The 57,671-nt window shown below is 67.3% G+C and carries 47 protein-coding genes and 1 pseudogene (1 of these 48 running past the window's edge); 32 read left to right on the top strand and 16 right to left on the bottom strand.

Translation table 11 applies throughout. The features are described from left to right. Both VFE83_RS11070 and VFE83_RS11065 read left to right on the top strand, forming a co-directional pair. Window positions 1-65: the final stretch of a hypothetical protein gene (locus VFE83_RS11070; RefSeq protein ID WP_324906051.1), read on the top strand. 199 nt of this gene lie to the left of the window's left edge; only the last 65 of its 264 coding nucleotides appear in the window; its start codon lies beyond the left edge, outside the window; it ends in the stop codon at window positions 63-65. 73 nt (window positions 66-138) lie between these two features. Continuing rightward, window positions 139-2,343, top strand: a complete 2,205-nt coding sequence (locus VFE83_RS11065; RefSeq protein WP_324906049.1) for a CHASE domain-containing protein — start codon at window positions 139-141, stop codon at window positions 2,341-2,343. A gap of 268 nt (window positions 2,344-2,611) precedes the next feature. Here the strand turns inward: VFE83_RS11065 and smpB are convergent, their stop codons facing one another. Further along, a complete protein-coding gene (smpB, locus tag VFE83_RS11060) occupies window positions 2,612-3,124 on the bottom strand; it encodes an SsrA-binding protein SmpB (RefSeq protein WP_324906047.1) in 513 nt (170 codons plus the stop codon). Between the two features lie 59 nt (window positions 3,125-3,183). Here smpB and VFE83_RS11055 point away from each other — a divergent pair, with 59 nt between their 5' ends. Further along, the gene (locus tag VFE83_RS11055) at window positions 3,184-3,618 is read left to right on the top strand and encodes a type II toxin-antitoxin system RatA family toxin (protein WP_324906045.1); all 435 of its coding nucleotides are present in this window, start codon (window positions 3,184-3,186) and stop codon (window positions 3,616-3,618) included. After that, window positions 3,615-3,911, top strand: a complete 297-nt coding sequence (locus VFE83_RS11050) for an RnfH family protein (RefSeq protein WP_324906043.1) — start codon at window positions 3,615-3,617, stop codon at window positions 3,909-3,911. The genes VFE83_RS11055 and VFE83_RS11050 overlap by 4 nt, the downstream gene beginning before the upstream one ends. A gap of 29 nt (window positions 3,912-3,940) precedes the next feature. Here VFE83_RS11050 and VFE83_RS11045 read toward each other — a convergent pair whose 3' ends face one another. Continuing rightward, complete coding sequence (locus tag VFE83_RS11045; RefSeq protein ID WP_324906412.1) at window positions 3,941-4,336, bottom strand: outer membrane protein assembly factor BamE; 396 nt, start codon at window positions 4,334-4,336, stop codon at window positions 3,941-3,943. Window positions 4,337-4,494: 158 nt separating this feature from the next. Here VFE83_RS11045 and fur point away from each other — a divergent pair, with 158 nt between their 5' ends. Then, window positions 4,495-4,896: a ferric iron uptake transcriptional regulator gene (gene fur / locus VFE83_RS11040; RefSeq protein ID WP_324906041.1), complete on the top strand. Its 402-nt coding sequence runs from the start codon at window positions 4,495-4,497 to the stop codon at window positions 4,894-4,896. A 100-nt stretch (window positions 4,897-4,996) separates the two neighbouring features. Here the strand turns inward: fur and recN are convergent, their stop codons facing one another. Continuing rightward, window positions 4,997-6,664, bottom strand: a complete 1,668-nt coding sequence (recN, locus tag VFE83_RS11035) for a DNA repair protein RecN (protein ID WP_324906039.1) — start codon at window positions 6,662-6,664, stop codon at window positions 4,997-4,999. A gap of 130 nt (window positions 6,665-6,794) precedes the next feature. Here recN and hrcA point away from each other — a divergent pair, with 130 nt between their 5' ends. The 13 genes from hrcA (at window position 6,795) to VFE83_RS10970 (ending at window position 25,456) form a co-directional block, all read left to right on the top strand. Continuing rightward, window positions 6,795-7,844 (top strand): heat-inducible transcriptional repressor HrcA, encoded by a 1,050-nt coding sequence (gene hrcA / locus VFE83_RS11030; RefSeq protein ID WP_324906037.1) that lies wholly within the window; start codon window positions 6,795-6,797, stop codon window positions 7,842-7,844. A gap of 143 nt (window positions 7,845-7,987) precedes the next feature. Further along, on the top strand, window positions 7,988-8,512 hold the full coding sequence (gene grpE / locus VFE83_RS11025; protein WP_414674729.1) for a nucleotide exchange factor GrpE: 525 nt from the start codon (window positions 7,988-7,990) through the stop codon (window positions 8,510-8,512). A gap of 120 nt (window positions 8,513-8,632) precedes the next feature. Beyond that, window positions 8,633-10,555 (top strand): molecular chaperone DnaK, encoded by a 1,923-nt coding sequence (dnaK, locus tag VFE83_RS11020; protein WP_324906033.1) that lies wholly within the window; start codon window positions 8,633-8,635, stop codon window positions 10,553-10,555. Between the two features lie 135 nt (window positions 10,556-10,690). Further along, the gene (gene dnaJ, locus VFE83_RS11015) at window positions 10,691-11,812 is read left to right on the top strand and encodes a molecular chaperone DnaJ (RefSeq protein WP_324906031.1); all 1,122 of its coding nucleotides are present in this window, start codon (window positions 10,691-10,693) and stop codon (window positions 11,810-11,812) included. Between the two features lie 116 nt (window positions 11,813-11,928). Then, window positions 11,929-13,806, top strand: coding sequence for a DUF3857 domain-containing transglutaminase family protein (locus tag VFE83_RS11010; protein ID WP_324906029.1), 1,878 nt, complete (start codon window positions 11,929-11,931; stop codon window positions 13,804-13,806). A 132-nt stretch (window positions 13,807-13,938) separates the two neighbouring features. Beyond that, window positions 13,939-14,664 carry a 4-hydroxy-tetrahydrodipicolinate reductase gene (dapB, locus tag VFE83_RS11005; protein ID WP_324906027.1) on the top strand — a complete coding sequence of 242 codons (726 nt, stop codon included), beginning with the start codon at window positions 13,939-13,941 and terminating at the stop codon, window positions 14,662-14,664. A 191-nt stretch (window positions 14,665-14,855) separates the two neighbouring features. Beyond that, the gene (gene carA, locus VFE83_RS11000) at window positions 14,856-15,980 is read left to right on the top strand and encodes a glutamine-hydrolyzing carbamoyl-phosphate synthase small subunit (protein ID WP_324906025.1); all 1,125 of its coding nucleotides are present in this window, start codon (window positions 14,856-14,858) and stop codon (window positions 15,978-15,980) included. Then, window positions 15,977-16,420 (top strand): DUF6973 domain-containing protein, encoded by a 444-nt coding sequence (locus VFE83_RS10995; RefSeq protein ID WP_414674728.1) that lies wholly within the window; start codon window positions 15,977-15,979, stop codon window positions 16,418-16,420. The genes carA and VFE83_RS10995 overlap by 4 nt, the downstream gene beginning before the upstream one ends. An 8-nt stretch (window positions 16,421-16,428) precedes the next feature. Continuing rightward, on the top strand, window positions 16,429-19,677 hold the full coding sequence (carB, locus tag VFE83_RS10990; protein WP_324906022.1) for a carbamoyl-phosphate synthase large subunit: 3,249 nt from the start codon (window positions 16,429-16,431) through the stop codon (window positions 19,675-19,677). Window positions 19,678-19,899: 222 nt separating this feature from the next. Continuing rightward, complete coding sequence (gene greA, locus VFE83_RS10985) at window positions 19,900-20,376, top strand: transcription elongation factor GreA (RefSeq protein ID WP_324906020.1); 477 nt, start codon at window positions 19,900-19,902, stop codon at window positions 20,374-20,376. 49 nt (window positions 20,377-20,425) lie between these two features. Next, the gene (locus VFE83_RS10980; RefSeq protein ID WP_324906018.1) at window positions 20,426-21,385 is read left to right on the top strand and encodes a phosphoglycerate mutase; all 960 of its coding nucleotides are present in this window, start codon (window positions 20,426-20,428) and stop codon (window positions 21,383-21,385) included. Further along, on the top strand, window positions 21,382-23,112 hold the full coding sequence (gene recJ, locus VFE83_RS10975) for a single-stranded-DNA-specific exonuclease RecJ (RefSeq protein ID WP_324906017.1): 1,731 nt from the start codon (window positions 21,382-21,384) through the stop codon (window positions 23,110-23,112). Before VFE83_RS10980 ends, recJ begins: the two co-directional genes overlap by 4 nt. A gap of 115 nt (window positions 23,113-23,227) precedes the next feature. After that, a complete protein-coding gene (locus tag VFE83_RS10970) occupies window positions 23,228-25,456 on the top strand; it encodes a hypothetical protein (protein WP_324906015.1) in 2,229 nt (742 codons plus the stop codon). A gap of 17 nt (window positions 25,457-25,473) precedes the next feature. Here the strand turns inward: VFE83_RS10970 and VFE83_RS10965 are convergent, their stop codons facing one another. Beyond that, window positions 25,474-26,655, bottom strand: coding sequence for an acyltransferase family protein (locus VFE83_RS10965; RefSeq protein WP_324906013.1), 1,182 nt, complete (start codon window positions 26,653-26,655; stop codon window positions 25,474-25,476). A 149-nt stretch (window positions 26,656-26,804) separates the two neighbouring features. Here VFE83_RS10965 and VFE83_RS10960 point away from each other — a divergent pair, with 149 nt between their 5' ends. The 6 genes and pseudogenes from VFE83_RS10960 to VFE83_RS10935 all read left to right on the top strand — a co-directional run bounded on the left by VFE83_RS10960 (window position 26,805) and on the right by VFE83_RS10935 (window position 35,711). Beyond that, the gene (locus tag VFE83_RS10960) at window positions 26,805-27,686 is read left to right on the top strand and encodes a LytTR family DNA-binding domain-containing protein (protein WP_324906011.1); all 882 of its coding nucleotides are present in this window, start codon (window positions 26,805-26,807) and stop codon (window positions 27,684-27,686) included. A gap of 77 nt (window positions 27,687-27,763) precedes the next feature. Beyond that, window positions 27,764-28,411, top strand: coding sequence for a YkvA family protein (locus tag VFE83_RS10955; protein WP_324906009.1), 648 nt, complete (start codon window positions 27,764-27,766; stop codon window positions 28,409-28,411). A gap of 113 nt (window positions 28,412-28,524) precedes the next feature. After that, a protein-coding gene (gene prfB / locus VFE83_RS10950) for a peptide chain release factor 2 (RefSeq protein ID WP_324906410.1) occupies window positions 28,525-29,653 on the top strand; the annotation gives its coding sequence in 2 pieces (ribosomal slippage) (window positions 28,525-28,599 and window positions 28,601-29,653; 1,128 coding nt in all). Window positions 29,654-29,783: 130 nt separating this feature from the next. Next, on the top strand, window positions 29,784-31,304 hold the full coding sequence (lysS, locus tag VFE83_RS10945; protein ID WP_324906007.1) for a lysine--tRNA ligase: 1,521 nt from the start codon (window positions 29,784-29,786) through the stop codon (window positions 31,302-31,304). A 1,162-nt stretch (window positions 31,305-32,466) separates the two neighbouring features. Beyond that, window positions 32,467-33,525: pseudogene (locus tag VFE83_RS10940) on the top strand (HD domain-containing phosphohydrolase); the annotation flags it as partial. Window positions 33,526-33,530: 5 nt separating this feature from the next. Continuing rightward, a complete protein-coding gene (locus tag VFE83_RS10935) occupies window positions 33,531-35,711 on the top strand; it encodes an ATP-binding protein (RefSeq protein WP_324906003.1) in 2,181 nt (726 codons plus the stop codon). A 21-nt stretch (window positions 35,712-35,732) separates the two neighbouring features. Here VFE83_RS10935 and VFE83_RS10930 read toward each other — a convergent pair whose 3' ends face one another. Together VFE83_RS10930 and VFE83_RS10925 are read right to left on the bottom strand one after the other, a co-directional pair. Next, window positions 35,733-36,608, bottom strand: coding sequence for a crotonase/enoyl-CoA hydratase family protein (locus tag VFE83_RS10930; RefSeq protein ID WP_324906001.1), 876 nt, complete (start codon window positions 36,606-36,608; stop codon window positions 35,733-35,735). 164 nt (window positions 36,609-36,772) lie between these two features. Continuing rightward, window positions 36,773-38,452 (bottom strand): long-chain fatty acid--CoA ligase, encoded by a 1,680-nt coding sequence (locus VFE83_RS10925; RefSeq protein WP_324905999.1) that lies wholly within the window; start codon window positions 38,450-38,452, stop codon window positions 36,773-36,775. 186 nt (window positions 38,453-38,638) lie between these two features. Between VFE83_RS10925 and VFE83_RS10920 the strand changes: the two genes are divergently transcribed. Then, on the top strand, window positions 38,639-39,082 hold the full coding sequence (locus tag VFE83_RS10920) for a nuclear transport factor 2 family protein (protein ID WP_324905997.1): 444 nt from the start codon (window positions 38,639-38,641) through the stop codon (window positions 39,080-39,082). Window positions 39,083-39,325: 243 nt separating this feature from the next. Here VFE83_RS10920 and acnA read toward each other — a convergent pair whose 3' ends face one another. Next, a complete protein-coding gene (gene acnA, locus VFE83_RS10915; RefSeq protein WP_324905995.1) occupies window positions 39,326-42,091 on the bottom strand; it encodes an aconitate hydratase AcnA in 2,766 nt (921 codons plus the stop codon). A 217-nt stretch (window positions 42,092-42,308) separates the two neighbouring features. On the opposite strand from acnA, the gene VFE83_RS10910 reads away from it, so the two are divergent. From VFE83_RS10910 to VFE83_RS10895, 4 genes are all read left to right on the top strand, one after another. Continuing rightward, window positions 42,309-42,554: an AbrB/MazE/SpoVT family DNA-binding domain-containing protein gene (locus VFE83_RS10910; protein ID WP_216966511.1), complete on the top strand. Its 246-nt coding sequence runs from the start codon at window positions 42,309-42,311 to the stop codon at window positions 42,552-42,554. Between the two features lie 4 nt (window positions 42,555-42,558). Further along, on the top strand, window positions 42,559-43,011 hold the full coding sequence (locus tag VFE83_RS10905) for a type II toxin-antitoxin system VapC family toxin (protein WP_324905991.1): 453 nt from the start codon (window positions 42,559-42,561) through the stop codon (window positions 43,009-43,011). Between the two features lie 56 nt (window positions 43,012-43,067). Further along, on the top strand, window positions 43,068-45,653 hold the full coding sequence (gene acnB, locus VFE83_RS10900; protein ID WP_324905989.1) for a bifunctional aconitate hydratase 2/2-methylisocitrate dehydratase: 2,586 nt from the start codon (window positions 43,068-43,070) through the stop codon (window positions 45,651-45,653). Between the two features lie 807 nt (window positions 45,654-46,460). Continuing rightward, window positions 46,461-46,589, top strand: coding sequence for a hypothetical protein (locus VFE83_RS10895; RefSeq protein ID WP_324905987.1), 129 nt, complete (start codon window positions 46,461-46,463; stop codon window positions 46,587-46,589). Between the two features lie 46 nt (window positions 46,590-46,635). Here the strand turns inward: VFE83_RS10895 and VFE83_RS10890 are convergent, their stop codons facing one another. The 4 genes from VFE83_RS10890 to VFE83_RS10875 are packed head-to-tail and all read right to left on the bottom strand — an operon-like array spanning window position 46,636 to window position 49,344. After that, on the bottom strand, window positions 46,636-47,235 hold the full coding sequence (locus VFE83_RS10890; protein ID WP_324906408.1) for a lysogenization regulator HflD: 600 nt from the start codon (window positions 47,233-47,235) through the stop codon (window positions 46,636-46,638). A gap of 14 nt (window positions 47,236-47,249) precedes the next feature. Continuing rightward, on the bottom strand, window positions 47,250-48,371 hold the full coding sequence (gene mnmA, locus VFE83_RS10885; RefSeq protein WP_324905985.1) for a tRNA 2-thiouridine(34) synthase MnmA: 1,122 nt from the start codon (window positions 48,369-48,371) through the stop codon (window positions 47,250-47,252). Then, the gene (locus tag VFE83_RS10880) at window positions 48,368-48,847 is read right to left on the bottom strand and encodes an NUDIX hydrolase (RefSeq protein WP_324905983.1); all 480 of its coding nucleotides are present in this window, start codon (window positions 48,845-48,847) and stop codon (window positions 48,368-48,370) included. Before VFE83_RS10880 ends, mnmA begins: the two co-directional genes overlap by 4 nt. After that, entirely contained in the window at window positions 48,847-49,344 is a 498-nt protein-coding gene (locus VFE83_RS10875) for a YbjN domain-containing protein (RefSeq protein ID WP_324905981.1), read from the bottom strand. The genes VFE83_RS10880 and VFE83_RS10875 overlap by 1 nt, the downstream gene beginning before the upstream one ends. A gap of 103 nt (window positions 49,345-49,447) precedes the next feature. Here VFE83_RS10875 and clpS point away from each other — a divergent pair, with 103 nt between their 5' ends. Together clpS and clpA are read left to right on the top strand one after the other, a co-directional pair. After that, a complete protein-coding gene (gene clpS, locus VFE83_RS10870; RefSeq protein WP_115841517.1) occupies window positions 49,448-49,768 on the top strand; it encodes an ATP-dependent Clp protease adapter ClpS in 321 nt (106 codons plus the stop codon). Window positions 49,769-49,905: 137 nt separating this feature from the next. Beyond that, entirely contained in the window at window positions 49,906-52,188 is a 2,283-nt protein-coding gene (gene clpA / locus VFE83_RS10865) for an ATP-dependent Clp protease ATP-binding subunit ClpA (RefSeq protein WP_324905978.1), read from the top strand. Window positions 52,189-52,346: 158 nt separating this feature from the next. On the opposite strand, the gene infA is transcribed toward clpA, so the two are convergent. The 5 genes from infA to trxB all read right to left on the bottom strand — a co-directional run bounded on the left by infA (window position 52,347) and on the right by trxB (window position 56,453). Continuing rightward, on the bottom strand, window positions 52,347-52,565 hold the full coding sequence (infA, locus tag VFE83_RS10860) for a translation initiation factor IF-1 (protein WP_031372296.1): 219 nt from the start codon (window positions 52,563-52,565) through the stop codon (window positions 52,347-52,349). 102 nt (window positions 52,566-52,667) lie between these two features. Next, window positions 52,668-53,429 (bottom strand): leucyl/phenylalanyl-tRNA--protein transferase, encoded by a 762-nt coding sequence (aat, locus tag VFE83_RS10855; RefSeq protein WP_324905971.1) that lies wholly within the window; start codon window positions 53,427-53,429, stop codon window positions 52,668-52,670. Next, window positions 53,426-54,580: a GNAT family N-acetyltransferase gene (locus VFE83_RS10850; protein WP_324905969.1), complete on the bottom strand. Its 1,155-nt coding sequence runs from the start codon at window positions 54,578-54,580 to the stop codon at window positions 53,426-53,428. Before VFE83_RS10850 ends, aat begins: the two co-directional genes overlap by 4 nt. Before the next feature lie 7 nt (window positions 54,581-54,587). Further along, on the bottom strand, window positions 54,588-55,478 hold the full coding sequence (locus tag VFE83_RS10845; RefSeq protein WP_324905967.1) for a metallophosphoesterase: 891 nt from the start codon (window positions 55,476-55,478) through the stop codon (window positions 54,588-54,590). Between the two features lie 21 nt (window positions 55,479-55,499). After that, window positions 55,500-56,453 (bottom strand): thioredoxin-disulfide reductase, encoded by a 954-nt coding sequence (trxB, locus tag VFE83_RS10840; protein WP_324905965.1) that lies wholly within the window; start codon window positions 56,451-56,453, stop codon window positions 55,500-55,502. A 304-nt stretch (window positions 56,454-56,757) separates the two neighbouring features. Here trxB and VFE83_RS10835 point away from each other — a divergent pair. Next, a partial coding sequence (locus VFE83_RS10835; protein ID WP_324905963.1) for an alanine dehydrogenase occupies window positions 56,758-57,671 on the top strand: 914 nt, incomplete at its 3' end.

Genomic DNA, 57,671 nt, shown 5'->3' with positions numbered 1-57,671 from the left:
TGCTGGCCCTGCCAATGGGGCAGGAAGCGGCTGCCGCGAAGGCGACGGCCATGATCCCGAATTGACCGTGAGCTCCGGCCGGCCCCGGCGTCAGCGCCAGCTGAATGCGACAGATTCTCGGGACGGTATGCTTGGGGCATGAGCCCCGACGACCGCGAAGTCCGCACGCCCGAGCTGGCCGAACTGTCGCCCCGACGAGGCTATCTGCTGGCGCTGATCGTGCTGGTCGGTTCGCTGGTACTGGTGTTCACCGCCTGGCGCGCAGCCCGGGAACGCGAACTGCGCGCGGCGCGGGACGAGTTTGTCAGCAGGACCGCCGAGATCACCGAGCAGCTGCGCCAGGGCATGACCCGCTATGAACTGGTGGCGCGCGGCGGCGTGTCGATGTTCGCCTCCGTGACCCGCCCGCGTCCGTCGCCGATGCAGTGGCAGGGCTATGTCGATGGCATGGACCTGCAGCGCCGTTTTCCGGGCATGGTGGGTCTGGGCTTCGCCGAGTTCGTTCCGGCCACGCGACTGGCCGATCTGCAACTGGAATGGCGCGAAGCCGGCCACGGCCTGCTCGAGATCTGGCCGCGCGGGAAGCGGGCGGACTACGGTCCGATCCTTTACCTGGAGCCGAAGACGCCCGCCAACGTCAGCGCGATCGGGTTCGACATGTTTTCCGAGGATGTGCGCCGTGCGGCCATGACCCATGCCATGGAAAGCGGCAATGCCACGCTCAGCGGTCCGGTACATCTGATCCAGGACGGCTCGCTGCGCAACACGGGGCTGCTGCTGTATCTGCCGGTGTACCGCGGCGGTGCCCGCCCGGGCACCGTCACCTCGCGGCGCGAGGAGATGCAGGGCTGGGTGTACGTGCCGCTGCGGATGGAGGGATTTGTGCGCAATGCGCTGGGCGTAACGCGCAGCGACGCGCACTTCCGCGTGTTCGATGTCTCCGACGGCGAACCGAGATTGTTGTTCGCGACCTATGCGCCGCGCGACCGTCCACCGCCCGCGTTCCGCCATCAGGCCACGCTGGAACTGTACGGACGGTGCTGGCGCGTGGACTACGAATCGGCGCCGCTCGCGGTGGCCGCACCGCGCCTGGAGGGCCTGCAGAACCTGCTGGCACTCGGATTGTTCTCGTCGTTGCTGCTGTACGCCATCGCCTGGATGCTGGCACGCACCGAAGCGCAGGCGTATCGCATCGCCGTGCGCATGACCGAGGACTACCGTCGCAGCGAGCAGCGCTTCCGCAGCGCGATGCGTTACTCGGCCATCGGCAAGGCCCTGCTGGACAGCGAGGGCCATATCGTCGAAGCCAATCCCGCCTTGTCGACCATCGTAGGCATGACGCCGGAAGCACTGGTGGGCATGCGCTTCGATGCGTTGTTCGAGAGCGACGAGCCGGAACTCATCGCCCATCCCAGCGGCAAGACGGACGCGCAGGGCGTGCATCGCGCGACCAGGCGGCTGCATCGCGAAGGCGGCGAGCCACGCCAGGCGCAGCTCACCTACGCGCCGGTGCCGGGCAACATCGGCCAGGACATCGCCGGGCTGGTGCAGGTCGAGGACGTCACCGAGCGCCTGCGCGCGGAGGCTCGCGTGCACGCGCTCAACCGCACGCTGGAGGCGCGCGTGGCGCTGCGTACGCGCGAATTGAGCCAGGCCAACCAGGAGCTGGAGGCCTTCGCCTACAGCGTCTCGCACGACCTGCGCGCACCGCTGCGCGCGATCGACGGCTTCAGCCGGATCCTGATCGAACGCCATTCCGCGGGCATGGACGACACCGGGCGCGCTTACCTGGTGCGCGTCCGTCGGGCGGCTGCACGCATGGGCGAACTCATCGACGCGCTGCTCAAGATGTCGCGCGTAAGCCGCGGCGAACTGCGGCTGGAGCGCGTGGACCTGAGCCGCATCGCCACGGAAGTGGTGGAAGAACTGCGCGTGGCGGGAGGCGGCAAGCGCAGCGTCGACGTGCAGATCCAGCCGGACCTGTTCGTGATCGGCGACGCGACGCTGCTGCGTAACCTGCTCGGCAACCTGCTGGGCAATGCGTGGAAGTTCACCCGCGATCGCGAGGACGCGCGCATCGAATTCGGTTCGGTGGCGACCGATCACGGCACGGAATACTTCGTGCGCGACAACGGCGCGGGCTTCTCGCAGGAGTACGTGGACAAGCTGTTCCGCCCGTTCCAGCGCCTGCACCACAACGACGATTTCGCCGGCCACGGCATCGGCCTGGCCTCGGTAAAGCGCATCGTCGAGCGCCATGGCGGCAGCATCCGCGCGGAAGGCGAAGTGGGGAAGGGCGCCACGTTCTGGTTCACGCTGCCACGCGAGAAGCTGTCCGACTGAGCGGCACGGCCAATGAAGGGACAGGCAACGTGCGCGAGGATGCCTGCGTCAACCTCATTGCCGTGACCACCGGCGCGGGTCGTCTTTCGCCGGAATGCGTCCATCCTCCGCAAGATAGGGATGGACCGCTGCCAGCCCCCTAGTTGGGGGCGATTCGCGCCGCAGGCGCGAATGGGGAGATGGAAAGTGCACTGTTCGCGGCCCGTGGGTTGCTGTGCAAACCACGGGGTTCCCGGACCGGTCCGGGAACAACCAGGCGCAGCCTGGTTCAAGCGTCCTTGTTGTGCCGCCGCAGCAATCGCTGCTTCTCGCGCTGCCAGTCGCGTTCCTTGCTGGCCTCGCGCTTGTCGTGCGCCTGCTTGCCCTTGGCCAGCGCCACTTCCGCCTTGACCTTGTTGCCCTTCCAGTACAGCGCGGTGGGCACCACGGTATAGCCGTCGCGCTGGACGCGGCCGATCAGGTTGTCGATCTCGTGCCGGTGCAGCAGCAGCTTGCGGGTGCGGCGCTCCTCGGCGACCACGTGGGTGGAGGCGGAGATCAGCGGCGTGATCTGCGCGCCGAACAGGAACATCTCGCCGTCGCGCACGACGGCGTAAGCCTCGCCGATGTTGGCGCGGCCGGCGCGGATCGCCTTCAGTTCCCAGCCCTGCAAGGCCAGGCCGGCTTCGAACTTCTCCTCAAGGTGGTACTCGTGGCGGGCGCGCTTGTTCAGCGCGATGGTGCCGCCAGCGCTGCCCTTTCCCTTATCCTTGCCGGTCTTCTTGTTGGAATTCTTGGACATCGCTCCATTGTCCCCGAAAGCGGGGGCAGGGCGATACCGCCCCTGGAACGCCGTCCCGCATGCAGACCATCCGTCGCTCCGCCCTGGTCGAACACTCCGCTGCGCGCATGTTCGCGCTGGTCAACGACGTGGCCGCCTATCCGCGGCGCTTCAGCTGGTGCGAATCGGCGACGGTGCTGGAACAGGAGGACGGGCGCCTGGTCGCGCGGCTGGACATCGGTTTTGGCGCACTGCGCACTTGGTTCACCACCGAGAACACCACCAGCGCGCCGCACCACATCGACCTGAAGCTGGTCGAGGGGCCGTTCCAGAGCCTGGGCGGCCGCTGGGAGTTCCATGCGCTCGACGAATCGGCCTGCAAGGTCACGCTGACGTTGAGCTTCGAGCCGAAGGTGAAGCTGCTTGGGCCGGCGATGGCCGTGGGCTTCCAGGGGCTGGCCGATCGCATGGTCGACGACTTCGTCCGTGTGGCCGATCGCGGGGACGAGGCGTGAAAGTGCAGGTCGTCCGCGCCTGGCCGCGGCGATTCGATGCGGTCGAGGTGGAACTGCCCGAAGGCGCCACGATTGCCGCCGCGGTGACCGCAGCGGGACTCGCGGGTGACGCGGAAATCGTCGGTCATGCCGTGTTCGGCGTGCGTGCCACGCTGGAAACCGTATTGCGCGATGGCGACCGCGTCGAACTGCTGCGGCCGCTGCTCGCCGACCCCAAGGAATCGCGGCGGCGCCGTGCCGAGTCGAAGCTGGCGCAGGGCAGGGGTCCGCAAAAGCAGAAAACCCGGCCGTAGCCGGGTTTTCAAACAGGACCGCGAAGGGATCAACGTCCGCGACGCTTGTCCTTTTCCTTCGGCAGGTTGCGGCCGAACTGCTTGACCGTCTGGCGTGCCAGCTGCTCGTCCTGCTCGGGGAAGTAGTCGCCTTCCCACTTCACCAGCGAGTCGTTCTCGAACCACAGCGTCAGGTTCTTCTTCTCGGTGGTGCCGCGCCGGTTGGTGCGCTGCGTGGCCGCGTAGTCCCAGCGGTCGTGGTGGAACGGATCCTCGATGGACGGCGAACCCAGCAGCAGCTGGACCTGCTGCTTGCTCATGCCGGTCTGCAGCTGGTCGACGTTGGCCTTCTCGAGCAGGTTGCCCTGGTAGATGGGCTGCTTGTAGAGGATGCCGCAGCCGCTGGTGACCATGGCGATGGAAAGGACCAGCAGGAGCTTGTGCATCGTGGGCTTGGGCATCGGGATCTGCGACAGGCGGATAACGCGGCGATGATACACTGAAGGGCGCATCCACCAAGCGCTGGCGCGGCCCCCGGCGGCCGCGTTCATCCGACGTTGCGGCGCTGCCGCACCGACGCGGATCAGAGTCAATGAGGGACACCATGGAATCGCAAGACCTCCGCAACGCCGGGCTCAAGGTCACCCATCCGCGCCTGCGGATCCTTGAGCTGCTGGAGCAGTCCAAGCCGCGCCACATGACGGCCGAAGACATCTATCGCAGCCTGCTGGAGCAGGGCGAGGACATCGGCCTGGCCACCGTGTACCGCGTGCTGACCCAGTTCGAAGCCGCCGGCCTGGTGCTCAAGCACAACTTCGAGGCTGGCCAATCGGTCTACGAACTGGACCGTGGGCATCACCACGACCACATGGTCGACATCGAGAACGGCAAGATCATCGAGTTCGAAAGCGCCGAGATCGAGGAACTGCAGCGCAAGATCGCCGCCAGGCACGGTTACGAGATCGAGGAGCACTCGCTGGTGTTGTACGTGCGCAAGAAGCGTTGACGCCGCGATTCGGGATCACGGATTCGCGATCCGGCCGGCAGAACCCGGCCCAGCAAGAAAGCCCGCCATTGGCGGGCTTTTTTGTTGTTTCCGAGTCGCGTCAGACCACGTCCGCCAGCAGCCGCTTCGCCGCCGCGCGCGCCTCGCGGGTCAGCTCGACGCCACCCAGCATGCGGGCCAGTTCTTCCTCGCGTTCCCTGGCCTTGAGCAGCGTCACCGCGCTCTGGGTCACGCCTTCGCTGGCCGCCTTGCTGACGCGGTAGTGCGCGTGGCCCTGTGCGGCCACCTGCGGCAGATGGGTCACGCACAGCACCTGGCGGCTGGCGCCGAGCGCGCGCAGCTTCTGCCCGACGATGTCCGCGACCGCACCGCCGATGCCGGTGTCGACCTCGTCGAACACCATCGTCGGTACCGCGTCCAGGCCCAACGCCGCCACTTCGATGGCCAGCGAGATGCGCGACAGTTCGCCGCCGGAAGCCACCTTGCGCAGCGCACGCGCGGGCTGGCCCGGGTTGGCCGCGACCATGAATTCCACGCGTTCGCCGCCCTGCGGGTCGGGGCGGTCGCCCTCCACGGGCTCCAGCTGGACGTCGAAGCGGCCACCGCCCATGCCCAGTTCGGAAATCAGCGCGGTGGTGCTGTCGGCCAGGCGGCGCGCGGCCTCGCGGCGGCGCTGGCCCAGCACGTCGGCGGCAGCGCGCCAGTCCCTGCGTGCAGCGTCGATCTCGGCATCCAGATGCACCAGGCGTTCGCCGGCGCCGCGCAGGGTTTCCAGCTCCGCGGCGATGCCGTCGCGATGACCCGCCAACTGGTCTGGCGTGACGCGGTGCTTGCGCGCGAGTTCGTGCAGGCGGCCCAGGCGCTGTTCGATGGCTTCGAACGCGGATGGATCCAGATCCAGATCGCTGCGCACGCGGTCGAGAAGGGCCAGTGCCTCGTCCACCTGGATCGCAGCGGCGTCCAGCATGGCGTCGACTTCGCTCAGGCGCGGCTCGTGCTCGGCCACGCGCTGCAGGTCGGAACGCACGTGCTGCAGGCTGCGCGAGAGCGAAGGACCTTCCTCGCCGCCCAGTTGCGCGAAGGCGCCGTCGCAGGCGGCGATCAGGCCGGCCGCGTGCGCGTGCCGACGATGGTCGGCCTGCAGCCGGGCGATGGCTTCGGGCTCCAGTTCCTCGCGGTCTAGTTCGGCGTGCTGGTGCTGGAGCCACTCGATGCGGTCGGAGACGTCGCCGCGCGCCGACAGGGCGTCGCGTTCGGCGAGCAGTGCGCTCCAGCGAGCCGCGGCGGCCTCGACCGCGCGGCGTTCGCTGTCGGTGCGGCCGAAGGCGTCCAGCAGTGCCAGCTGGCTGGGGCGCGACATCAGCGCCTGATGTTCGTGCTGCCCATGGATCTCCACCAGCAGCCCGGCGAGTTCGCCCAGCTGGCCCAGCGTGACCGGCCGGCCGTTGACCCAGGCGCGCGAGCCGCCGTCGGCCCGGATCACGCGGCGGATCTGGCAGGCGTCGTCCTCGTCGAGCTCGTTTTCGCGCAGCCATTCGCTGGCCTTGGGAACGTCGCCGAGGGCGAATTCGGCGACCAGTTCGGCGCGATCGGCGCCGTGGCGGACCACGCCGCTGTCGGCGCGCAGGCCGGACAGCAGGCCCAGGGCGTCGACCAGCAGCGACTTGCCGGCGCCGGTTTCGCCGGAGATCACGGTCAGGCCGGGGCCGAAGGCCAGTTCGGCTTCGGTGACGACGGCGAATTGCTTGAGCGAAAGGTGGACGAGCATGGAGCGCGATTTTGCCCTGTGTGGGGTGCGCGTGATAGCGGGCGGCCGTCTCACCGGAAGCGAATAGCCGATCCGGGTTGCGCGACCGTGACGGCTTGCGTGAGACGCGGTGGCCGTCAAATATCCCGGCATGAGCCGCAAACCCGCTGATCCCTCCCTCGACCCGCGCGCCCGGCAGCTGCTGCGCACGCTGATCGGCCATTACATCCGCAGCGGCGAGCCGGTCGGCTCCCAGACCCTGGCGCGGCATTCGGGGCTGGACATCAGTCCGGCGACGGTCCGCAACATCCTGGCCGACCTGGAAGACGTGGGCTTGCTCAGCGCGCCGCACCATTCGGCGGGTCGCGTGCCGACCGCGCAGGGCTACCGCCTGTTCGTGGACTCGCTGCTGCAGGTGCGTCCGCTGCCGGACACCGACGTGGCGCGCCTGCGCGGCGAGCTGCCGGTCGGCACCGGCACGCAGGCGCTGCTGGGCAGCGCGTCGGAGCTGCTCTCGGCGATGACCCATTTCGTCGGCGTGGTCAGCGTGCCCAGGCGCGAGCAGTTCGCGTTCCGGCGCATCGAGTTCGTGCCGCTGGACGGTCCGCGCGTGCTGGCGATCCTGGTCTTCGCCGACAACGAGGTGCAGAACCGCATGGTCCAGACCCGTCGTCCGTTCGACGCGGGCGAGCTGGAGCGCGTGGCCAACTACCTCAATGCCCATTTCGCCGGCCGCACCATCGCCGACATCCGCGGCACGCTGCTGCGCGAGTTGCGCAGCGCACAGGACGAAATGCAGGTGCTGCTGACCCAGTCGGTGGAACTGGCCGAGCAGGCGCTCGCGCCCGGCGGCGACGACATGGTGCTGGCCGGCCAGACCCGGCTGATGGGCGTGCAGGAACTGGCCGACCTGGACCGCCTGCGCGAACTGTTCGACGCCTTTGCCCGCAAGCGCGAGATCCTGCAACTGCTCGAACGCACCGTGCAGGCGCCGGGCGTGCGCATCTTCATCGGCGAGGAGACCGGGCTGGCACCCCTGGAAGGCATGTCGCTGGTAACCGCCCCCTACGCCAGCGGAGCGGGCCAGGTGCTGGGCGTGCTCGGGGTCATCGGCCCCAGCCGCATGGCCTACGACCGCGTGATCCCGGTCGTGCAGGCCGCCGCTGACGCGCTGGGCGCGGCATTGCAGCCGGAAACCTGACCCGGCCTGGGCCCACCTGACCGGCACGCGGGCCGCGATTCGTCTTGAAAGCCTGCAGGCCGGCCCCATTGCTGGCCTGACGCGCCGCCGAGCGCGGCTTTTCGCATGTTTGAGCGCCCATGGCGCAGGGATGGAGCAACCGCATGACTTCCAGCATCACTTCCGGCGAACCCAACGAGACCACGCAGGCTCCCGTCGACGAGTCCGGCGCGGACCTGTCCGCACAGCTCGAGGCGGCCCGCGCCGAGGCCGCGCAGCTTCGCGAGGACTCGCTGCGCGAGCGCGCCGATCTGGAGAACCAGCGCCGACGCATGGCGCGCGAGGTTGAGATGGCGCGCAAGTTCGCCAACGAGCGCCTGCTCGGCGAACTGCTCCCCGTCATCGACAGCCTCGAAGCGGGCCTGTCGGTGCAGGCCGATACCGCTCAGCACCTGCGCGAAGGCATGGAACTGACGCTGCGCCAGCTGCTGAAGGTGGCATCGGACAACGGCCTGGTCGCGGTCGATCCGGTCGGCCAGCCGTTCGATCCGGAGAAGCACCAGGCCATGAGCATGGTCGAGGCCGCGGGCCACGCGCCCGGCGACGTGGTGCAGGTCTACCAGAAGGGCTGGCTGCTGAACGAGCGTCTCCTGCGTCCGGCGCTGGTCGTCGTCGCCCGGCACGACTGAGCGGAAGGCACCGATCCGGCGGCGCCCGCCCTTGAAGGGCAGGGCCAAACCCCCAGATAGCGGACATCGGCGGTGCGTTACCGCCCCAGCATTCAAAGCATTCGAGAGGGAGCAATCACCATGGGCAAGATCATCGGTATCGATCTCGGCACGACCAATTCGTGCGTGGCGATCATGGAAGGCGGCAAGGCGCGCGTCATCGAAAACGCCGAAGGCGACCGCACCACCCCGTCCATCGTCGCCTTCACCAAGGACGGCGAAGTCCTGGTCGGCGCCTCGGCCAAGCGCCAGGCCGTGACCAATCCGAAGAACACCTTCTTCGCCGTCAAGCGCCTCATCGGTCGCAAGTTCACCGACGCTGAAGTGCAGAAGGACATCGGCCTCGTCCCGTACAAGATCACGCAGCATGAAAACGGCGACGCGTGGGTCGAGACCTCCGAGGGCCGCAAGATGGCCCCGCAGCAGATTTCGGCCGAAGTGCTGGCCAAGATGAAGAAGACCGCCGAGGCCTACCTGGGCGAGACGGTGACCGAGGCCGTCATCACCGTGCCGGCGTACTTCAACGACAGCCAGCGCCAGGCGACCAAGGACGCGGGCAAGATCGCGGGTCTGGACGTCAAGCGCATCATCAACGAGCCCACCGCGGCCGCGCTGGCCTACGGCATGGACAAGAAGGGCGGCGATCGCAAGGTCGCGGTCTACGACCTCGGCGGCGGCACGTTCGACGTGTCGATCATCGAGATCGCCTCGGTCGACGGCGAGATGCAGGTCGAAGTGCTTTCGACCAACGGCGACACCTTCCTGGGTGGCGAGGACTTCGACAAGCGTGTCATCGACTACCTCGTCGAGGAGTTCCAGAAGGACCAGGGCATCGACCTGCGCAAGGACCCGCTGGCCCTGCAGCGCCTGAAAGACGCCGCCGAGCGCGCCAAGATCGAGCTGTCCAGCGCCCAGCAGACCGAAGTGAACCTGCCGTACGTGACGGCCGATGCCTCGGGCCCGAAGCACCTCAACATCAAGCTGACCCGCGCCAAGCTGGAAGCGCTGGTGGACGACCTGGTCAAGCGCACGATCGAACCGTGCCGCATCGCGCTGAACGACGCCGGCCTGCGTGCCAGCGAGATCAGCGAGGTGATCCTGGTCGGCGGCCAGACCCGCATGCCGAAGGTGCAGTCGGCCGTGGCCGAGTTCTTTGGCAAGGAGCCGCGCAAGGACGTCAACCCGGACGAAGCCGTCGCCGTGGGCGCGGCCATCCAGGGTGGCGTGCTGCAGGGCGACGTCAAGGACGTGCTGCTGCTGGACGTCACCCCGCTGTCGCTGGGCATCGAGACCCTGGGCGGCGTGATGACCAAGATCATCGAGAAGAACACCACCATCCCGACCAAGGCCTCGCAGGTGTTCTCCACGGCCGAGGACAATCAGTCGGCCGTTACCGTGCACGTGCTGCAGGGTGAGCGCGAGCAGGCCCGCTACAACAAGTCGCTGGCCCGCTTCGACCTGACCGGCATCGAGGCCGCACCGCGCGGCATGCCGCAGGTGGAGGTGTCGTTCGACATCGACGCCAACGGCATCCTGCACGTGTCGGCCAAGGACAAGAAGACCGGCAAGGAGCAGAAGGTCGAGATCAAGGCCGGTTCGGGCCTGTCCGAGGACGAGATCGCCAAGATGGTGGCCGACGCCGAAGCCCACCGCGAGGAAGACCAGAAGTTCCACGAGTTGGTGCAAGCCCGCAACCACGCGGACGCGCTGATCCACACCGCGCGCAGCGCCATCAAGGACAACGGCGACAAGGTGCCGGGCGACGTGATCGGCCGCACCGAAGGCGCCATCGCCGAACTGGAAACGGCCATGAAGGGCGACGACAAGGCGCAGATCGAGGCCAAGTCGAAGGCGCTGGAAGAGGCCGCGCAGTCGCTGTTCGCGGCCGCTGCTTCGGCCGGCCAGCCGGGCGGCCCGGACGCCGGCGCAGGTCCCTCGGGCGGCGCCAAGTCCGACGACGTGGTCGACGCCGAGTTCACCGAAGTCAAGGACGACAAGAAGTAAGACGGGAATAGGGAACCGGGAATTGGGAATCGTGAGGGCAGCCTGCTTTCACCGTCCCAATTCCCGTTCTTGTGTCCGTAGGCCGGAAGGCCGCTCCAAACGATTTCCCATTCCCAACTCCCGATTTCCGGCTCCATGAGCAAACGCGACTACTACGAAGTGCTGGGCGTGGCCCGCGATGCCTCCGACGAGGACCTGAAGAAGGCCTATCGCCGCTGCGCGATGAAGTACCACCCGGACCGCAATCCGGGCGATGCAGCCGCCGAGGCGTCGTTCAAGGAGTGCAAGGAAGCGTACGAAGTGCTGTCCGATGCCAGCCGGCGTCGCGCTTACGACCAGCACGGCCACGCCGCGTTCGAACACGGCATGGGCGGTGGCGGTGGCGCGGGTTACGCCGACATGGGCGACATCTTCGGCGACATCTTCGGGAACATCTTCGGCGGTGGTGCCGCGCGCGGTCCGCGTCGCGGCGCCGACATCGGCTACGTGATGGAGCTGTCGCTGGAGGAAGCGGTCGGCGGGGTCGAGAAGACCATCGAGATCCCCACGCTCGACGAATGCACCACCTGTGTCGGCACCGGTTCGGCCGACGGCAAGCTGGAGACATGCGCGACCTGCCACGGCCGGGGCCAGGTGCGTTTCCAGCGCGGCATCTTCTCGATGCAGCAGGCATGCCCGCATTGCGCCGGTCGCGGCAAGATCGTCAGCAATCCGTGCGCGGACTGCGACGGCCAAGGCCGGGTCGAGCGCACGAAGACGCTGCAGGTGAAGATTCCCGCCGGGGTCGACAACGGCGACCGAATCCGCCTGGCGGGCGAGGGCGAGGCCGGTCCTGCCGGTTCGCCACCGGGCGATCTGTACGTCGACGTGCGCGTGCGCGAACACGAGATCTTCCAGCGCGACGGCGACGACCTGCATTGCGAAGTGCCGATCCGCATCTCGCAGGCGGCGCTGGGCGACACCGTCCGCGTGCCCACGCTGGGCGGCGAGGCCGAGCTGCGCATCCCGGCCGAGACGCAGACGGGCAGGCTGTTCCGCCTGCGCGACCTGGGCGTCAAGTCGGTGCGCAGCCGCAAGCCGGGCGACCTGTACTGCCGCGTCGTCGTCGAAACGCCGGTCAACCTGACCAACGAACAACGCGAGTTGCTGGAGAAGTTCGAATCCACCTTCGTCGGCGAAAACGCACGACGCCACTCGCCCAAGTCGTCCACCTTCATGGATGGCGTCAAGGGGTTCTGGGACCGGATGACGTCCTGAGGCGTCGCTTGGCGTCGAAAAAAGGCCGCGGCAGTACCGCGGCCTTTTTTTGTGCGTGCCAGTACCTGCGCTAGGATTCCCCGACGGTGACGGATTCACCGGGACAAGGGGAACCCATGTTGAACCAAGCAAAGGCGCTGGCCCTCGCGGCCGCGTGGTCGTTCGCGTGTGCGCCGGCGGCTGCTGCGCCGGCCGTACAGCCCGAAGGCGAGCGCTCGGCGCAGATCGAGCGCCTGGACATCGCGTATGTCATCCAGCCCAACGGCTCGTTCACCGAGACGCGCGAACGCGCGATCAAGGTGCTCAAGGCTGATGCGCTGGAATACGTCAAGGATGCGTCCATCGACTACAGCACCAGCATCCAGAAGGTCGACGTGCTGGAGGCTTACACGCTGAAGGCTGACGGACGCCGCCTGCCGGTGCCGAAGTCGAACTACCAGGTCCAGACCAACGGCGGCCACGGCGATGGCGGTCCGGTCTTTTCCGATGTGACGTCGTTGACCGTGGTCTTCCCCGAGCTCGCCGTGGGCGACACGACGGTGTTCAAGTACCGGCTGACCGGTTCGCAGCCGATGTTCGACCACCATTTTTCCGAAGTCGAATCGTTCTCCCCGCAAACCTATTACGGCCAGGTCGACGTGCGCTTCGACGCGCCCGCGCAACTGCCTGTCCAGTCGGAAGCGTGGCAGATGGAGCGGGTGCGCGATGAAGTGGTGGGCGGGCGTCGCCTGAGTCACTGGCGCTTCCAGAACCGCCAGCCGTTGATGCCCGACGAGACCGGCGCGCTATTCCGCTTCGAGGACCATCCCGGGCTGGTGTACTCGACGTTCGCCAGTTACGGCGACATCGCACAGGCCTACGGCGCGCGCGCGTCCGTGAAGGCGGCGGTAACGCCCCGCATCCGAACGCTGGCCGACGAGATCGCCGGAACCCGCAAGGAGCCCCGCGACGTAGCCAGGGCACTGTACGAGTGGGTGTCCACCAACATCACCTACGCCGGCAACTGCATCGGACTGGGGGCCGTGGTGCCGCACGATCTGGACTTCGTGCTCGACAACAAGATGGGCGACTGCAAGGACCACGCCACGTTGCTACAGGCCCTGATGACCGCCCGGAACATTTCGGCCACGCAGGCGCTGATCAATTCCGGAAGCCTCTACCTGCTGCCGCGCACGCCCGCGGTGTCAATGGTCAACCACGTCATCACCTATCTGCCCGAATGGGACCTGTACCTGGACGCGACGGCGAAGGGCATTCCCTTCGGCATGCTTCCCCAAAGCGCCATGGGCAAGCCCGTCTTCCGCGTGGATGGCTATCGCGATGGAACGACGACGCCTTCGATGGTGCCCGGCAGTGCCCGCCAGACGGTGAAGACCCGACTGAAGGTAGCGGCCGATGGCTCGATCGCCGGCGAATCGGACGTGGAACTGAAGGGCCTGTACGCCGTCGGCATGCGTGCGGCCTTCCGCGGCACGACGGCCGAACAAGCGTCGCAGGGCGTGAAGCGCTATTTCCAGCAGATGGGCGCCAATGGCACCGGCAGCATGCAAATGGACGACCCACAGGCGCTGGAGGACAGCTATCGCTACCAGGTGAGCTTCAGCGTCGGGCAGGCGATGCCGGTGCCTGGCGCGATCGCGCTGGCGCCGCTGTTCTCCACGGCGGCGCCGGTGATGCGCTTCGCGTCCCAGGCGAACATGGAAGTGGACGAAACCAGGCCGGTGGTGTGCGGAAGTGGTTCTTCGCAGGAGGATTACGAGATCGAATTCGCCCCGCCCCTGCAACTTGCGGCGATTCCCTCGGACGTAGAACTGAAGGGCCGTGCGTTCAGCTATCGAGCCACCTACAAGCGCGATGGCAACACGCTGCGCGTGAGCCGGGTGCTGGAGGACCTCACGCCCGGTCCGCTCTGCCAGCCCGAGTACAACCAGGAATACAAGGACTTCATGCGCAAGGTGCTCGCCAATCTGCGCGCGCAGGTCGTGTACCAGTAACGGGCCCTCGATCGGGCCAGGTCACCGGAAGGCCGCGGCTCGTCCGCGGCCTTCTTCATTGCGAGGCGCCGCGGCACTGGCGTGTCCACATGAACGCTTGTCGCAGCTGATGCGCGCCTTCAGACTGACCGCATGAGCGATCACACCCCTCCGCAGACCCGCATCCTCATCCACGGCGCATCCGGCCGCATGGGCCGGGCGCTGCTTCGACTGGCCGGCGAGCGTAGCGACCTGATTGTCGTGGCGGCGGTACAGCGTTCGCAGCCGGCGCAGCGCGTGGTCGACGGCGTGGCCCAGTTCGCGGCTTCGGAGCTTTCCGGTGCGCCGCAGTTCGATGTCGCCATCGATTTCAGCCTGCCACAGGGCTTCGATCCCATCCTCGCGCTGTGCGAACAGCGCGGTGCCGCGCTGGTGTCGGGCACCACGGGGCTGGAGGAGCACCAGCGCGAAGCGGTGGATCGCGCCGCGCAGCAGATTCCGCTGTTGTGGGCGGCCAATTTCAGCCTCGGCGTGGCCATCCTCGGCGAATTGGTCGAGCGTGCGGCTCAGGCGCTGCCGGGTTGGGATTGCGACATCGTGGAGTCGCACCATGTGCACAAGAAGGACGCGCCTTCGGGCACCGCACTCGCGCTGGGCGCAAGCGCTGAGCAGGGCGGGGCGACGCCGCGCTATGCCTCGCTGCGCGCAGGCGACATCGTCGGCGAGCATCTGGTGCAGTTCGCCGCGCCGGGAGAGCGCATCGAGCTGATCCACCGTGCCACCAACCGCGACATCTTTGCCCGCGGCGCGCTGCACGCGGCCGCGAAGCTGGCCGGCCGCGCTCCCGGGCGCTACAGGCTGCGCGACCTGCTGTCCTGAACGGCCGCCGCGGCGGGGCGCACTTCGTGCACATGACGCTGGCGTTACCGGCCTCGTCCCGCTAGAATTCCGGCTCGCCTGAACCCCTTCCGTCGGACCGGTCCCGCACCGCGTCCGCGTTTTGCTGCAACCCGAATTTGGCGTTGCGCGGCGGGAAGGGTCAGCACCCCCCGGCAGCCAAGGCGATCCCCGTGACCCAACCCGCAATCCTCGCGCTCGAAGACGGCACCCTCTTCGAGGGCGTTTCCGTAGGCGCGCCCGGCCTTTCGGTCGGTGAAGTCGTATTCAACACGGCCATCACCGGCTACCAGGAAATCCTCACGGACCCCTCCTACGCCCGCCAGCTGGTGACGCTGACGTATCCGCACATCGGCAACACCGGTTGTACCGACCAGGACGACGAAGCCGCCCGCGCGTGGGCCGCCGGCCTGATCGTGCGCAACGTGCCGCGCCGTCCCAGCAACTGGCGCAGCCAGGTGTCGCTGCCGGAATGGCTCAAGGCGCGCGGCATCGTCGCCATCGCCGACATCGACACGCGCAAACTCACGCGCATTCTGCGCGACAAGGGCGCGCAGAACGGCGCGCTGATGGCCGGTGAGATCGATGTCGACAGGGCGCTGGAAGCCGCGCGCAAGTTCCCCGGCCTGAAGGGCATGGACCTGGCCAAGGAAGTCAGCGTGCGCGAGCGGTACGAGTGGCGCGATGGCCAGCTGGACCTGGACCGCAACGCGTTCGTGACGGCGGAGCCCAAGTTCCACGTCGTCGCGTACGACTACGGCGTCAAGTACAACATCCTGCGCATGCTGGCCGAGCGTGGCTGCAAGCTCACCGTCGTGCCGGCGCAGACCCCGGCGTCCGAGGTCTTCGCGCTCAAGCCCGACGGCGTGTTCCTGTCCAATGGCCCGGGCGATCCGGCGCCGTGCGACTACGCCATCGCGGCCATCAAGGAATTCATTGCCGCGAAGATCCCGACCTTCGGCATCTGCCTGGGCCATCAGCTGCTGGCGCTGGCCGCGGGCGGCCAGACCGTGAAGATGCCGCACGGCCATCACGGTGCGAACCATCCGGTGCAGGACCTCGACACCGGCCGGGTGATGATCACCTCGCAGAACCACGGTTTCGCCGTCGACGAGTCGACGCTGCCGGCCAACGTGCGCGTGATCCACCGTTCGCTGTTCGACGGTACCAACCAGGGCATCGAGCTGACCGATGCGCCGGCCTTCAGCTTCCAGGGGCACCCGGAAGCGAGCCCCGGCCCGCACGATGTGGCGCCGTTGTTCGACCGGTTCGTCGCCTCGATGCAAGCGGCGAAGTGAGCCCGGCGGCCGCCAAGCCCGTCCGCAAGCGCCATTGGCGCAGATTGTTCGTTCTTGCGGCGGTGCTGGGTGCCTATCCGGCATTCGTGATGACGGCCACCTACTCGCAGTTCTTCGCTGCCGGACTGCCCGGCGGTCGCAACGGCCCGGCCGATGCGTACCGCCACTCGCTCGCCAGCGCGATCGTCGCCTACACGCTGTCACCGCGCTGCGTGGACTGGGTTACGCGCGTGATGGAGCGGGGCGGGCAGGGCAACGCGGCCCGTGCGATGGATGCGCACAACAACCGGTTCGGCGCGCGCATCGGCGCGACCGCCGACAGCTGGAACGCCATGCAGCAGGCGGTGCTTGCTGCCGTGAACCATGGCGCGATCGACGCCCGATCGCCCGACCAGATCACCTGGCTCGCGCCCGCCGCGTGGCAGGAACGACTTTACTGAGGACCCCCATGCCCAAGCGCACCGACATCAAAACCGTCCTGATCATCGGCGCCGGTCCGATCGTGATCGGCCAGGCCTGCGAGTTCGACTACTCCGGCGCGCAGGCGTGCAAGGCGCTGCGCGACGAGGGTTACCGCGTGGTGCTGGTCAACAGCAACCCGGCCACGATCATGACCGACCCGAACATGGCCGACGCTGTGTACATCGAGCCGATCAACTGGCAGACGGTCGAGAAGATCATCGCCAAGGAAAAGCCTGACGCGCTGCTGCCGACCATGGGCGGCCAGACGGCTCTCAACTGTGCACTCGACCTGGCCGACAACGGCGTGCTCGAGAAGTACAACGTCGAGCTGATCGGCGCCTCGCGCGAGGCGATCCGCATGGCCGAAGACCGCGAGCTGTTCCGCGTGGCCATGGCCGAGATCGGCCTGGAATGCCCGAAGGCCGAAGTCGCCCGCAACTTCGAGCAGGCGGTGGAGATCCAGGCGAAGGTCGGCTATCCGACCATCATCCGCCCGTCGTTCACGCTGGGTGGCACCGGTGGCGGCATTGCCTACAACAAGGAAGAGTTCGAGGAGATCGCCAAGCGCGGCCTCGAGCTCTCGCCCGTGCACGAGATCCTCGTCGAGGAGTCGGTGCTGGGCTGGAAGGAGTTCGAGATGGAAGTGGTCCGCGACAAGGCGGACAACTGCATCATCGTCTGCTCCATCGAGAACTTCGATGCGATGGGCGTGCACACCGGCGACTCGATCACCGTCGCGCCGGCGCAGACGCTCACCGACAAGGAATACCAGCGCCTGCGTGATGCCTCCATCGCGGTGCTGCGCAAGATCGGCGTGGACACCGGCGGCTCGAACGTGCAGTTCGGCATCAACGCCACGAACGGTCGTGTCGTCGTCATCGAGATGAACCCGCGCGTGTCGCGTTCCTCGGCGCTGGCGTCCAAGGCCACGGGCTTCCCGATCGCCAAGATCGCCGCCAAGCTCGCCGTGGGCTACACGCTCGACGAGCTTCGCAACGAGATCACCGTCGGCGCGACGCCGGCTTCGTTTGAGCCGAGCATCGACTACGTCGTCACCAAGATTCCGCGCTTCGCGTTCGAGAAGTTCCCGCAGGCCGACGCGCGGCTGACCACGCAGATGAAGTCCGTCGGCGAAGTGATGGCCATGGGCCGCACTTTCCAGGAATCGCTGCAGAAGGCGCTGCGTGGGTTGGAGACCGGCAAGGTCGGCCTCGACCCCACCGGCCTGGACCTGTCGAGCGACGACGACCTGGCCAAGCTGCGCCGCGAGCTGAAGGAGCCGGGTCCGGAGCGCATGTTCTACATCGGCGATGCGTTCCGTGCCGGCATGAGCGTGGAGGACGTGCACGCGCTGTCGTTCGTCGATCCGTGGTTCCTGGACCAGATCGAGGAGATCATCGCGGCAGAGAAGGACGTCGCCGAGGCTGGGTTGTCCGCGCTCGACAAGAGCCGCATGCGCGTGCTCAAGCGCATGGGCTTCTCCGACGCGCGCCTGGCGCAGCTCACCGGCACTGACGAAACCGCGGTGCGCACGCTGCGCCGCGCCTTCGGCGTGCGCCCCGTGTACAAGCGCGTGGACTCGTGCGCGGCGGAGTTCGCCACCACCACCGCGTACATGTACTCCACGTACGAGGACGAGTGCGAGGCCAACCCGAGCAACCGCGACAAGATCATCGTGCTCGGCGGCGGTCCCAACCGCATCGGCCAGGGCATCGAGTTCGACTACTGCTGCGTGCACGCGGCACTCGCCCTGCGCGAGGACGGGTACGAGACCATCATGGTCAACTGCAACCCGGAAACCGTCTCGACCGACTACGACACGTCCGACCGCCTGTACTTCGAGCCGCTGACGCTGGAAGACGTGCTGGAAATCGCGGACCTGGAGAAGCCCAAGGGCGTGATCGTGCAGTACGGCGGCCAGACCCCGCTGAAGCTGGCGCGCGCGCTGGAAGCCAATGGCGTGCCGATCATCGGCACCACGCCGGACAGCATCGACCTGGCCGAGGACCGCGAGCGCTTCCAGAAGCTGGTTCAGGACCTGGGCCTGGCGCAGCCGCTCAACCGCACCGCGCGCAATCCGGAAGAAGCCATCGTGCTGGCCTCGCAGATCGGTTACCCGCTGGTCGTGCGTCCCAGCTATGTGCTGGGCGGCCGCGCGATGGAGATCGTGCACGGCGACGCCGACCTGCATCGTTACATCCGCGACGCGGTGAAGGTGTCCAACGATTCGCCGGTGCTGCTGGACCGCTTCCTCGACAACGCCGTGGAAGTCGACGTCGACGTCATCGCCGACAAGTACGGCAACGTGCTGGTTGCCGGCGTGATGGAGCATATCGAGGAAGCCGGCGTGCATTCGGGCGACTCGTCGTGCTCGCTGCCGCCGTACTCGCTGACGCCGGCCGTGCAGGGCAAGCTGCGCGAGCAGGTGGTGGCGCTGGCCAAGTCGCTGAAGGTCGTCGGACTGATGAACACCCAGTTCGCGATCACCTTCGACGAGCAGGGCAACGAAACCATCTACCTGATCGAAGTGAACCCGCGTGCCTCGCGCACCGTGCCGTTCGTGTCCAAGGCCACCGGCATGGCACTGGCGAAGATTGCCGCGCGCTGCATGGTCGGCAAGACGCTGGCCGAGCAGGGCGCCACCAAGGAGATCGTTCCCGACTACTACTCGGTGAAGGAGGCGATCTTCCCGTTCGCCAAGTTCCAGGGCGTGGACCCGATCCTCGGGCCGGAAATGCGCTCCACCGGCGAGGTGATGGGCGTGGGCCGCAACTTCGGTGCGGCGATGGCGCGCGCGCAGGAAGCCGGCGGCATCAAGGCGCTGCCGGCCGGCGGCAAGGTGTTCATCTCGGTGCGCGATCCGGACAAGAAACGCGTGTTGCCGGTGGCGCAGGACCTGGTCAAGCGTGGCTACGCGCTGGTCGCGACCGAAGGCACGCACCGGTTCCTCACGGAGCAGGGCCTGGAGTGCGAGCGCATCAACAAGGTCACCGAAGGCCGTCCGCACGTGGTCGACCTGATCAAGAACGGCGAGATCGTCTACATCGTCAACACCACGGAAGGTCGCCAGGCGATCAACGACTCGTTCTCGATCCGCCGCGAGGCGCTCCAGCACCGCGTCACGTACTCGACCACCGTGTCGGGCGCGCGTGCACTGGTGAACTCGCTGGAATACCGCGGCACCGGCCCCGTCTGGTCGCTGCAGGAGCTGCACGCGGAAGTGCAGGGCGCGTAAGGGCTCAAGGCCGTCATCCCCGCGAAGGCGGGGATCCACCCTTGCAGGTATCACGCCGACCGAGCCCGTGACGCGGCGGGCTGCCGGATTCCTGCTTTGGCCGGAGGGCGGCTCCAGAACGCCCGTCGCGGAGTCAACGGGTTCACCCCGGCGCCCTTCTGATACAGAATCCGCCTATCGCCATCGCCGGACCCCGCGTCCGGCGCACAGGAAGAACAAGCAATGCGAGCACCCATCACCCTTCAGGGCGCGCAGCGTCTGCGCGCCGAACTGGAAGAATTGAAGTCGGTCAAGCGGCCGGCCGTCATCAACGCGATCGCCGAAGCGCGAGCGCACGGCGACCTCAAGGAAAACGCCGAGTACGCGGCGGCCCGCGAGCAGCAGGGCTTCATCGAAGGCCGCATCAAGCAACTCGAAGCCGAGCTGTCGCACGCGCAGATCATCGACGTGTCCTCGCTCAACGCCGGGTCGCGCGTCGTGTTCGGCGCAACGGTGGATCTGGCCGACACCGAAACCGACGAATCCAGGCGCTACCAGATCGTTGGCGACCTGGAGGCCGACATCAAGCAGGGCCTGATCGCCATCTCGTCGCCGGTGGCGCGCGCGCTGATCGGCAAGCACGAAGGCGACACCATCACCATCGACGCGCCGGGCGGCATCCGCGAGTACGAGATCGTCGGCGTCAGCTACGCCGGCTGAGCAGCGCCCGTCCCTGCATGCAGCGCAGGGCGGGCGGGGAGAGAGGCTCTTGGCTTCCGCGCAAACCATCACGCTGCTGCTGCCTGCACGTTCGCGCTTCGGCGGACAGCGCCTGTCCGAGGCCACCGGGCGTGCGCTTGCGCGTGCGGACCATTCACGACGCGAGGCCGATGCGCTGGCGGACGTCCTCGACGTGTTGCCGCGTGGCTGGCCAGTAGCGGCGGCGGCGCGGCAGCGCGACGTCGGCGATGCGGCAGGCGCGATCTGGCTGCGTGCGGATCCCGCCTACGTGCGGCCGGACATCAACGGCGCGAGGCTGCTGTCGTACGGTCAGGCATTGAATCTCACGGCCGACGACGCCGCGTCGCTGTTGCGTCCGCTCAAGCCACTGTTCGGCGATGCCGGGTTCCCGATCGATGCGCCGTCGCCCTCGCGCTGGTACCTGCGAGTACCCGCCGGCTCGAAACTGCCGCAGTTCACGTCGCCGGAGCAGGCGCTCGGCGCGGACCTCTTCGACGAGTTGCCGCAGGGACCCGAAGGTCGCCGCTGGCGCGCGCTGCTCAGCGAGGCGCAGGTCGTCCTGCACAACCATCCGCTCAACGCGCAGCGCGCAGCCGCCGGCTTGGCGCCGGTGAATTCGCTGTGGTTCTGGGGTGCGGGCGCGCTGCCCGACCGCGTGCAGTCGCGTCACGCGCGCATCGCCAGCGACGACGAGACGCTGACCGCACTGGCGGCCCTCGCCGGTGCCCAGGTGCAGGCCCGCCCCGCGTCCTGGGACGGCGAGCTCACGCGCGGTGACGCACTGATCGATCTGCGCGATGCGCGCGACTTGGCCGCACTGGAAAACGACTGGTTCGCGCCGTTGCTCGAGGCGCTGGCGCAAGGCGCGCTGGCGCGGCTTCGATTCGATTTCGACGACGGTGCGCGGTACGACATCGCACGGTCGCAGCGTTGGCGCTTCTGGCGTCGACAGTTGCAGTCCTTCGTCGGCATCGCGAACGACGAATGAAACCCGTCGCACGCCTGCGTCGGCGCGAATGCGCCCAGCCATGGAACGAGCCGGGCCAGTGGCCCGAGATGCTCGCACCGTTACTCCGCCGCCTGTACGCCGCGCGCGGTGCGACGACGATAGAGCTCGCACAGCCGCGCCTCGCGCATCTGGTCGCGCCGGACCGGCTGGGCGGACTGGATGCCGCCGTGGCGTTGCTGTCGCAGGCGATCGCCCAGGACCGCCACATCGTGGTGGTTGGCGATTTCGACTGCGACGGCGCCACGGCCTGCGCCGTCGGCGTACGTGGCTTGCGCATGCTCGGCGCGCGGCGCGTCTCGCACGCGGTGCCCAACCGCATCGTGCATGGCTACGGGCTATCGCCCGCGCTGGTCGAGGAACTGGCCGCGATGCAGCCCGAACTGCTGGTCACGGTGGATCACGGCATCGCCTGTCACGCGGGCATTGCCGCGGCGAAGTCGCGCGGCTGGGACGTGCTGGTCACCGATCACCACCTACCGGGCGACACGCTGCCGCCGGCCGACGCCATCGTCGATCCCAACCTGCGCGGCGACGAGTTCCCCAGCAAGGCGCTGGCCGGCGTCGGCGTGATGTTCTACGTCCTGCTGGCGCTGCGTCGCCGGCTGCGCGAACAGGGCGCCCTGGGCGAGCGCGAGCCGGACCTGCAGGGGCTGCTCGACCTGGTTGCCGTGGGGACGGTCGCCGATCTCGTACCGCTGGATGCCAACAACCGGGCGCTGGTCGGCGCGGGCCTGCGTCGCCTGCGCGCGGGGCAGGGATGCGCGGGGCTGCGCGCATTGATCGAGGTCTCGCAGCGCGACGCAGGGCGCCTTACCGCCAGCGACATCGGCTACGCGATAGGCCCGCGCCTCAACGCGGCCGGGCGGCTCGAGGACATGTCGCTGGGCATCGAATGCCTGCTTACCGACGACCTCGCGCGCGCGCGCGACATCGCGGCCACGCTCAACGAGATCAACAGCGAGCGCCGCGCGGTACAGCAGCAGATGACCGACGACGCCGAACGCGCCCTCGCGCGGGTGACGCTGCTCGACGGCGTGGTGCCGCCGGCGGTGTGCCTGTTCGATGCCGAATGGCATCCCGGCGTGGTCGGCCTGGTGGCGTCGAAGATGAAGGAACGCCTGCATCGTCCCGTCATCGCGTTCGCACCGGCCGAACCGGGCAGCGATGCGCTGCGCGGTTCGGCGCGCTCGATCCCCGGCTTCCACATCCGCGACGCGCTGGCCGGCGTGGCGGCGCGCCATCCCCAGCTGATCGAGCGTTTCGGAGGCCACGCGATGGCGGCCGGCCTGTCGCTGCGGATCGATTCGTTCCCGGCCTTCGCCGATGCGTTCCGCGACTATGCGCATTCGGCGCTGACCCCTGAGCTGCTGCAGGCCGACGTGCTCAGCGATGGCGAGCTGCATCCCGAAGAGTTCTGCCGAGCCAGCGCCGAAGCCCTGCGCGACGGCGGTCCATGGGGCCAGGCCTTCCCGGAGCCGCAATTCGACGGCGAATTCGACGTTCTCAACTGGCGTGTGATCGGCGAGCGCCACCTCAAGCTCGAACTCGGCTGCGCCGGCCTGCGCCTCAACGCCATCGAGTTCGGCGGCTGGACGGGCAATCCACCGACCGCGCGCGTGCGCATCGCCTACCGCCTGGAGCCGGACGACTACCGCGGCGGTGAGGCGGTGCAACTGGTGGTCGTGCATCGCGAAGGGATCGGCTGAGCGGGCAGCTGACGAGCGTCGGTGGTAATGCGCTCGCGCCCTCGTGATAATCCGGGCATCGCGCCGTAGGGGTCAAAGCGGTGTGGTGCTCACTGGACTTCCGCATCAGGATCCGATGCTCCCGACGACACTCCGCACGTTTCCGGCGCGACTGGGCGCTCTCGCGCTCTCGCATCCCATCCGCACGCTGCTGATCGTCTGGCTGGTGCTTTGCCTGCCCTGGTTGATCGGTCAGAAGGCACTTCCGTACGACGCCGAGCAGGAGTTCTATCCGGCGGTAGCTTTCACCGTGCAGCAATTGCGCGGGTTGGAAGGCCCGTGGTGGAACCCGTACCTGTTCGGCGGTTATCCGCATTTCGCCGATCCTCAGGGGATGACATTCCAGCCGACGGTCATCCTGCCGATGCTGCTGTCGCCGCTGCCGTCCCTGACATGGTTCAGTGCGGTAATCGTGCTGCACGTTGCGTTCGCCGGGATCGGTGCGGTGCTGCTGGCCAGGCGCTACGGATTGCAGGCGCCTGCGCAGTTGCTGTTCGCGCTGACGTTGATGTTCGGAGGCGTGGCGGCATCGCGCATGCAACACGTCCCGATGATCGTGAGCTATGCCTTCATCCCGTGGCTCTGGTGGAGCCTGCACCGGCTGGCAGAACGACCGTCGGCAGGCCGCAGTGCACTGGCTGGTCTCATAGGCGGCCTGTGTGCTTTGCAGATGACGCAGGTGACCTTCCTGATCGCCGTTGCCGCCATTGCGTACGGGATAGGCCTGCTTGTGATGCAGCCGCGCACGCGCCGATGGGCGTTCCTCGCCCATCTGGCCTTGGCCGGCGTGGTCGCCATGTTGATCTGCCTTCCGCAATGGCTTGCAACATTCGCCTGGCTGCCCTTTACGAACCGCCAGCAGATCACGCTGGACCAGGTGGCCGTCGGCCCGCTGTCATGGGATGCCTTTGGCACGTTGCTGGGTATCGACTACTTCAGGGACCGCTACCTCGGCAGCGGAGACCTGACCCAGGACTACATGTACCTGGGCGCGGTGCCGCTGGCAGTGTGGGCCATGTGGGGCGGCAACCTGTCGCCCGAGCATCGCCGCCTGGCGCGCGGACTGATCGCCGGCATCGTCATCGCAATCGTCTACGCGCTCGGAACGCGAACTCCGATCTACACGTGGCTGTATCACTACCTTCCGGGCGTGGATCTTTTCAAGCGTCCGGCAGACAGCCTGTTCCTGTTCGTGCCGGCGAGCGCGCTGCTCGCGGCGCTGGCGTTGGAGGCGCGCTCGCGCTCCATGCCTTACCGCGTCAACTGGCCGGGATGGCTGATGATCGCGGCACTGGTGACATATGCCGTGTGGTACGCATTCGTGGTCCTGCAATGGCCGGGTGCCCTGCGAGGCGTCGCCGCGACCATCGTTATTGGTGGCGCGGCCGCCTGGTTGCTGCGCGGTCGGGCTGACCTGAGGCCGCAAGTAGTGCTCGCAATGCTCGCGCTGATCGCGATCGACATGGCCGCACACAACGTACGCGGCCGCTACTACGGTTCGCGCAACGAGACGCGCAAGCTGTATCGCAGTGCGGACTGGCCGGATGCGGGCAAATCGCCGATGGCGCCTGTGTTGTTGCGACTGCGCGACCAGTTGCAGGGTGATGGCCCGGTGCCGCAACGCTTCGAGCCAATCGGCCTGGATGACCTGGTAAACGGCGCCACCGTGCGCCACCTCGCCATGACGTCGGGCTACAACCCGATGCTTTATCTGCCGTACGTGCGCTTGGCAGGCGCGTCGCCCGGCGTGATCCGCAAACCGTCCGAGCGTCCGTTCACCAAATGGGCGCCGGACTTCAACGCTGGCCTGTTCGATCTGCTGGGCCTGCGCACGATCGTGTCGCGCGAGCCAATGCCCGGATCGGTGCACCTCGACGGTTACCACTGGGTCCTGCGCGATACCGTGTTGCCTCGCGTGCTCAGTCCGACCGTGGCCTTGCCGCACGGCGGAAGCGAACCTCCGGCCGAGCGCTTCGTCGGCACTGATTTCCGCTCGCACGTGTGGCTGCCGGAAGCTGCCGTACGTGGCTCCGAGTGCCTCGGCACGACTCGCGCGGCGCGCGTGGGCGCGGTGGACTACAAGGCCAATGCGGTTACGGTCGAATATTCCGCCGAGGCCTCCAGTTGGCTGGTATTGAACGAAATCGATGCGCCCGGGTGGTGGGCCGAAGTGGACGGACGCGAGATGCCGCTGGTCCGGGCCAACGGTCTGTTCCGCGCCGTCTGCGCGCCGGGCGGGTCGCATCGCCTGAACTTCCGCTTCAGCCCCCTGCGCATGATCGAGGCCGGATGGCGGCAGCGATAACGCCGCCATCCTTGCGGTCAGACCGCGTCGGCGATCACGCTGGCCGCCTGGCGTGCAGGCCGCGGACCCAGACCCAGCAGCGGCCGCATCCATCCCACCCGCCGTACCAGCTCGAAGGCGGCGAAGCACAGCGCAAGCGTCGCCAGCACCAGCAGTGGACCTTCGATCGGCGGAGGCAGGCCGAGCGGCTGCAGGTTGTGTGCGAGGACGACGATGATGGTCTGGTGGAGGATGTACACCGGGAAGACGGCTTCGGTGAGATAGCGGCGCGCGCGGCTGTCGCCCGGCGACCAGCTTGCGGCGAAGCCGATGATCGCGACGATGGCGCTCCACTGGAACAGGCCCCACACGGCGCGCTGCACCGCGCGCAATGCGTCCGGCGGCGTGCTGTCGCCGCCGTAGAGGCCGAAGTACCAGACGATGAACGCATAGCCAGCCACCGAAATCAGCGCTGCCGGCCAGCGCAGGGTGGCGAACCGGTCCCATACGGTCTGCGATTTCGCCACGGCGAATCCCAGCAGGAACTGCGGCAGGTACTGGGCGTGGTTGTACCAGTCGTCCACCAGCGCATGGGTCGACTCGAAGCGGCCCACCAGCGCCAGGCGCACCACGATCAGGAACAGCGCGGGCCAGACAAGCAGTCCGTAGCCGCGGCCGAGCCAGGCGGCGAGTCGCTCGGACATGCGTGAAAGCGCATCCGGTGCGATCCAGCGCAGTACGCACAGCACCACGGTGTAGGCCCACAGATAGACCACGAACCACAGGTGGTTCCAGGTCGGCACGGCCAGGCACTCGCCGTCGCGGCAGAAATTGGGGTCGGCCTGCAGGTAGCGCGCCCAGAACGCCAGGTAGCCATCGTGGTAACCGCCGGGCAGCTTCTCGACCACCTCGTAATAGGACTGGGGCGTGACGAGGACCAGCATGCCGAACGCCAGCGGCACCAGCAGCCGCCACGACCGCCTGCGCAGGAAGCCATGCTCGCCCTTGCCCAGCAGGAACGCTGTCGCGACGCCCGAGATGAAGAACAGCAGCGACAGGCGCCACGGCGAACTCATCAGCATGAACGGCTCCAGCGTGCGGCTGGCGAACAGGCTTTTGACGTGCCAGTCCCAGGTCACGTAGTACATGCCGACGTGGTAGAGGACCAGCAGCGCGAACGCGCCGATGCGGACCCAGTCGAGGAAGTAGCGGCGGCTCACGGCGGTGCGTCCCTTGCGTGGATGACACCTGCACTGTTGGCCGCGCGGGAGCCGGCTTCCAGCGCGAAGTGACGAAGCGATGGGCGTCTGGGACGAGCCGCAGGCGGGCAGGGACGGGCGGTGGCGGCCTGCGCCTACAATCCGGGCGGATGAATGCGCCTTCGCCTCCGTCGCCCGTTCCGTTCCCCTCGCACGGCTGGCGCCGCACTTTCGAGATCGGTTTCTGGGTGCTCACCGCCCTGATCAATGCCGTCACCAACAGCGTGACCGTGCTGATCGACATCCGCCGCAACGGGCTGGGCTTCGCCGCGTGGGAGCCGGTCACCTGGGAATGGTCGAGCGGCGTGGTCATGCTGGCACTGGTACCAGCCGTCGTCTGGTTCACCCGGCACGCACCGCTGCACTGGGACACCTGGCGGCGGACGCTGCCCCTTCACCTGCTGGCCAGCATGGTGTTCAGCGTGGTCCACGTGCTGGGCATGGTGGCGATCCGCGAGGTGGTGTACGCGGTTCACGGAGTCGAATACGACTTCGGCCCCTGGCTGCAGCAGCTGACCTACGAATACCTCAAGGACGTGCGCAGCTACGCCGGCATGGTCGTGCTGATCGAGGGCTACCGCTTCATCCGGCGCCGACTGCAGGGCGAGGCCAGCCTGCTCGGCGAGCCGGACGAGGGACCGCCGGTGGAGCCGGTCGAGCGGCCCGACCGGTTCCTCGTGCGCAAGCTCGGGCGTGACTTCCTGGTCGCCGCGGCCGACGTGGAATGGCTGCAGGCAGCCGGCAACTACGTGAACCTGCGCGTCCGCGGCCACGACTATCCGCTGCGCTGCACGATGGCGGCCATCGAGGAGCGCCTGGACCCCGCGCGCTTCGCCCGCATCCACCGCAGTTACGTGGTCAACCTGGGGCAGGTGGCTTCGATCGAACCGCTGGATACCGGCGATGCACGCGTGCACCTGGCCGACGGGACCGTGCTGCCCTGCAGTCGCCGGCATCGCGAGGCGTTGCGCGAGCGTGCGGGCTTCACCTGAAGCCGACCGCTTTGACGCGGCCGCAACATTCACGCACCTAGGCTGAACAGCCTCACCCGGGGCCAGGAGCGCGCGTCATGCCGTTGACCATCAATCTCGAACTGTCGGACCAGGATCTGCAGCACTTCGCTGGTGTGGTCGAATCGGCGAAGCAGGCCTCGGCCGGCCTCAGCGACACGCAGGTCATCGACGCGGCCACCGAGCTGGTGACCAAGGCGCAGCAGAGCAATCCGCCGCAGTTCGTGAAGGAGCGGCTGGAACTGGTCGGCACGCTGGTGGCGATGGCGCGCGACGAGGGCTGGTCGCTGCCTGCGGAGGACTGCGCCAACGTGCGCGCCGCGCTGTCGTACTTCGCCCATGGTGCCGACGTCATCCCGGACAACGTGCCGGTGCTGGGCTTCATCGACGACGCCATCATGATCGAGTTGTGCGCGCGCGAAATGCAGCACGAGATCGAGGCGTACAACGATTTCATCGAATACCGGCAGCGCGAGGCCGAGCGTCGCAAGCTCGACCCCGCCACCGTGGGCCGTGCCGACTGGCTGGAAGGCCGGCGCGAGGAACTGCAGGACCGCATGCATCGCCGGCGCAATCGCGATTTCCGTGGCGGTTTCGGCAGCGGGTTCGGGATGGGCTTTGGTGGCAGCAGCGGCTACGGGCCGGTACGGCGCTACTCCGATTCCGGCTGGCGACCGGGCCCGCCGCGGTTCTCGGTGGGCAGGTAGCGCCTTTGGGCAGGCGGCTCGTTTAGCGGGTCACGCGCCCAGTTCGATCAGGTCCGCCGCGGCCGAGCGGTTTGTTAGAATCGCCGGTTCCTTTGACCGAATCGCACCTGGACATGATCGAGCTCAATCCCGTCCGCCAGCGCATCGCCGACCTGAAGGGTCGGCTGGATGCGCTGAGGGGGTATCTTTGACTACGACGGAAAAGTCGAACGTCTTGAAGAAGTAAACCGCGAACTGGAAAGCCCCGACGTCTGGAACGACGCCGAACGGGCCCAGTCGCTGGGTCGCGAACGCTCCTCGCTCGACAAGGTAGTCGGTGGCATCCGCAGCCTGACCGAAGGTCTGGTGAGCGCGGAGGAACTGCTCGAACTGGCCGAGATGGAAAGCGACGAGGGCACCGCGCAGGCGGTGGTCGACGACGTCGAGCGCTACGCGAAGGACGTCGAGAAGCTCGAGTTCCAGCGCATGTTCTCCGGCAAGATGGATGGCGCGAACGCGTTCGTCGACATCCAGGCCGGCGCCGGCGGCACCGAGGCGCAGGACTGGGCCGAGATCCTGCTGCGCATGTACCTGCGCTGGGCCGAGTCGCGCGGCTGGAAAGCCGAACTGATGGAAGTCAGCGGCGGCGACGTGGCCGGCATCAAGTCGGCGACCTTCCGCGTGGAAGGCGATTTCGCCTATGGCTGGCTCAAGACCGAGACGGGCGTGCACCGGCTGGTGCGCAAGTCGCCGTTCGACTCCGACAACCGCCGCCATACCAGCTTCACGTCGGTATTCGTCTCGCCGGAAGTCGACGACAAGATCGACATCGAGATCAATCCGGCCGACCTGAAGACCGACGTGTACCGGTCCTCCGGCGCAGGCGGCCAGCACGTCAACAAGACCGAGTCGGCGGTGCGCATCACGCACGTGCCATCCGGCATCGTCGTGGCCTGCCAGACCGAACGCAGCCAGCACGCCAACCGCGACCGCGCCATGAAGATGCTCGCGGCGAAGTTGTACGAACTGGAAATCCAGAAGCGCAACGCCGAGCGCGACGCGGTGGAAGCCACCAAGTCCGACATCGGCTGGGGCAGCCAGATCCGCAACTACGTGCTGGACCAGAGCCGCATCAAGGACCTGCGCACCGGTATTGAGCGCAGCGACACGCAGAAGGTGCTGGACGGCGACCTGGACGAGTTCGTCGAGGCCAGCCTGAAGTCCGGCCTGGAAGCCGGCTCGAAACGCGCCGACGCGGTATAAATCCCGCACGTCATTCCCGCGAAAGCGGGAATCCAGGGACTTTGCTCCGGGACCTGATTCTCAAGACACTGGATCCCCGCCTTCGCGGGGATGACGAGCAAGACGACCCAATACTTTCAGATCCCATCCCATGACCGACCAGACGCCCGCTCCGCAGACGCACACCGACGAGAACTTCCTGATCGCCGAGCGTCGCGCCAAACTCACGGCGTTGCGCGGGGAGGGCATCGCGTTTCCCAACGACTTCCGCCGCAGCGATTACGCAGGCGATCTGCAGGCGCAGTACGCCGATGCCGAGCAGTGGAATGCCGAGGCGCTGGACGGGAAGGCGCACCGCGTCGCGCTGGCCGGCCGCGTGCTGCTCAAGCGCGACATGGGCAAGGCGGGCTTCGCCCAGATCCAGGACGAGTCCGGCCGCATCCAGCTGTGGCTGAAGAAGGACCTGCTGGGCGATGCGTACGACGTCTTCAAGAACCTCGACCTGGGCGACATCGTGTCGGTCGAGGGCGAGCTCACCCGCACCCGCACCGGCGAGCTGTCGGTCAGGGCGTCGTCGCTGCGCCTGCTGACCAAGGCACTGCGCCCGCTGCCGGACAAGTTCCACGGCATGGCCGACGTGGAGCAGCGCTACCGTCAGCGCTATGTCGACCTGATCGTTACGCCCGAAGCGCGCGACGTGTTCGTCAAGCGCAGCAAGATCATCCGCGCGATGCGCGCGTGGCTGGACACGCGGCGCTTCCTCGAAGTCGAAACGCCGATGATGCATTACATCCCCGGCGGCGCCGCGGCCAAACCGTTCGTCACTCACCACAACGCGCTGGACCTGCAGCTGTACCTGCGCGTCGCGCCGGAGCTGTATCTCAAGCGCCTGGTGGTCGGCGGCCTGGAGCGCGTGTACGAGATCAACCGCAACTTCCGCAACGAAGGCGTCTCGACCCGCCACAACCCCGAGTTCACCATGTTGGAGCTGTACGAGGCGTACGCCACGTACACGCAGATCATGGACCTGACCGAGGGCCTCATCCGCGACGTGGCGGTCGAGGTGCTGGGCACTACGCAGATGCATTGGGACGGTGCCGACATCGACCTGGGCCCGACGTTCCGTCGCTGGCGCCTGGATGAAGCGGTGCGCCACTACAACCCGGAGATCAGCGTCGCCGACTGCCGCGACCGCGACGCGCTGGCGGCGCACTGCAAGCGTCTGGGCATTCCGGTCAAGGCCGACTACGGCTGGGGCAAGCTGCTGCTGGAGATCTTCGAAAAGACGGCCGAGCACCAGCTGGTGCAGCCGACCTTCATCACCCATTACCCGGTGGAAGTCTCGCCGCTGGCGCGCGAGAGCGACGACGAGAAGGGCATCACCGACCGCTTCGAGCTGTTCGTCAACGGCAAGGAACTGGCCAACGGCTTCTCCGAGCTGAACGACCCAGAGGACCAGGCCGAGCGCTTCCGCGCCCAGGTCGCGGCGAAGGAGGGCGGCGACGACGAGGCGATGCACTACGACGCCGACTACATCCGCGCACTGGAAGTCGGCCTGCCGCCGACCGGCGGGCTGGGCATCGGCATCGACCGACTGGTGATGCTGATGACCGGTTCGGCCTCGATCCGCGACGTCCTCCTGTTCCCCTACATGCGCCCTGAAGTGGGGTGAGCTGGGCCCGCGGCACTGCCGCGGGCCCCGGCGAACGCCCGGCCATGGATGGCCGGGCCGGGCGATCCGAAGCTGGTCGCGCACCGCCATGGACGGCATTAGCGACTCATTCGAAACTGATGCTGCGCGGCACTGCCGCGGGCCTGACGAACGCCCGGCCATGGATGGCCGGGCCGGGCGACCCGGAGCCGGACGCGCACCGCCATGGACGGCATTAGCGACTCATTCGAAACTGATGCTGCGCGGCACTGCCGCACGCCCGGCCGAACGCCCCGTCATGGATGGCCGGGCCGGGCGATCCGAAGCCGGACGCTCATCGCCACTCCCACCGTCATTCCAGCGAAGCTGGAATCCATTCGCTGTGCTGCAAATGATCGAACCGCGCGCCGCGATCGTCAGAGCGCCGCACGTCCCGACCCTCACCCCAACCCCTCTCCGGCGGGAGAGGGCTTGATGCGTCGCATACCTTCACCGTCATCCCGGCGAAGGCCGGGATCCAGCCCATTACGCGAGCAAGATCCAGGCTGTGACCCGAACAGCCCGCTCCCGCCATTCGAGCAAAAGCTGGATCCAGCCCGTCACGTGGGCAGTCTTTTCACCGTCATTCCAGCGAAAGCTGGAATCCATTCGCTGTGCTGCAAGTGATCGAAACCGCGCGCCGCGATCATCAGAGCACCGCACGTCCCGACCCTCACCCCAACCCCCTCCCGGCGGGAGAGGAGCTTGATGCGTTGAACACCTCCATCGTCGCCCCGGCGAAGACCGGGATCCGGGTCGTCAAGCGAACAGTCTTGCCACTCGCTCGCGCTTCCGAACGCCCGGGCATGGATGGCCGGGGCGGGCGATCCGAACCCGGTCGTGCATCGCCATGGATGGCATTGGCGGCTCATCCCAACCGGATGCCTGCGCGGCACTGCGGCAGCCGGCGAACGGCAGCCGATGGCATTCCGACCTTGGCGCACAGCGCCACGGATCGCCACAAGCAACGATTTCACCTGAAACATTGCCGCACGCCGTCTGACGGTGAAATCACGCTAAACCCGGCGCCGCGAGCGCCGATGCCAATCACAGGACGGGAAGGTCTCGGCTGCGGGCCCAGCCGCCCCGGGGTATGCTGCCCGCTCGGCCACCACAGGGGGTGGCGGCTCATACGGATCGTCATGTGAACGTAGTCATCGTTGATGATCAAACCTCCGCGCGCACGATGCTGCGCCACATCATCGAGGACATCTCGTCCGAGCTGAAGGTGTCGGATTTCGGCGACCCCGAGACCGCCCTGGGCTGGTGCGAGACCAACCAGCCCGACCTCCTGCTGCTGGACTACCGGATGCCGCAGCTGGACGGGCTGGAGTTCGCCCGCCGGTTCCGTCGGCTGCCCCTGCACCGCGACATTCCGATCATCCTGGTCACCGTGGTCGGCGACGAGCCGGTACGGCAGGCCGCGCTGGAAGCCGGCGTCATCGACTTCCTGGTCAAGCCGGTGCGCCCGCGCGAGCTGCGGGCGCGCTGCCGCAACCTCCTGCAGCTGCGCCAGCAGTCCGAGACGGTGAAGCAGCGTGCGCTGTCCCTGGAGCAACGCCTGCTGTCGAGCATGCACGAGGTGGAGGAGCGCGAGCGCGAGACGCTCTCGCGTCTGGCGCGCGCCATCGAGTACCGCGACGCGGGCACCAGTGCGTACCTGGAGCGCATGGCCCACGTGGCCGGGCTGATCGCCGAACAGCTGGGCATGTTCGAGGACGAGGTGCGCGTGATCGAGATGGCCGCGCCGCTGCACGACATCGGCAAGATCGCCATCCCCGACGCGGTGCTGATGAAGACCGGGCCGCTGTCGGAGGACGAGACCATCGTCATGCGCCGGCACCCGCGCATCGGCTACGAGCTGCTCAGCGGCAGCCAGAACCGATTCATCCAGGCCGGCGCCCTGATCGCCCTGCGTCATCACGAGCGATACGACGGCAGCGGGTATCCTGATGGCCTGCGCGGCGAGGAAATCCCGTTGGAAGCCAGGATAGTCGCCGTTGCCGACGTGTTCGACGCGCTGATCTCGCCGCGGCCTTACAAGAAGGCCTGGGACGTGGATGCGGCGCTGGGCTACCTGTATGCGCAGCGCGGCCGGCTGTTCGATCCGCGGTGCGTCGACGCCCTGATCCGCAGCCGCGAGCGGCTGGAAGACATCTGCAACCGCTTTTCGACGGTGTCGGCACGTCCCGGCCTGGAGTGAGCCGCATGAGCGTCCTGGGCAAGCTGCAAAGGACCCTGGCCAAACGCACGGACAGCGAACATGGCCAGGCCTTCGTGCGCCTGGCGGTGCTCTTCGTGGTGCTGGTGTACATGCTCGTGCGCGGTTCCAGCGGGTCGCTGCCGTCGCACGAGTACCGCAACGTCCTGCTGATGGTGGAAACCGGCTTCGCGGTCGGCGCGGTGTTGATCGCCTGGATCCTGTGGCGTCCGGCCAAGTCCCACGTACGCCGCATCATCGGCATGATCTCCGACTACGGGCTGATGTCCGCGGCGATGATCCACATCGGCGAGCCGCTGGCGTGGGTGTACGTGATCATCATGTGGGTCACGATCGGCAACGGCCTGCGCTTCGGCAACAACTACCTGTACGGCGCCGTGGCGATGGCGTTCGCCAGCTTCGGGCTGGTGGTGGCATTCAACGAGTACTGGCAGAACAACCGCGTGCTGGGCGTAGGACTATTGCTGGGCCTGGTCGCAATTCCGCTGTACCTGTCCGGCCTGCTGCGCGCCCTGACGCGGGCGACCGAGGAAGCGCGCCGGGCCAACGAGGCCAAGAGCCGCTTCCTGGCCAACATGAGCCATGAGTTCCGCACGCCGCTCAACGGGCTGGCGGGCATGTCCGAACTGCTGGCGACCACGCGCCTGGACACCGAACAGCGCGAGTGCCTGAGCACCATCCAGGCCTCCACGCGCAGCCTGCTGGCGCTGGTCGAGGACGTGCTGGACATTTCCGCCATCGAGGCCGGCAAGCTCAAGCTGGACCTGGTCGAGTTCACCCCGCGCGAGCTGATCGAGAGCATCGGCCTCATCCTGCAGCCGCAGGCACGCGCAAAGCAGCTCCGGTACGAGGCGTCGATCGCCGGCGACGTGCCCGAGTGCGTGCGCGGCGACGTGGTGCACCTGCGCCAGATCCTGATCAACCTGGCCGGCAACGCGGTGAAGTTCACCGACCAGGGCACGGTACACGTGGAAGTGAGCGTCAGCGCGCGCGAGGACGACAGCGTGCGGCTGCGTTTCACGATCTCCGACACCGGCATCGGCATTCCGGTGGCGATGCGGCAGCGACTGTTCGAGGCCTTCGAGCAGGCGGACGTCGGCCTGGCGCGACGCTATGGCGGCACCGGCCTGGGGACGACGATCGCCAAGGGCCTGGCTGAAGCCATGGGCGGCACGATCGGCTTCGAGAGCGTGGAGCAGCGCGGCAGCCGGTTCTGGGTGGAGTTGCCGTTCCAGCCTGTCGAGCTGCCGGCGGAGGCTGCGACCGACGCGGGCACCGCCGCGGATGGCAGCGCCGCCGAGGCCCCACGCAACGTCATCGCCTTCAGCGACCCGTTCCTGCGCCACCGTGCGCGGGTGCGGTCACTGTCGATCCTGGTGGCCGACGACCACATCGCCAACCGCATGGTGCTGCAGCGGCTGCTGCAGAAGGCCGGCCATCGCGTGATCTGCGTGGAAGGCGGCGAGCAGGTGCTCGATTCGCTCGCCACGTCCGACTACGACGCGGTGATCACCGATCTGCACATGCCGGACGTGAGCGGCCTGGACCTGCTGCGGCAACTGCGCGTGATGGAAGCCGGCAGCGGCCGGCGCACGCCGGTGGTCATCCTCAGCGCCGATGTCACGACCGAATCCATCCAGGCCTGCGAGCAGGCCGGCGCGCGCGCATTCCTTTCCAAGCCCGTGTCGACGACGCGCCTGCTCGACACCCTGGCCGACATCGCGGCCAACCAGCGCGTCACCGGCACCACGGTGGTCGCGCCGCCGCGCGCCGACGCGGCCGTCGCCGGCGACAGCCATTTCGACAGTTCCGTGCTGGACGAACTGGGCGCGCTGGGCATGGGTGCCAACTTCGAGCGCGAATTCATCGCGCAGTGCCTGGCCGATGCGGACAAGTGTCTGGCGCAGATCGAAACCTCGGCGCACAACGCCGACTGGGACCGCACGCGCGACCAGGCCCACGCCCTCAAGGGCGTGGCCAGCAACCTCGGCCTGATCAAGCTCGCGGCGATCAGCGGGGAGCTGATGCGCGTGCCCGACTGGCAACTGGCACGCGACTGGTCGTCGCACCTGACCCGTCTGCGCGAACGGCTGGGCCAGGGCAGGGCAGCGCTCGACGCCCGCCAACAACAGCGCGGCTCGCGCGGCGAAGGCGAGCGCTCCCCCTGATTTCCCCTGCTGCCGCTGCGATCAGGCGGCGGCCTCCGTGCCCGACCGGCGCTCCTGCGCCCGCACGATGCGCTCCATCGTCCGCAGCGCCTTGTCGCCCAGCGCCAGCGCCGTGTCGACCCACACCTCGGTGATGCCCATCAGCTCGTCGTAGCCGACCGGCTGGCCGATGGCGCGCACGGCGTTCATCGCCAGGTGAGCGAACGGCGCGCGCTGCTCGCGGCGGATCAGGTCGTTGACCGCGACTTCGCCTTCGCCCTTCGGCACGAGGATGTCGACCACGCCCATGCGGTGCCACTCCTGGCTGGGCAGGATCGAGCCTTCCAGGATCAGGCGCTCGGCCAGGTTCGGCGCCACGCGCTTGCACAGGAACGAATACGCGCCCATGCCCGGGAACAGGCCGAACATCACCTCCGGCAGTCCCATTTCGACGCCTTCCTCGGCGACGATGGTGTGGCACGACAGCGCCAGTTCCATGCCGCCACCCAGCGCGTCGCCCTGGACCAGCGCGATGGTGCGAACGTCGCCGCCCAGACCATTGTGGAAGTGATGCACGCCATCGACGCAGCGACGCGCGTAGGCCATCAGGTGTTCGCGGTCGCCGGCGCGGATCAGTTGCGAGAACAGTTGCAGGTCGCCGCCCAGGTTGAACGCGCCAGGCGCACTGGAAGCCAGTACGACATGGCGCAGGCGTCCGCTCTGGCGCTGGTTCTCGCGCAGGGTGATCGAGGAGAGGAAGCTCCACATGTCATCCATAAGTTCCGTGCGGAAGCACGGCCGCGCGCCCTGAGCGTAGTCGTTGTGCATGTACATCCAGTGCGTGTTGCCTGCGGGGTCGGATTCGACGCGCAGGGTCGGGTAGGCGCGTGTGCGGTGCAGCTTCTCGATCATCGTCATGTTGCGGTCCTCGGCACAGGCCGCCCGCAGGCAGGGAGTGGGCAGCGAGCGGCGGGGATGGTGCCCACGCGGCCGATGCTACACCCCGGTGTCGCGCCAAAAGAGAAAGCCCCTCCGGGACCGGAGGGGCTTTCCAAAGTGTCCGACGGACGGGGTGCGGGCCGTCAGTGTGCGGCCGGTGCGTCCCGCAGTTCGCGACGCAGGATCTTGCCGACGTTGGTCTTGGGCAGTTCGGTGCGGAACTCGACGAACTTGGGATGCTTGTAGCCGGTCAGGTTCTCGCGGGCGTGCGCCTTGACCTGTTCGGCGGTCAGCGCGGGGTCCTTCTTGACGATGACCACCTTGACCGCCTCGCCGGACTTCTCGTCAGGCACGCCGACGGCGGCCACTTCGAGCACGCCCGGCATCATCGCGATCACGTCCTCGACCTCGTTCGGGTACACGTTGAAGCCCGACACCAGGATCATGTCCTTCTTGCGGTCGACGATGTAGAAGAAGCCCTGCTCGTCCATCCGCGCCATGTCGCCGGTGTGCAGCCAGCCGTCCGGGTCGATGGCGGCGGCAGTTTCCTCGGGGCGGTTCCAGTAACCCTTCATGACCTGCGGGCCCTTGATGCACAGCTCCCCGACCTCGCCCAACGGCAGCATGTTGCCGTTCTCGTCCTTGACGCAGGCGTCGGTGGAGGAGATGGGCAGGCCGATGGCGCCGTTGTAGTCGGCCAGGTCCATCGGGTTGATGCACGCGGCCGGCGCGGATTCGGTGAGGCCATAGGCTTCCACCAGGGTGACGCCGGTGACCTGCTTCCAGCGATCGGCCACCGCGCGCTGCACGGCCATGCCGCCACCCAGCGTGAGGTGCAGGCTGGAGAAATCCAGTTCGCTGAAACCCGGCGTGTTGAGCAGGCCGTTGAAGAGCGTGTTCACGCCGGTAATGGCGGTGAAGCGCACGCCCTTGAGCTCCTTGACGAAGTTCTTCATGTCGCGCGGGTTGGTGATCATGTAGTTCAGTCCACCGAACTTCATGAAGACCAGGCCGTTCGCGGTCAGCGCGAAGATGTGGTACAGCGGCAGCGCGGTGATGATGATCTCCTCACCGTACTTGACGTTGGTGCCCACCCACGCCGCCGCCTGCTGCATGTTGGCGACCATGTTGCGGTGCGTGAGCATCGCGCCCTTGGCCACGCCGGTGGTGCCGCCGGTGTATTGCAAAAACGCGATGTCCTGCGGCGAGATCTCCACCTCCGGCAGCGTGTGGCGCTGGCCCAGGGACAGTGCGTCGCGGAAGCGGATGGCGCCCGGCAGATCGTAGTCCGGCACCATCTTCTTGATGTACTTCAGGACGAAGTTGACCACCGCGCCCTTCGGGAAGCCGAGCATGTCGCCCAGGCCCGTGGTGATGACCTGCTTGATCTGCGTGTCGCCGATGACTTCCTGCACGGTGTGCGCGAAGTTGTCGAGCACCAGGATCGCGCTGGCACCGGAATCGACCAGCTGATGGCGCAGTTCGCGCGCCGTGTACATCGGATTGGTGTTGACCACCGTCAGGCCCGCACGCAACACGCCGAAGGTGGCGATGGGGTACTGCAGACAGTTGGGCATCATGATCGCGACGCGATCGCCCTTCTTGAGTTTCAGCTCGCCCAGCAGGTAGGCCGCGAATTGCGCGCTGAGTTCGTCGATCTGCGCGTAGGTGAGGGTCTTGCCCAGATTGGCGAAGGCGGGGCGGTCGCGGTACTTCTGGATCGCGCTTTCCAGCACGGCGACGACGGACGGAAACTCGTCCACATCGATCTGGGCCGGAACCCCTTGCGGATACTGGGCCAGCCACGGACGTTCGAAACTCATCGCGATCCCCTCTCCAATCGCTGTTGTTGCCGCCGGTGCTCGATTGCGATGCTGCACCGTACGGTCTGGTTTGCACCGATTGGAGCATAGGCTCCAGAGGCTGGCAAGGCGCGTTGCGGCGAGGTCCGGCGCCCTGGCCCGCGCACGTGGCAGGATTCGCGGGCACTGGGCGGAAGAGGAAGGGGAATGGGCCGGATGACCTGGTACACGCGCTGTGTCGTAGTGGTGCTGCTGGCGCTTGCGGTGGCGGGGTGCAGTCGCACGCCACCGGAGCAACGCCTGCGCGAGACCATCGGCGAACTGGGCGAGGCCATCGAACGACGCGACGCCGCTGCGGTGGAAGAGGTGCTGGCGGAGGACTTCGTCGGCCCGCAGTCGCTGGACCGCGACGGGGCGCGACGCATGGCCGCGCTGCTGTTCCTGCGCTTTCGCGACGTCGGCACGGCTTTCGGCCCGGTCGATGTGGATTTGCAACCAGGACACGCGACCGCGCGCTTCAACGTGGGCCTCACCGGCGGATCGGGCGCCGTGCTCCCGGATTCGGCACGGCTGTACGACGTGGAGACGGGCTGGCGCGAAGTCGATGGCGAGTGGCGGCTGACGAGCGCCCGATGGACGCCGCGGTTGTAGGCGCGGAGCGGCTGTAATTGTTGCTCGTCATTCCCGCGCAGGCGGGAATCCATGGACTTTTCGGGGTGTTTGCCAGTTCCAACGATCAGCTGCGAACGGATGGGCGAACGCGTTGCCTGACGTGAGGCGAAAACAACGTCCATGGATTCCCGCTTTCGCGGGAATGACGATCGAGAGCCCCGGGCGTATGTGCCAGGGCGCGCCCGCCGCGCGCGCGGCGGGCGGGCTTCCGTCGGTCCGGAGTTACAGCGCTTTCTTCGCGGCGAGCTGGCGCAGGACGTAGTGCAGGATGCCGCCGTGACGGAAGTACTCCACTTCCTTCGGCGTCAGCAGCATCACCTTGGTCTGGAACGAAACGGTGCTGCCGTCCTTGCGGCTCGCCGTGACCGTGGCGCGCTTGGATTCGCCGTCCTGCAGGCCGGTGACGCTGAAGACTTCCGAGCCGTCCAGCCCCAGCGTCTGTGCGTTTTCGCCGTCGTTGAACAGCAGCGGCAGCACGCCCATGCCGACCAGGTTGGAGCGGTGGATGCGTTCGAAGCTCTCGGCAATGACCGCCTTCACGCCCAGCAGGTTGGTGCCCTTGGCCGCCCAGTCGCGCGAGGAGCCGGTGCCATATTCCTTGCCGGCGATGACGACCAGCGGCACGCCGTCGGCCTTGTACTTCATGGCCGCGTCGTAGATCGACATCTTCTCCGGCGCCGCGCCATCGCGGCCGAAGTACAGCGTGTTGCCGCCTTCCTCGCCGCCGAACATCAGGTTCTTGATGCGGATGTTGGCGAACGTGCCGCGCACCATGACGTCGTCGTTGCCGCGGCGGCTGCCGTAGCTGTTGAAGTCGGCCGGCTGCACCCCGCGCGAGATCAGGAACCGGCCCGCCGGCGAATCCTTCTTGATGTTGCCCGCCGGCGAGATGTGGTCGGTGGTGATCGAATCGCCGAACAGGCCCAGCACGCGCGCACCTTCGATGTCGGCGATGGTGCCCGCCTGCATGCCCATGCCCTCGAAGTAGGGCGGGTTTTTGATGTAGGTCGACGACTCGTCCCAGACAAACGATTCGCCTTCCGGCGAGGCGATCTGGTTCCAGCGCGTGTCGCCCTTGAACACGTCGGCGTAGTTCTGCGAGAACAGCTCCGGCCCGACCGTGGCGGAAATGACGTCGCCGATTTCCTTGTTGCTCGGCCAGATGTCGCGCAGGAACACGTCCTTGCCGTCCGGCGTCTGGCCCAGCGGCTCGCGGCTGAGGTCGATGTCGACCGTGCCCGCGATGGCGTACGCGACCACCAGCGGCGGCGAGGCCAGGTAGTTCATCTTCACTTCGGGGTGCACGCGGCCCTCGAAGTTGCGGTTGCCCGACAGCACCGAGGCGACGACGAGGTCGCCGGCGGCGATGCCGGCGCTGACCTCGGTCGGCAGCGGGCCCGAGTTGCCGATGCAGGTGGTGCAGCCGTAGCCGACGACGAAGAAGCCGAGCTTCTCCAGATCGTCCAGCACCCCGGCCTTGCGCAGGTAGTCGGTCACCACCAGCGAGCCCGGCCCGAGCGAGGTCTTCACCCACGGCTTGGCCTTCAGGCCCAGCTTGGCGGCGTTGCGGGCCAGCAGGCCCGCGCCGAGCATCACCGCCGGGTTGGAGGTGTTGGTGCACGAGGTGATGGCGGCGATGACTACCGCGCCATCCTTCAGCCGCACCTTCTGCTCGTTGATGGTGATGTCCGCCATGCCCTTGTGCAGGGACTCGTTGCCGACCGCGGCACCACCACCCTCGGCGACGAAGTTGGACACGTCGGTCGAGCGCTTGTCGCGGTTGACCGTGAGCGGGCCCAGGTTGTCGCGGTAGTTCTGCTTGACGTCGTCCAGCAGCACGCGATCCTGCGGGCGCTTGGGGCCGGCGAGCGACGGCTTCACGTCGCCAAGATCGAGTTCCAGCGTGGTGGAGTAGGTGGCTTCCGGCGCGCCGGGCTCGTGCCACAGGCCCTGCGCCTTGGCGTAGGCCTCGACCAGCGCGATCTGCGCCTCGCTGCGGCCGGACAGGCGCAGGTAGTTCAGCGATTCGGCGTCGATCGGGAAGATGCCGCAGGTCGCGCCGTATTCCGGCGCCATGTTGGCGATGGTCGCGCGGTCTGCCAGCGGCAGGTGCTGCAGGCCGTCGCCGAAGAACTCGACGAACTTCCCGACCACGCCGAGCTTGCGCAGCATCTGCGTCACGGTGAGCACCAGGTCGGTGGCCGTGGCGCCTTCGGGCAGGGCGCCGGTCAGCTTGAAGCCCACCACCTGCGGGATCAGCATCGACGACGGCTGGCCGAGCATCGCCGCTTCGGCCTCAATGCCGCCCACGCCCCAGCCCAGCACACCGATGCCGTTGATCATCGTCGTGTGGCTGTCGGTGCCGAACACGGTGTCGGGGAAGGCCAGCTGCTCGCCGTCGACTTCGCGTTCCACCACCACACGGGCCAGGTGTTCCAGGTTCACCTGATGGACGATGCCGGTGTTGGGCGGCACCACCTTGAAGTTGTCGAACGCCTTCTGGCCCCAGCGCAGGAAGCTGTAGCGCTCCTTGTTGCGGTCGAATTCGATCTTGCCGTTGAGGTCCAGCGCGTCCGGCCGGCCGAACACGTCCACCTGCACCGAGTGGTCGATGACCAGTTCGGACGGGATCAGCGGATTGATCTGCTTGGGGTCCCCGCCCAGCCTGGCGACCGCGTCGCGCATCGCCGCCAGGTCCACCACGCACGGCACGCCGGTGAAGTCCTGCAGCACGACGCGCGCCGGCATGAAGGCGATCTCGGTATCGGGCTCGCGGCAGGCGTCCCAAGTCGCGACGGCTTCGATGTGCTCCTTGCCCACCGTCGCCCCGCCATCCTCATGGCGCAGCAGGTTCTCCAGCAGGATCTTCATCGAATAGGGGAGCTTGCGGATGTCGAAGCGTTCGCCCAGGGCCGGCAGGCTGAAATAGGTGAGCGTGCGGCCGTCGACGGAGAGCTGGCGGCGGGTCGAGAAGGAATCGAGGGACATGGGGCCTCCTGGCGGCGTGGCTGAATGGCGAGTCTGGCTCGGAGATCGGTCGATTATCCGCTGCCGGCGTTAAGGCAACCGGACGACGGTCGAGATCCTGAATACGGGCCCTATTGTGCGCTTGCATATGCATGCGCGATTGAGTATGGACGGAAAGGTATGTATCATTTGTGCATACCTGTTTCGTCAGACGTTCCGCGTCCTGAGGAGGTCCGTCATGGAAGCCATCGTGGCCGAACGAGGCCAGATCACCCTGCCCAAGGCGGTGCGCGATGCCCTCGGCCTGACCAAGGGCACTCTGCTCAAGGTGGAGCTGGAAGGCGGTCGCATCATCCTGCGCAAGAACGTGGATGACGCCATTTCGCGCGCGCGCGGCCGCTTCAAGCTGCCCGAAGGCGTGACCACCGACGACATCATGCGCGAGTTGCGCGGCCGCGCGCCGGGCGATCCGGTGGACGTCTGACGCGATGACCACGCCCGCGGGCAACACCATCGCCATCGACACGTCCGTGCTGATCGACCTGCTCGGCGAGGACGCGGGCATGGCCGACGCGGCAGAGCAGTGCGTCCGCGATGCGCTGGCGCAGGGGCCGGTCGTCCTTTGCGACGTGGTGGTGAGCGAAATCACGGCCGGCCTGGGCCACGGCACCGACATCATGGATGTGGTCGAGGAGATGGGCATGCGTTACCTGCCCGTGGAACGCCGCTCGGCGATCCGCGCGGGCGAAATGCAGCGCCGCTTCAACCAGCGTCGTCGCGCCGCGGGGCAGGGCGGCCAGATTTCCCCGCGCACCGTGCCGGACTTCATCGTCGGCGCGCACGCGTTGCTGCAGTGCGCCGGTCTTATCACCCGGGATGCCGGGTTTTTCCGCGACTACTTCAAGGGCCTGAAGATCATCGTGCCCAAGACGGTCGCCTGAACGCATCACGTCGTCATACCACGTACAGAACGCCCGAGTTTTTCCTGGAGAAAACCATGTTGGAAGCCTACCGCCACCACGTTGCCGAGCGCGCCGCGCTGGGCATCCCGCCGCTGCCGCTGACCGCGCAGCAGACCGCCGACGTCATCGAACTGCTGAAGAACCCGCCGGCGGGCGATGAAGGCTTCCTGCTCGACCTGATCACCAACCGCGTTCCGGCCGGCGTCGACGATGCCGCCAAAGTGAAGGCTTCGTACCTCGCCGCGGTCGCGTTCGGCACCGAGAAGAACGCGCTGATCTCCCGCGCGCGCGCCACGCAGCTGCTGGGCACCATGCTGGGCGGCTACAACATCCATCCGCTGGTGGAACTGCTGGACGATGCCGAAGTCGGCACCGTCGCGGCGGACGCGCTCAAGCACACGCTGCTGATGTTCGATGCGTTCCACGACGTCCAGGAAAAGGCCGAGAAGGGCAACGCGAATGCGAAGTCCGTGCTGCGCAGCTGGGCCGACGCCGAATGGTTCACCAGCCGTCCGGAAGTGCCGCAGTCGCTGACCATCACCGTCTTCAAGGTGACCGGCGAAACCAACACCGACGACCTGTCGCCGGCGCCCGACGCCACCACGCGCCCGGACATCCCGCTGCACGCGCTGGCCATGCTGAAGAACAAGCGCGACGGCATCGAGCCGGAGGAAGACGGCAAGCGCGGCCCGGTCGCCTTCATCGAATCGCTGAAGGCCAAGGGCCATCTGGTCGCCTACGTCGGCGACGTGGTCGGTACCGGTTCCTCGCGCAAGTCGGCCACCAACTCGGTGCTGTGGTTCACCGGCGAGGACATTCCGTACATCCCCAACAAGCGCTTCGGTGGCGTGTGCCTGGGCTCGAAGATCGCGCCGATCTTCTACAACACGATGGAAGACGCCGGCGCGCTGCCGATCGAGCTCGACGTATCGCAGATGCACATGGGCGACGTGGTCGAACTGCGACCGTACGAAGGCAAGGCGCTGAAGGACGGCAAGGTGATCGCCGAGTTCTCCGTGAAGTCCGACGTGCTGTTCGACGAAGTCCGCGCCGGCGGCCGCATTCCGCTGATCGTCGGCCGTGGCCTGACCGCCAAGGCGCGTGAAGCGCTGGGCCTGCCGCCGTCCACGCTGTTCCGCCTGCCGCAGAACCCCGCCGACACCGGCAAGGGTTATTCGCTGGCGCAGAAGATGGTCGGTCGTGCCTGCGGTCTGCCGGAAGGGAAGGGCATCCGCCCGGGCACGTACTGCGAGCCCAAGATGACCTCCGTGGGTTCGCAGGACACCACCGGCCCGATGACGCGCGACGAGCTGAAGGACTTGGCGTGCCTGGGCTTCTCCGCCGACCTGGTCATGCAGTCGTTCTGCCACACCGCCGCCTACCCGAAGCCCGTGGACGTGAAGACCCACCACGAGCTGCCGGCCTTCATCAGCAACCGTGGCGGCATCGCGCTGCGCCCCGGCGACGGCGTGATCCACAGCTGGCTCAACCGTATGCTGCTGCCCGACACCGTCGGCACTGGCGGCGACTCGCACACGCGTTTCCCGGTGGGCATCTCGTTCCCGGCAGGCTCGGGTTTGGTGGCATTCGCGGCCGCCACGGGCGTGATGCCGCTGGACATGCCGGAGTCGGTGCTGGTGCGCTTCAAGGGTGAGATGCAGCCGGGCGTCACGCTGCGCGACCTTGTCAACGCGATCCCGCTGGCCGCGATCAAGCAGGGCCTGCTGACGGTGGCCAAGCAGGGCAAGAAGAACATCTTCTCCGGCCGCATCCTCGAGATCGAAGGTCTGCCGCACCTCAAGGTCGAGCAGGCGTTCGAACTGTCCGACGCTTCGGCCGAACGTTCGGCCGCCGGCTGCACGGTGAAGCTCGACAAGGAGCCGATCATCGAATACCTCAACAGCAACATCACGCTGCTGAAGTGGATGATCGCCGAAGGCTATGCCGATCCGCGTTCGCTGGCGCGCCGCATCAAGGCGATGGAAGCATGGCTGGCTAACCCGCAGCTGCTGGAAGGCGATGCCGACGCGGAGTACGCAGCGGTCATCGAGATCGACCTCAACCAGATCGTCGAGCCCATCGTCGCCTGCCCGAACGACCCGGACGACGTGAAGACGCTGTCCGACGTGGCCGGCGCCAAAATCGACGAGGTGTTCATCGGCTCGTGCATGACCAACATCGGCCACTTCCGCGCCGCCGCGAAGCTGCTGGAAGGCAAGCGCGACATCCCGACCCGCCTGTGGGTCGCGCCGCCGACGAAGATGGACGCCTCGGAGCTGACCAAGGAAGGCCACTACGGCACCTTCGGCACCGCCGGCGCGCGCATGGAAATGCCGGGCTGCTCGCTGTGCATGGGCAACCAGGCGCAGGCGCGTGAAGGCGCGACGGTGTTCTCCACGTCCACCCGCAACTTCCCGAACCGCCTGGGCCGCAACACCAACGTGTACTTGGGCTCGGCCGAGCTGGCCGCCATCTGCTCGCGCCTGGGGCGCATCCCGACGCGCGAGGAATACATGGCCGACATCGGCGTGATCAACGCCAAGGGCGCGGAGATCTACCGCTACATGAACTTCGACCAGATCGAGGACTACCGCCAGGTGGCGGAGACGGTCGCGGCTTGACTGTTTCCCCGCGACGCGCTGCGTCGGTATCGCGACGCTGCAGCAACGAAACCCCGGCTTCGGCCGGGGTTTTTGTTTGCGCGGATTCGCCCGCGGATCAGGCCGCCTACCGGTTTCGCAGGCGGAAATGACCGATGCAGCGCCCGCGCGACGGCATACGCATCAATGATCGTCATTCCCGCGAAAGCGGGAATCCATCTGTCCGACGCATCAAGCCTTCGGAATGTGTTGCCACGACCAAAGTTGGATCCCCGCCTTCGCGGGGATGACAGCAGCCGCATGCTGACGGCTGGTGGCGTGTACGACTGTCGTCATTCCAGCGAAAGCTGGAATCCATCTTGATCTCGCCTCCAAGGCCGACGCAAAAGCAACGGCCACGCCTTTGCGTCGGGCGAGTGCGCTCGGTCGCCTCCCGGCGTCGTCCCGGCGAGGCCGGGACCCAGCCCTGGTGCCCACGGACTCCAATCAGTGACCTCGCATCGTCATTCCAGCGAAAGCTGGAATCCATCTTGATCTTCTTCACCGGTGAACAAGGGCAACGCCAATGGATCCAGCGTTCGCCGGGATGACGTAAGTGCGGCGGCGACGTGGAGAACGTAGAGACGAAGGGGCGGCTCCCAGCGCTCGCCGGACCATGTCGTCCACTCCCGCCCGACGATGGGTTCGTGGCGGCAGCCAGCCTGCGCCATACGTCGCATCTTCGAATCGCCGCACGTCGCTGGCCGCAACGCGCGATGCAGTGCGTGACAACAGTCAAGGACTTGCGTTGCGGGCCGTTATCTCATCTGCGGCACGCAGGGGGGCAACATGAAAATCGACAAGTCGGCCCGGTCGGACCGGGTGGAGCAGGCGCTGCGCTGGACGCTGGCGTTGGCGCTGATCGCAGCCGTGTGCTGGGCATGGGGACAGGGCGGCGGAGTCGGACCGCTCGGCTGACGCAACCGTGGCGAACGTCCGCGCCAGCACGCGCGGACGCAAGGCGTCAGGCCAGGTGGTCCTTGACCGCCGACAGCAGTTCGCGCCGGCGCAGCAGGAAATCCCACAGGCTGCCGCCGCACTGGCGCCAGAGCACGGCCGAACGCACCGCCGCCAGCAGGATCGCGCGCACCTCGGCGACGACCGTCGCCTGCCCGAGGTAATGCGGGTTGCCCTGCACCAGCACGCGCGGACGCAGATGGCTGAGGGTCTCGGCATACAGCGACCCGAGGGAGGACATCACGTCCGGATGGCTGCTGCCCAGTCGCTCTGCATTGCCCGACTGCGCACGGATTCCGGCCTGCACGCGCCGGCCCATGTCGGCGTCGCGCACGAAACGACGCTCCAGTTGCATCACCGCCAGAACCAGCCGTGGCAGCTGCTCGTCGCGCTGGGTGCTGCCGAAGTAGTCGCGCAGCAGTGCCAGGCCGGGGTGCAATGCCTCGACACTGCCGTACACGGCGATGGGCGAGGGCGCATCGATGCGGAACACCGAGTCCATGGCGGTGGTGAGGATGGCCGCGTTGGCCTGGCCGGTGTCGGCGACGCGCCGGACCTGCGCCAGAGCCTGCACCAGGCCGGCGAGGGCGAGGACGCGCGTGGACATCGAGGTGTTCTGACTCATGCGGCTTTGACCTTCAATCTCTCTTCCAGTGGCGCGTCCGTGGCGGCGATGACCGCACCGCCCAGGCAGACCTCGCCGTCGTACAGCACCAGCGACTGGCCGGGCGTGACCGCCCGTTGCGGGCGCGCGAAGCGCACGTCCAGCGTGCCGTCGTCCCGCACCGTCACCTCGCAGGCCTCGTCGGCCTGGCGGTAACGGGTCTGTGCGGTGCAGGTGAATCGTGGTGCGGGCGGCGTGCCGGCAATCCAGTGCGCGGCTTCCGAGCGCAGGCCCTGCGACTGCAGCCAAGGGCTGTCCGCGCCCTGGTCCACGTACAGCACGTTGCCCGCGACGTCCTTGCCGACCACGTACCACGGCGCCGCGTCGAATCCGCGAACGCCGCCGATATTCAGGCCTTCGCGCTGGCCCAGCGTGAAATAGAACACGCCCGGGTGACGACCGATCACATGACTTTCCGGCGTGCGCATCTCGCCGTCGCGGGCGGGCAGATAGCGGCCCAGGAATTCGCGGAAGTCGCGTTCGCCGATGAAGCAGATCCCGGTGGAGTCCTTCTTCGCCGCGGTCGGCAGGCCGGCGTCCAGTGCCATCCGGCGCACGTCGCGCTTGAGCAACCCGCCGAGCGGGAACTTCGTCGCCGACAGTTGCGCCTGGCCAAGCTGGTGCAGGAAGTAGCTCTGGTCCTTGCTGCGGTCGACCGCGCGCAACAGCAGATGGCGACCGCCACGCTGCTCGATGCGGGCGTAGTGCCCGGTGGCGATGTATTGCGCGCCGAGTTCGCGCGCCGCGTCGAGGAAGTGCTTGAACTTGATTTCGCGATTGCACAGCACGTCGGGATTGGGCGTGCGCCCCGCGGCGTACTCGGCGAGGAAGTGCTCGAACACTCCGGCCCAGTATTCGCCGGAGAAATCCCGGAAATGGATTGGAATGCCCAGCCGGCCGCTTACCGCTACCGCGTCGCGGCGGTCATCTTCCGCGCGGCAGTCGCCGCTCCCATCGTCGGCCCAGTTCTGCATGAACAATCCGGCGATCGGCTCGCCCTCGTCGCGCAGGCGCAGCGCGGCGACGGACGAATCGACGCCTCCGGACATGCCGACGATGGTGCGCGGTGCGGTGCTCATGCCAGGTGGTGCGTCAGTTCCAGCGGATGACGACGCCCGCCGAGGAAATCGGCGACGACTTTCCAGACCAGCGGACTGCGATGGCGTGCGCTGGCGGTTTCCAGTTCGCCGGGCGTCATCCAGAGCGCGCGGACGATGCCTTCGTCCAGCGGGCGCGACGCGTCGTGCGCGACGGGTTCGGCCGCGAAGGCGAAGCGCAGGTAATGCCGGCCGCCGCTGCCGTCGGGATTCACCGGCGCCTTCCACTGGTAGGCGCCGACGAAGGCGGTCAGGCGCACGTCCCAGCCGGTCTCCTCGCGCGTCTCGCGCAGCGCGGCATCCAGCAGCGACTCGTCCGGTTCCAGGTGGCCGGCCGGCTGGTTGAGCACGAGCTTGCCGCCCGCGGACTCCTCGACCATGAGCAGGCGTCCGCCGTCCACGACGATCGTGGCGACGGTGACGTCGGGCTGCCAGAACCGGCCTTCCCGGTAGCTCATCAGAACTCGTCCTTGCCCGTCAGCTCGGCTTCCACCTGGTCGGCCGAGCGCAGCACGAAGTCGATCGCATCGTCCAGTTGCGAGGCACTGGCGTCGGCGGCCAGCTTCACCACGAATACCGCCATGTCGCCCTGCTTGACCCAGCCGCCGAGCTTGGCGGACTGGCTTTCCTCGAGCAGGCGGTTGGCGACGTCGGCCGGGAACTGCGGCGACGGCGAACGGTACGCCGGCGCCCACACCTCGCGCACCTGCAACTCGCCGAACTTCTCCACGGCCGAAAGCACGTAGGCCAGCTGGGTGCGGCCCTTCTCCAGTTCGAAGGTCAGCTTGTAGTCGCCGTCCTCGTCGACCGTGTACTTGTAGCCCAGGGTCTCGAGTTGCTTGCCGATGGCGGGATCGGCGGAACGGACTGTTTCGTTCGCGTCCGCAGGCGCGTCGGCGGCGATGGCCGGCAGCGACAGCGTCATCAGGGCCAGCGCGAGCGCGATAGGACGCATGTGTTCGTTCCTTGTGGTCGATGGAGACGGAATATGACGATTGTGCCGGCCGCGAGGCACGGGCGTCCACGACCGTCGCGGGAGCGCACCCTATAATTCGGGAATGGCCAAGCAGACCGAACACGAACATCAGCACGGCGTCCTGGTGGAGACCGGGAAGCCCGAAATCGCCCGCCCGCCGCTGTATTCCGTCCTGCTGCTGAACGACGACTACACGCCCATGGACTTCGTGGTTGAGGTCCTCATGCGCTTTTTCGCGATGAACGCCGAAAAGGCGACCCAGATCATGCTGCACGTACATACCCGCGGCCGCGGCGTCTGCGGCGTTTTCACCCGCGAAGTCGCAGAATCGAAGGTGGCGCAGGTGAACGAATTTTCAAGACTCAACCAACATCCCTTGCTGTGCACGATGGAAAAGGCCTAAAAGTTCTGCTCAGCACGTCTGAGCAGTTGGGCGGAACCAGAGCCCGCCGCCTGCGGTCCAGGCCTGCGAGGCGGCATGGAATTCCCCAGGCCAGCCCCCATCTAGGACGGCAGTAGCTATCCGGAGGCTTTCGCCCCATGTTCAGCAAGGATCTCGAATACAGCATCGGCCAGTGCTACAAGCGCGCCCGCGAGGCGCGTCATGAGTACATGACGGTCGAGCACCTGCTGTTGGCCCTCCTCGACAACCCCTCGGCCGAAGCGGTGCTGAAGGCCTGCGGCGTCGACTTCCAGCGCCTGCGCACCGACCTCGAGCAGGCCATCGCCACGTCGGTGTCGGTGCTGCCCGAGGACGTCGACCGCGACACCCAGCCGACGCTCGGTTTCCAGCGCGTGCTGCAGCGCGCCGTGTACCACGTGCAGTCCAGCGGCAAGAAGGAAGTCACCGGCGCCAACGTGCTGGTGGCGATCTTCGGCGAGAAGGACTCGCACGCGGTCTACTTCCTCAACCAGCAGGACGTGGCCCGCCTGGATGTCGTCAACTACATCTCGCACGGCATCGCCAAGCACGGCGGCGACGAGCCCACGCGCGCCCAGGAAGAGGGCGAGTCGCACTCGGCCGAAGGTGGCGAGGGCGAGGGCAAGGGCGACGCGCTGGCGGAGTTCGCGGTCAACCTCAACCAACTGGCGCGCGAAGGCCGGATCGACCCCTTGGTCGGTCGCAGCGACGAGGTGGAGCGCACCATCCAGGTGCTGTGCCGCCGCCGCAAGAACAACCCGCTCTACGTCGGCGAGGCCGGCGTGGGCAAGACCGCCATCGCAGAAGGCCTGGCCAAGCGCATCGTCGACGGCGACGTGCCCGAGGTACTGGCCGACGCGACGATCTACGCGCTCGACCTGGGAGCGCTGGTGGCGGGCACCAAGTACCGCGGCGATTTCGAGAAGCGCCTGAAGGCCGTGCTGACCCAGTTGAAGAAGCTGCCCGAGGCGGTGCTCTTCATCGACGAGATCCACACCATCATCGGTGCGGGCTCGGCCAGCGGCGGCACCATGGACGCGTCCAACCTGATCAAACCGGCGCTGGCGTCGGGCGAACTGCGCTGCATCGGCTCGACCACGTTCCAGGAATACCGCGGCATCTTCGAGAAGGACCGCGCGCTGGCCCGCCGCTTCCAGAAGATCGACATCGTCGAGCCGACGGTGGGCGAGGCCTACGAGATCCTGCAGGGGCTAAAACTCAAGTACGAGGCACACCACGGCGTGACTTACGCCGACGAAGCGCTGCAGGCCGCGGTCGACCTGTCCGTCAAGCACATCGGCGACCGCCTGCTGCCGGACAAGGCCATCGACGTCATCGACGAGGCCGGTGCGCGCCAGCGTTTGCTGGCCGAAGGCACCCGCAAGAGCCTGATCGACGTCGAGGAGATCGAGACCATCGTCGCCAAGATGGCGCGCATTCCGACCAAGCAGGTCAGCGCGTCCGACAAGGACGTGCTGAAGAACCTCGAGCGCAACCTGAAGATGGTGATCTTCGGTCAGGATCCGGCCATCGACACGCTGACTTCGGCGATCAAGCTGGCGCGCTCGGGCCTGGGCAATCCGGACAAGCCGATCGGCAACTTCCTTTTCGCCGGCCCGACCGGCGTGGGCAAGACCGAGGTGACCAAGCAGCTCGCGCTGCAGCTGGGCATCGAGCTGGTCCGCTTCGACATGTCCGAGTACATGGAGCCGCATTCGGTCAGCCGTCTGATCGGCGCCCCCCCGGGCTATGTCGGCTTCGACCAGGGCGGGCTGCTGACGGAGAAGATCGTCAAGACCCCGCACTGCGTGCTGCTGCTGGACGAGGTGGAGAAGGCGCACCCGGACATCTTCAACATCCTGCTGCAGGTCATGGATCGCGGCGTCCTCACCGACACCAACGGCCGCGAAGCGAACTTCAAGAACGTGGTGCTGGTGATGACGACCAACGCCGGCGCGGCGCAGGCCTCGCGGCGCACGATCGGCTTCACCCAGCAGGACCACTCCACCGATGCGATGGAGGTGATCCGCCGCAGCTTCAGTCCGGAATTCCGCAACCGTCTCGACGCGGTGGTGCAGTTCCAGCCGCTGGGCTTCGACCACATCCTGCGCGTGGTGGACAAGTTCCTGATCGAGCTGGAAACCCAACTGCACGAGAAGGACGTGGCGCTGTCGGCCACGCCGACCGCCCGCGACTGGCTGGCCCAGCACGGCTTCGACCCGCTGATGGGCGCCCGTCCGATGGCCCGCGTGATCCAGGACAAGATCAAGCGTCCGCTGGCCGACGAGCTGCTGTTCGGCAAGCTGGTCAACGGTGGCAAGGTCAGCATCGACGTCAAGGACGACGAGCTGGTGGTGGAGGCCCAGGCCGAGCCGGAGAAGCTGTTGCCGGCTACGGTGTGAGATTGGGCGAGGCGCAGGGGCATTCATGCCTCGCCGCAGGAGCCAGCTTGCTGGCAATCCTGGAATACCCACTCCGGTCGCCAGCAAGCTGGCTTCTACGAACCGGAAAAAGAAAAGGCGGCCTCAGGCCGCCTTTTTCATTCAATCACTTGCCGCCATTACTTCATGCGGTAGGTGATGCGCCCCTTGGTCAGGTCGTACGGGGTCATTTCCACCTTCACCTTGTCGCCGGTAAGGATGCGGATGTAGTTCTTCCGCATGCGGCCAGAGATGTGGGCAATGATCTCGTGCCCGTTTTCGAGGCGCACCCGGAACATGGTGTTCGGAAGGGTTTCCGCCACCGTGCCCTCGAATTCGATCACGTCGTCTTTTGCCATGTGGTTCCTGGTATGCGTATGGGGTCGTGGCCCGCGCCGGCTTTGCGCAGGCGACTAAGCCACGCATTTTGCCATGTCGGTGGCGCCCGTGCAAAAAATCGGTTAAGGATCGGGCGGGGCGGATGAGGTCGCCTGGGCCAGCCGGCTGGCGGGCCAGTCGCCGACCGCCTGTGTCCAGGCGCCAGGCTCGACCGGCTGGACGGCGAGCTCCGCGACGGAGGCGATGAAACGTTCGCGCGACCACCGCTGCGCGCCCAGCCGCATCAGATGGTCGTTTTCGACCTGTGCGTCGATCAGCGGCCACCCCCGGCCATGGAGATGCCGGGCGAGCGCGGCCAGGGCCACCTTGGAGCCCCCGGACACCGCGCTGAACATGCTCTCGCCGAAGAACATGCGGCCGACCGCGACACCGTAGATGCCGCCGACCAGCCGATCGCCCTCGAAGACCTCGAACGAATGCGCATGCCCCAGCGCGTGCATGCGCGCGTACGCCGTACGCATCTGCGGGACGATCCACGTACCGCGCTGGCCGGGCCGATGGACCGTCGCGCAGGCCTGCACCACGTCGGCGAAGGCGGTGTCGGCGCGGACGACCCAGTCGCTGTGGCGCAGCGTGCGGCGGAAGCGGGACGACAAGTGCACACCGTCCGTGCGGAACACGACCCGAGGGTCCGGGCTCCACCACAGGATCGGCTGCCCCTGCGAATACCAGGGAAAGATCCCGTGCCGGTAAGCATTGAGCAGCCGCGTCGGCGAGAGGTCGCCGCCGACCGCCAGCAAACCATCCGGATGCCGCAACGCCTGATCCACCGGCGGGAACGGCGCGTCCGGTTCGGGTGCGAGCAGGGCGGGCAGGGCGCTCATGGCGCCGATGATGGCGCAGAGGTGTCGACCTGCGCCTTGAACGGCGAATGCGCGGCCAGCGTGGCGGCGTAGCGGCGCACGGATTCGGCTTCCTGCGCGCACCAGTCGCGCAGAGCGTCGCGGAACGCCTCGTGCGCGATCCAGTGGCGGCTGCGCACGAACGTCGGAAGAAAGCCGCGGGCCAGCTTGTGCTCGCCCTGTGCGCCCGGCTCGAACCGGGTGAGCCCGTGGCGCAGGCAGTACTCGATGCCCTGGTAGTAGCAGGTCTCGAAATGCAGCCCTGGCACCGTACTGGTGGCCCCCCAGTAACGTCCGTACAGCGTGTCGCCGCCACGCAGGCACAGCGCGCCGGCGACGGGGTCGCCTTCGCGTTCGGCCAGCATGATCACCAGCGCCTGCGGCATCACCTCGCGCAGGTGATGCAGGAACGCGAGCGTCAGCGCCGGATGGTTGCCGTATTCGGCGAACGTGCGTCGGTAGAACCCGTGCATCGCCGCCAGGTCATCGTCAGTGGCATCGCCGCCTTCGACTGTGCGGAACGTGACGCCGGCGCGCGCGACCTTGCTGCGTTCCTGCCGGATGTTCTTGCGGTGCTTGTGATCGAACGCGGCCAGGTAATCGTCGAACGTCTCCCAGCTGCGGTCGTTGTGCCAGTGGTACTGCACGTCCAGGCGCACCAGCCAGCCGCCGTCGAACGCCTCGTCCTCGGCCTCGGTGTGGAAGTTGACGTGCGCTGACGACAGTCCGTTGCGTTCGCATAGTGCCGTCATCGCGTGGGTCAGCGTGCGGCGATCACCCGCCGTGCGGGCCAGCAGACGCGGTCCGGTGACGGGCGAGTAGGGCACCGCACACAGCCACTTGGGGAAGTAGTCCAGCCCGTGCTGTGCGTAGGCGTGGGCCCAGGCATGATCGAAGACGAACTCGCCGTGCGAGTTCTCCTTAAGGTACATCGGCGCGGCGGCGATCAGCTCGTCGCCATCCCACAGCGTCAGGTGCTGCGGACGCCAGCCCCACTGCGCGCGCAGACAGCCATGCGCCTCAAGCCCCGACAGGAAGGCATGCGCGACGAACGGATTGCGCCCGTCGTGCAGCGCGTCCCAGGCCTGCGCCGGTATCTCCTTCAACGTTGCGAGCGCGCGGACCTCAGCCATCTGCGGACTATGGTCGCAGATGCAGCACGTCGATGGTGGGCGGATTGAACAGCCGCAACGGCAGGCCGATCTCGCCGATGCCCGTCGTGGTGAACACGCGCACGGCGCCGTCCGGCGTATGCGCGAACTGCTCGCCACGATCGAAGCCGTGTGCGCTGGGAATCACGCGGTGGTACAGCCACGGGATGCGGATCTGCCCGCCGTGCGTGTGACCGGCCAGCACCAGCGCCGCATCGGCCGGTGCCAGGTTCATCGCGCTGTCGGGGTTGTGCGCCACGACGAGCGTGGGTTTCGCGGACGGGGCCGCCTTCACGAATCCCGGATCGTCCTTGCGGGCCCAGCGGTCGCCCAGCCCCGCCCAGCGGAACCCGTGCGCATCCTCGACGATGCGTCCTTCGATGATGTGCACGCCGTGGCGCATCAGCGCTTCGCGCAGCGGACGATCGATGTCGGGTCCGGGCGCCTGCTGGTCGTGGTTGCCCAGCACGGCGTAGACCGGAACGCGCAGGCGCGCGAGCGGTTCGAACAGCGTGCCCAGGTCATCGGCCTGCGGCTCGTACGTCAGGTCGCCCGCGATCACCACCGCCTGCACCGGTAGGGCGTCGAGGCGCTGCACAAGGCGTTCGAGGAAGCCGCGTCCCTTGTAGACGCCCAAGTGGATGTCGCTGATCAGCGCAATGTCGGCACGTGCACCCGTGCCGACGAGCGTCGTCGTGCGTACGCGCAGGACCTGAGGCTCGACGAATCGCGCCCAGGCGAACACCAGGCACCCGGCCAGCGCCACCATGGCGAGCACGCGATGGCCCGGCTTGCGCATGCGCCACAGCAGCCACGCCATGAACGCAAAGACCAGCCAGCTGCCATGGAACAGGCACTGCTTGATCAGCAGCTTGTCCACGCGGATCGGACGGAGTCGGCCTCAGCCTTCCTTGTCCAGGAACTTCTCCGCATCCAGCGCGGCCATGCAGCCGAAGCCGGCTGACGTGATCGCCTGGCGATACACCTGGTCTGCGACGTCGCCGGCGGCGAATACGCCCGGCACCGACGTCTGCGTCGAGTTGCCGTCCAGGCCCGTGCGGATGACGAGGTATCCGTTCTTCATCTCGAGTTGGCCTTCGAACAGCGACGTGTTCGGCGTGTGGCCGATGGCGACGAACAGGCCGTGGATCGCGATTTCGCGCGTGCTGCCGTCGTGCACCGACTTCACCCGCACGCCGGTCACGCCCGCGTCATTGCCGAGCACCTCGTCCACCTGGTGGTGCCACACCGGTTCGATCTTGCCCGCCTGGATCTTGGCGAACAGCTTGTCCTGCATGATCTTCTCGGCGCGCAGCGTGTCACGGCGGTGCACCAGGTAGACCTTGCGCGCGATGTTGGACAGGTACAGCGCTTCCTCGACCGCGGTGTTGCCGCCGCCGATGACGGCGACGTCCTGCTCCTTGTAGAAGAAGCCGTCGCAGGTCGCGCACGCGGACACGCCGCGGCCCTTGAACAGTTCTTCCGACGGAAGTCCGAGGTACTTCGCGGTGGCACCAGTGGCGATGATCAGCGCGTCACAGGTGTACTCGCCGCTGTCGCCGACCAGGCGGAACGGACGCGACGATAGATCGGCGGTATGAACGTGATCGAACACGACTTCGGTGTCGAAACGTTCCGCGTGCGCCTGCATCCGCGCCATCAGATCCGGGCCCATCAGGCCGTGCGCGTCGCCGGGCCAGTTGTCGACCTCGGTGGTCGTCATCAGCTGGCCGCCCATCTGCAGGCCCGTGATCACCAGCGGCTTGAGGTTGGCGCGCGCGGCGTACACCGCGGCGGTCCAGCCCGCGGGACCGGAGCCGAGGATGATGACTTTGGAGTGCTTCGATGGGGTCATGGGTATAATTGCGGGCTTTGGAATGCGCACCGGCGCGAAGTGTTCCGCCATACGCAGGCGTGCTGTCGGCGAACGGCCGTACGCAGGCGTGTAGAGGGAACGTCGAGGGCATAGCTTGGAGGCGTCATTCCGCTAAAACAAGGCACGCTCCGCGACGCAATGTTGCACTGCGCCGTGAGGCGTCCATCCGACTGGACGACAATGGCAGGACGCGCCGCCCGATGCGGCGTTTTTTTCGTCACCAACTTCCCCCCCACGAGCCGCGCGAAGTCAGCGCGGCTTTTCAACGATCGAAGGTAGAGACATGCGGATCGGCGTTCCCAAGGAAACCAAGACCCTCGAAGGGCGCGTTGCGCTCGTTCCGGCCGCGGCCGGCGACCTGGTCAAGCGCGGCCATGAGGTCTGGATCGAGAAGGACGCCGGCATCAAGTCGGGCTTCAATGACGAGCAGTACACCCAGCTCGGCGTGAAGATCGCGCCCGACGCTGCCGCGCTGTACGAGAAGGGCGAACTGATCGTCAAGGTCAAGGAACCCATCGCCGGCGACCTGCAGCACCTGCGCAAGGACCACCTGCTGTTCTGCTACCTGCACTTGGCCGCCGAACCGGTGCTGACGCGCAAGCTGCTCGACATCGGCCTGACCGGCGTGGCCTTCGAGACCGTCGAGCTGCCCAACGGCGACCTGCCGCTGCTGGCGCCGATGTCGGTCATCGCCGGCAAGATCGCCGTGCAGGTGGGCACGCACCTGCTGCACCAGCCCGAAGGCGGCAAGGGCAAGCTGCTCGGCGGCCTGCCGTCGACCGAGCGCGGCAAGGTCGTGGTGTTCGGCGCGGGCAAGGCCGGCAGCGCGTCGGCGCAGCTCGCCGCGGCGGGCGGCTCGAATGTGGTCGTGTTCGAAATGCGCCAGGACCGCATGGACGAGATGATGCGCCTGGGCAACAACGTGACCGCGCTGTATCCGTACGCCGACGTGGTCGCGCGCGAAGTGGCCTCGGCCGACCTCGTCGTCGGCGCGGTGCTGGTCACCGGCGCCAAGGCGCCGCACGTGATGAACCGCGAGATGCTCAAGGGCATGCAGGACGGCAGCGTGCTGGTCGACATCTCGATCGACCAGGGCGGCTGCTTCGAGACATCGCGTCCGACCACCTGGAAGGAGCCGACCTACGTGGAGGAGGGCGTGACCCACTTCTGCGTGACCAACATGCCGGGCGCCGTGCC

This window comes from Lysobacter sp. (assembly GCF_035655815.1).
Classification (GTDB): Bacteria; Pseudomonadota; Gammaproteobacteria; order Xanthomonadales; family Xanthomonadaceae; genus Lysobacter_J.
This window is presented reverse-complemented; position numbering and strand designations above follow the sequence as displayed.

Bases quoted from the DNA above. Each gene is read 5' to 3' on its own strand.
- VFE83_RS11065 (WP_324906049.1), top strand. From the start codon at position 139: ATGAGCCCCGACGACCGCGAAGTCCGCACGCCCGAGCTGGCCGAACTG.
- smpB (WP_324906047.1), bottom strand. From the start codon at position 3,124: ATGTCCAAGAATTCCAACAAGAAGACCGGCAAGGATAAGGGAAAGGGC.
- VFE83_RS11055 (WP_324906045.1), top strand. From the start codon at position 3,184: ATGCAGACCATCCGTCGCTCCGCCCTGGTCGAACACTCCGCTGCGCGC.
- VFE83_RS11045 (WP_324906412.1), bottom strand. From the start codon at position 4,336: ATGCACAAGCTCCTGCTGGTCCTTTCCATCGCCATGGTCACCAGCGGC.
- fur (WP_324906041.1), top strand. From the start codon at position 4,495: ATGGAATCGCAAGACCTCCGCAACGCCGGGCTCAAGGTCACCCATCCG.
- recN (WP_324906039.1), bottom strand. From the start codon at position 6,664: ATGCTCGTCCACCTTTCGCTCAAGCAATTCGCCGTCGTCACCGAAGCC.
- hrcA (WP_324906037.1), top strand. From the start codon at position 6,795: ATGAGCCGCAAACCCGCTGATCCCTCCCTCGACCCGCGCGCCCGGCAG.
- grpE (WP_414674729.1), top strand. From the start codon at position 7,988: ATGACTTCCAGCATCACTTCCGGCGAACCCAACGAGACCACGCAGGCT.
- dnaK (WP_324906033.1), top strand. From the start codon at position 8,633: ATGGGCAAGATCATCGGTATCGATCTCGGCACGACCAATTCGTGCGTG.
- dnaJ (WP_324906031.1), top strand. From the start codon at position 10,691: ATGAGCAAACGCGACTACTACGAAGTGCTGGGCGTGGCCCGCGATGCC.
- VFE83_RS11010 (WP_324906029.1), top strand. From the start codon at position 11,929: ATGTTGAACCAAGCAAAGGCGCTGGCCCTCGCGGCCGCGTGGTCGTTC.
- dapB (WP_324906027.1), top strand. From the start codon at position 13,939: ATGAGCGATCACACCCCTCCGCAGACCCGCATCCTCATCCACGGCGCA.
- carB (WP_324906022.1), top strand. From the start codon at position 16,429: ATGCCCAAGCGCACCGACATCAAAACCGTCCTGATCATCGGCGCCGGT.
- greA (WP_324906020.1), top strand. From the start codon at position 19,900: ATGCGAGCACCCATCACCCTTCAGGGCGCGCAGCGTCTGCGCGCCGAA.
- recJ (WP_324906017.1), top strand. From the start codon at position 21,382: ATGAAACCCGTCGCACGCCTGCGTCGGCGCGAATGCGCCCAGCCATGG.
- VFE83_RS10970 (WP_324906015.1), top strand. From the start codon at position 23,228: ATGCTCCCGACGACACTCCGCACGTTTCCGGCGCGACTGGGCGCTCTC.
- VFE83_RS10960 (WP_324906011.1), top strand. From the start codon at position 26,805: ATGAATGCGCCTTCGCCTCCGTCGCCCGTTCCGTTCCCCTCGCACGGC.
- VFE83_RS10955 (WP_324906009.1), top strand. From the start codon at position 27,764: ATGCCGTTGACCATCAATCTCGAACTGTCGGACCAGGATCTGCAGCAC.
- lysS (WP_324906007.1), top strand. From the start codon at position 29,784: ATGACCGACCAGACGCCCGCTCCGCAGACGCACACCGACGAGAACTTC.
- VFE83_RS10935 (WP_324906003.1), top strand. From the start codon at position 33,531: ATGAGCGTCCTGGGCAAGCTGCAAAGGACCCTGGCCAAACGCACGGAC.
- VFE83_RS10930 (WP_324906001.1), bottom strand. From the start codon at position 36,608: ATGACGATGATCGAGAAGCTGCACCGCACACGCGCCTACCCGACCCTG.
- VFE83_RS10925 (WP_324905999.1), bottom strand. From the start codon at position 38,452: ATGAGTTTCGAACGTCCGTGGCTGGCCCAGTATCCGCAAGGGGTTCCG.
- VFE83_RS10920 (WP_324905997.1), top strand. From the start codon at position 38,639: ATGGGCCGGATGACCTGGTACACGCGCTGTGTCGTAGTGGTGCTGCTG.
- acnA (WP_324905995.1), bottom strand. From the start codon at position 42,091: ATGTCCCTCGATTCCTTCTCGACCCGCCGCCAGCTCTCCGTCGACGGC.
- VFE83_RS10910 (WP_216966511.1), top strand. From the start codon at position 42,309: ATGGAAGCCATCGTGGCCGAACGAGGCCAGATCACCCTGCCCAAGGCG.
- VFE83_RS10905 (WP_324905991.1), top strand. From the start codon at position 42,559: ATGACCACGCCCGCGGGCAACACCATCGCCATCGACACGTCCGTGCTG.
- acnB (WP_324905989.1), top strand. From the start codon at position 43,068: ATGTTGGAAGCCTACCGCCACCACGTTGCCGAGCGCGCCGCGCTGGGC.
- VFE83_RS10895 (WP_324905987.1), top strand. From the start codon at position 46,461: ATGAAAATCGACAAGTCGGCCCGGTCGGACCGGGTGGAGCAGGCGCTG.
- VFE83_RS10890 (WP_324906408.1), bottom strand. From the start codon at position 47,235: ATGTCCACGCGCGTCCTCGCCCTCGCCGGCCTGGTGCAGGCTCTGGCG.
- mnmA (WP_324905985.1), bottom strand. From the start codon at position 48,371: ATGAGCACCGCACCGCGCACCATCGTCGGCATGTCCGGAGGCGTCGAT.
- VFE83_RS10880 (WP_324905983.1), bottom strand. From the start codon at position 48,847: ATGAGCTACCGGGAAGGCCGGTTCTGGCAGCCCGACGTCACCGTCGCC.
- VFE83_RS10875 (WP_324905981.1), bottom strand. From the start codon at position 49,344: ATGCGTCCTATCGCGCTCGCGCTGGCCCTGATGACGCTGTCGCTGCCG.
- clpS (WP_115841517.1), top strand. From the start codon at position 49,448: ATGGCCAAGCAGACCGAACACGAACATCAGCACGGCGTCCTGGTGGAG.
- clpA (WP_324905978.1), top strand. From the start codon at position 49,906: ATGTTCAGCAAGGATCTCGAATACAGCATCGGCCAGTGCTACAAGCGC.
- infA (WP_031372296.1), bottom strand. From the start codon at position 52,565: ATGGCAAAAGACGACGTGATCGAATTCGAGGGCACGGTGGCGGAAACC.
- aat (WP_324905971.1), bottom strand. From the start codon at position 53,429: ATGAGCGCCCTGCCCGCCCTGCTCGCACCCGAACCGGACGCGCCGTTC.
- VFE83_RS10850 (WP_324905969.1), bottom strand. From the start codon at position 54,580: ATGGCTGAGGTCCGCGCGCTCGCAACGTTGAAGGAGATACCGGCGCAG.
- trxB (WP_324905965.1), bottom strand. From the start codon at position 56,453: ATGACCCCATCGAAGCACTCCAAAGTCATCATCCTCGGCTCCGGTCCC.